Source organism: Clostridium sp. (assembly GCF_017888565.1).
Classification (GTDB): domain Bacteria; phylum Bacillota; class Clostridia; order Clostridiales; family Clostridiaceae; genus Clostridium.
On record NZ_JAGHFX010000083.1, the window covers coordinates 115,344 to 170,859 of the forward strand.

Below are 55,516 nucleotides of genomic sequence, written 5' to 3' on the forward strand. Positions count from 1 at the left end.
TGTCATTGCCCAAGCAGTACCTGTAACTACTAAGAAAGGTTGTAAACCTCCCATTAAGAAAGGAATTAGCCAACTTGCTCTTGAATTAATCATATCTGCACCTAAAGCTACTAAATCATTTAAATATGTTCCAAATGGTCCTATTACTACTAAAGCCAATGGAGCAGTTATAAGTAATATCAGTAATGGTTTTGTAAAAAATTTAATTATTGATGGTGATACTCTTTCTGCGAATTTTTCAATATAAGACATTATCCATACAGTTATAATAATTGGTAATACTGATCCTGAATAATCAGTTAATCTAACTGGTAATCCAATAAAGCTAATATCTTGCCCTAAATTTATAAGATTTTTTAAATTAGGATGTAATAAAACTCCTGCTATTGTTATAGCTAATATTGGGTTACATTCAAATTTAAGTGCTGCTCCATAAGCTAATAGAACTGGCATAAAGAAGAATGCTGCATCAGCTATTGTATCTAATAATATATAAGTATGGCTATCACTTGTTAATACACCTGTAAGAGCTAGTATAGATAATAAAGCTTTTATCATACCTGCTCCAGTAATTGCTGGAATCATAGGTGTGAAAGTAGTTGAAATAATGCTTATAAAATTAGAAACTATACCTTGTTTTTCTTTATTATTTTTATTATTACTACTAACACTATTACTTCCTAATTTGTTTAGTATAGCTCTGTATGCAGTTTGAACCTCATTTCCAATAACTACTTGGAATTGTCCACCTTTATTTACTACAGAAATTACTCCAGATAAATTATCAATTTTATTTACTTGTACTTTAGACATATCGTTTAACTCAAATCTTAATCTAGTTGCACAATGGGTTAACTTACTTACATTCTCTTTCCCACCGACTAACTCTAAAACATCTAAACCAACTTTTTTATAATCCATTTTTCTCCCTCCATAATAAAAATTAAATATAAAAAAGACCAAAATAAAATGACTTCTATATCAAAAGAAATCATTTTTATCTTGGTCTTGCCTGCATTATCAGTAACATGCCTTAATAAAAATAAAGCTACTTTATGTAATTGTTTTCTCAAATTAATATTAACATATTTCGATTATTTTTTCAATAGTAATTTAAAAAAATCATATCATCTGGATGAGGAGTCATTGGATAATTTACTACTCCAAGAACCATACATCCTACCTTTGCATCTGGCATAATCTCATGAGCGAGCTTTACTGCTAACGTACTTGCAACTAATTCATGATGAGTTGCTTGATAAACTTAATTGCTTTAATGATTTATTCTTAGTCTTTAATCCAACTACTAATCTTTCAGTTTTTTGAGCTATAATTGATGATAACATACCAGATCCTAAAATTGTACCGTATCCTAAAGTTGCATATTGAATTTGTTGGATAGGTGCAAAGTAATAATACATACCAGTCATGATAAATAATGGAGTAAATGTACCCATAATTACAGGTATAAGCCATCCAGCTTTATCATTTATAAAGTTCATTCCAATAGCAAGAAATTCCTTCTCCCTCTTACTTTTATCTACTTTTTCACCCTTTTTCTTTTGAAATCCAATTCCTGCTCCTAAAAGGATTTTCTCTTGATTTCTTTCATTTACATTTAATCTAAATTTATAACTACTCTTTTTGTTAGTTATCAACTAATGTAGCACATACAATGGTTCTTGCATCTTCAAACTCATAACTACATGTATATAATGTAATTATTTTAGAAAAATCACTTTTTATTTCTTTTTGATAAGATGAATTATCTTTAATATTTTTAATATACTCATTATACTCTTCTGAGCTATTAAAATTATTTTTTAAATTAAGATTATTTGCACCTTCTACAAACATAGAAAATACTTCATAGATTTCTTCGCCATTTTCATTAATTATTTTAATTTTTCCATTATCAAAAAACTCTTTTTCTTTAAATTTATTTATGGCTGCAAACATACTTCCGTCTCTCATATTGTGACCATATAAAATTAGATTTTTATCTTTTAATTCATCATTTTTATAATCTAAAAATATCGTTCCTGAAATGCTATTTTCCTTATAAAAATTATTATTTAAATAAAAATCATTGTCCTCCCCTTGAACAACAGGATAATCTATTACTGTATCATCAATAGTAATCCAAAATCTATAATCTGAATTTATGTTTTTCATATCTTGATACATTTTTTTAAATTTTTCATCTTTATATTCTTCATCACTATCTAATTGATTATTGTCTTCAGCTTCATTTTTAATATCTCTAATATTATCATAAACTTTATTATCCTTATAATAATTGTATTTTTTAAATCCAATACTTATTAGACAAATCAAAATGATACAATATAAAACTATTCTAATTAATTTTCTTACATTATTATTTTTCAATATCATCTCTTCTTCTTTCAAATCTATTAATTGCCTTTATATCTATTAGTAAAATCAACTTTTAATAAATAAGCTGAAATAAAAGATACTAATGGTACTGCTAATATAATTGCCAAGCTTCCTGAAATTCCTTGCATTATTTCTATCCCAACTTGATACATATTAATTAATTGATTGTATTTTAAATTATAGGCATAGTTCATAATAAGTGTATTTATTGATCCACCTGTAAATGCAAGAATTAAAGTGTTAGACATTGTACCCATCATATCTCTTCCAACATTTATTCCTGATTTAAAAAGTTCCCCCCTAGATATTTCTGGATTATGAAGATGTATTTCATTAATTGTAGATGCTATAGACATACTAACATCCATAACTGCCCCCAAAGATGCAATAAGAATTCCTGCAAATAATATGCCTCCAACCTGTAATTTTGTATTATTAGCTATAAAAACTAATTCTTCTATTTCAGAAACATTATACCCTGAAATTTTAGAAAAATATCCAAATCCTGCTGCAAATATTCCTGATATAATTACGCCTATTATTGTTCCTATCATAGCTGAAATTGACTTTTTACTTATCCCATCAATCAGATATAAAGAAACTATACTTACTAATATTATTACAACTACTGCTGAAAAAAATGGAGAGTATCCCTTGTATAACATAGGTAAAAATAAATATATAATACAGATAAATGTAAATATTAAGCCAAGTGCCGATTTAAAGCCCTTTCTTCCTCCAATTATCCAAAGCATAAGCAAGAACAATCCTACAAATATATAAATCACATTAGATCTTTGATAACTATATACCGATAAAGTTGCATTATTATCATATTCACTTATTCCAACTATTACCTTCATACCAACTGTACAATCAGCTCCATAAAGATTCCCAGCAAAACTAGTAGCTTCGTATATCTCCCCTTTTAAGCTTCCACTTATCAATTTAACCTTAACTTTTTGATATCCTATTCTAGAACCATCTTCTTGTATATTATCTTCTAAAATTTCTATAACTATAGCCTTTTCATAACTTGTACCATCTCGATTAATTAACTCTACCTTATCTATTTGATTAAAAAAGTATAAGAATAGGAAAAATAAAATCATAATAAACCCTACAATGATATGATTTCTCATTCTCTTATTGCCTTTGATATAATTACTAGATTTAATATTAGTGATACCTTTAAATTTACCTGTTAACATAATACCCTCCTGAGACAATAGACAATAGATAATTGACAACTTATAATTGATATTTGACAATTGATAATTGCAGTTGAACTTCTCCGAAACTCTAAAGTTAATTCACTTTCTAATGAACAATTTATAATTGACAATAAACAATTAATGAAGAGTTAAGAGTGAAACGTTATGGATATTTTACTATGCAAAACTTAATTTACTATGCAGAACTTAAAATATAAGTTCAAAGTCTTTCTATCTAAAAATCCATTAAGGATTTTTTCCCATAACTCTTTCCCTCTTCACTTTTAACTATTCACTACTCAGCTTTTCACTTTTAACTATTCTTCTTTTAACTAATTCGCTTCTGCTTTGTCATCTTTGTTTTTCTTGAACTTTAATGCCACCAATCCTAGCATTGATGCTGCTAATATTCCGTAAACATATAAGATAGATGAGTCTCCTGTATTTACAGAAGTATTTCCTTTGCCTGTTGAATTTGTGCTATTGCTGCTTGTACCACCACTTGTACCATTTCCAGAGTTACCTCCATTATCGCTTGCACTACCGTTTCCATTATTATTTCCAGTGCTTCCAGTCCCATTACCTGAAGTTCCATTATTGCTATCTAATACTATAACTTTAGATTCAAAAGTTTTAATTGCTTCTTTTAATTTAACAGCTTCTTCATCTACAACTGTTTGGCTTACATCATCTGAAGCAAATATTACCTTTGCTTCATTTATAGCAGCTAAAAGTGCTTCTTTATCTTCTGCTTTATAATTTCCATTCTCACTTCCTACAACTGCTTTATCAGCAAGTTTTGTAGCTTCTTCAATAATAGTATTTAATTGATTTTTATTTCCTTGTAATACAAGTGAATTCATAGATGTATTTAAATCTGTATAAGCCTTAGTAATTATTTCTGATGTTGCATCAGCTTGATTTGAAATAGCCTTTGCATTAGTAAGTGCTCCTTCAAAAACAGTCCATGTTGATGATGTGTAATCCACTTTAACTTTTTCTTCTGCTCTCTTTATTAAATCTACTAAGTTTGTCTTATCAAGAGATTTGACTATAGTATATGTTTCATCTATTTTTTCCATATTATCTGTTCTATAAGTGCTTATAGATAAACTAACTTCATCAACGCTTATATTAGAGAAAGTTGGTACATCTTCTTGCCATCTATTAGCTATATAAGCTTGTTGTCTTGGAACATTATCATAATACTTACTACCAGATGCAGAGTTTGCTGTTATATAAAGTATTCCCTCAGGATCAACTACTTTTCCAGATTCAATGTTAAGATCAGTAACTACAGCATTTTCATCTTCAATACTCTTTAAGTAATCTAAATAAGTCTTATCTGTAACTAAGTTAGTATATCCACTTTCAAATTCTTGTTCAAAAAAGCCTTCATATTCATCATCACTTATTAGCTTTTCTTCATCCAGTACTCCACCCTTTAATATTTTAGATCTTGAATAAGTGTGATCATGTCCAGTTAAAACAAGATCTATATTATTTTCTTCAAATATAGGAACTAAGGCATATCTAAGTTCAACTATTTCTGGCTCATTTGAGTGTTCTCCAGATCCATAAATATCATGGTGAATTGTAACAACTCTCCATGTTGAATCCTTAGAATTACTAACTGCCTCTTCTATAAATTGCTTATGCTCTGCTATATTTCTATTATTTGTATTCAAATTAATAAATAGTGTATTTCCATATGTGTAGTAGTAGTTACCCCCACCTACTGTTTTTCCTAATTCACTTGCATTTGGGTTATTAAAATGATAAGAATAATTTCCACTTACAGCATCATGATTTCCAAGAGTAGTTGCTGTTGGTAAAGACTTTAATGCATCAGGACTTAAATATCCTACATATTCAATTTCATTTTCAGTATAAGCTAAAGCTTCCTCTGTAGTAGCTTTTTTATTTCTAATAGAAACTTGATCTCCTGCTGAAATCATAAAACTTGCATTAGGAACTAAAGATAATGCCTTATTTAAAGTATTGTTCCAGTTAAAGCTATCATTTCTTGCAGATTTATCTTGTCCCATAGCATTACTTTCACCAGTAGCTGTATTATTTAATGATGAACCAATTTGAGGATCTCCAACTAATATAAAATTAAATTTATTCGTATTTTGAGTATTAATTTCTACTGCCTCACTCCAATTTCCATTTGTACCATAGCTATAAAAATATTTAGTACTATTTTCAAGTCCAGTTACAGTAACCTTATTAGATAAATACCCAGGAACTGCATTACTTTGTGTTCCTTCAAATTCAATAGCATTGCTCATCTCCTTACTCTTACTTATTTTAACTTTTGGAGATGTTTCCCCCGCCTTCGAATACCAAGCAAAATTAAGCTCACTTTCATTTTTTCCTGGTGATATGGATAATTGTGTCCAGTCATTTTTAATAGTTTCCCATTTTTCACACCAAGCTTCCCAAGCTCCATTTTTTGCTTCCTCTGTTTGAGATGCTTCAGTCCAACCATCATTTTCAGCTGCAAATACAATATCACTTGTAGATGCCATCATAACAGCTATCATTATAGATGCCATTACTCTCTTAGTTCTTTTTATCATTTATAAATCCCCCCTCAATGTTCTTACAAGTGGATTATATATTAATAAATTTAAATTTTGGTAGTTTTTAACACTTTTTAACTTAAGCTTTACCACGCCTTTACCCCTGTTAAATTAATCTAAAATACTTAACATATATTTTACTTACAAATTATAAAAAGCCCATAGTAGAAAATTTATAGTATTCTACTAGGAGCTTTTATATGAATATCCTCCCACATATTATCTAAAATAATATCTGCGTAATCCATAATCTTTTCAACTTCATCTGATAACTCTATTAATTTATCATCAGTTGCATCTATAAGTACCTTCTTAAAGCTTTGTTTATTGAATATGTTTTTTTAATTAGAATCAACACTAACTTGATAGTTAAACTCCAAATTATTTGCTAATAATACTGAATTTGTCATACTAATGACCTCCTCATTTACTATATATGCAATTATGAAAAGGCTTTTAATAATTTTATGGACATTTTTATTGAACTACTAAAAGTTTCTCTCTCATATCGAAACTATACTCTTCTATATCACTTGAATTTAGCTTTAACGAATAGACTCCCAAAGAAACTAAATCTTTAATTGATAAACTAGTTTCAATATTAGTCATTATTTCAGATATAGTATTTATAAAATCTTTCTTTGAAAGCTCAAATACATTATCTAGTAATATTTTTAAAACCCTTTTTAATCTTTTTGATTTATCTGCTCCCACATAGTCAAGTGTTAAATATTCAATAATTTTTTCACCATTAAATATATATGTATTGCTTTCATTCATTTCTAATTTTAACAATCTTGCTTCTCTTGCTGTTATCCTTAAATTTAATCCATTTATTTTATCTACATACTCTTTTATTATCCTATAATCAAATTTAATATAATTATTTATAGATAAACTATTCTCTAAATTAAGTAACTTTATAGTTTCTATCTCACCATTTTTATTATAAAATTCACTCAATTCCTTCTTATTCATATAAAAATTAGCTATTTTAACTTTATTTTTTTCTTTATTGAAATTTAACATCAATAAATTTTCATAAGTATTATTATTTAATATAAATATAGATAAATCTTCATTTTCATTATTATAACACTTTAAATCCTCATTAATTTTTGTTCTCTTCACATTTGATACATGTGTACAAATATATCCTGCACCTAATGTTAATAATAATTTTTTATTTGACAATTACATTCATCTCCTAGCCTAAGTTATATAATTCATTTATAATTTAATGTTTTTTGATAGTATTACTAAATCAAAAATAGACAAGCTTTTTTTGCTATTTCACTGAAAGGAAATAAAACAGGTGTAAGTTTAAGTAAAGCTACTATAATTCTAAAAGAATGGACTATTAAATTAAATACAACAAGTGCTAATACACCTGCTTTAAGTTTAAGTGGGAAATACTATAAGAGTTAAGTTATCTAATTCTAATGGTAGTAATATAGGTTATCGTTTTACTAATAAGGATATATCTTTAGAAAGTATTATATCTCTTAATTTAAATGCTAATAAATATACTTGTAATTTAGGTAGTAATGTTGAATATGCTTTATATGTTTGTTCTAACGGTAATTGGAGTTTAGTTAAAGATTTTTCTTCTTCAAATACTTTTTTATACAAATCTTCTACTTCTGTTTCCTACTAATTAGAAGCTTCGGTGAGAAGTAATTATGATTATTCTGATAAATATTATAAGGATATTGAATTCATTCCAAAGTAATCTAATATAAAAATAAGTATTTTTTAATTTAATAATTACCATTAAAATATCCCAGTAAATCAAAATAACCTCTTTACTGGGAATTAATTTTCTTATTTTCGAATATATTATTTAAACAAATTATAAAATTTTATACCTTTTCTAATTTAAAACCTATTTTAAATTTAAATGATATTATTCTTTCTTCTTTATCCTTAATAAACCACATTAATTCATAATCACCTATCTTATCTATATTAAACTCAAAATAAGGATTATTTTTATAAAATATTTTTTCTACAACTTCTCCATCACAAAATAAATATCATGCATATTTACATGTTAAATTAATTACATTACTATATGTAATTAATTTATTTTTTAATAATTTAATATCTACCAAATCTTTATTTAATATATCTATGTAATTCTTAACATTAAATTCATCATTAATTTTTATATTACAAGGTAAATTTATTTTTGAATGAACATGTTTCCCTAATATAATATCATTTATAATTAATGGTAATTCAGTTTTGAATATATCACCGATTGTCCCATGATCTCCATAAAAAATTTCCAAATTTATATTCGATTTGAAATTATTCTTTTCTACAAATGGAATTATATGCTCAGTTAAATGATAATCTTTTCTACCGCATAATAAATAAATATTACTAAAATCCTCTAAATTTAATTCTATAATTTTTTCGTCATATGACTTTAAATTACTTTTCTCTCCTTTTATACATTTTAATATTTCTTTATTATTTAATTTATTTAAGTATTTCTCTAAAAATATTTGAGGAGCACCTGCAATTATATTATTAAATTTATATTTTATTCCAAAATACAAAGCAGCAAAACCACCTTTAGATGTTCCTCCAAGTATAACATTACTTTTATTTATATTTAATATATTTGTTACATGATTTATTAATTTAATTACTGAATCTTCTATAGAAGAATCACCATTTTCTCCAAGATACCAGCATCCTCTTCCATCATATCCATATGAATCTGATATATATAGCTGATTTATATTAGTTTCTTGTAATGATAAAGTATAATTATACGGTGCTTTAATTGTTGGATGAACTGAATATCCTGAGAACATAACAACTAAAAAATCACTTTCTTTTTTCTTTAATAGATACTTAATTTCTTTATCTCTATTATAATATATTTGCTCTCCTATCATAAAACTCCTCTTTTCTCTAATAATTACCTATTTTACTTTTAATAATTAATAGTAAAAATATTATTTTTAAAATAATTTTCAATATCTTTTTTAGTAAACTCACTGTTTTCACTAATATCTTTATGTTCTAGTGCTACATAAAATTTATTATTAACATATAAATCTCCAAATCCAGACTTATCTATTTTTTCTACTGGTAAAACATTGATTCTATTTTTATTACAAAATATTTTGTAATTATTACCTATTAAATTCTTATGTATTTTTTTCTCATATCTAAATAAGCTATACCCATTTCTTCTTGAGAACTCTATCCAATTCTCATCTCTTATTTCAATAATATTTTGAAATTCATTATTAACTTTTATCTGATTTTTTATTATATTTATAGTCTTATTTTTTGATAATGGATTATGATCCTCAGCCTTATTATAATATAGTTTTATATCTATCTCTGTATAAAAAATCCTTTCCTCCAAATCCTTTAAAGAATTGATAAATGGATAAAATTGATTTTTCATGTCAAAATTGCAAGCTATATTTTGATAATAAACTATCCTAGGTATATACTCTTCTCTCTTAAACATATCAATTACACTAATTCGTTCTTTATTAAGTTCAAAAATAACTTCAATATTTTCATTAGGATAAATTTTCATAAATAATTTTTTAATTTGACTTACATAATATCTACTTATATCCACTTGAGGATTATTAACTAAAGCAATACTTCCTTTTAAAAAAGTTGCTAACATAATAGCCATAAACCCTCCACCAGAACTTCCATAAATTATAGTGTTTTTTTTTCTCTATAGACATTATATTAATTAACTGTTCTAATATTTTATGTATTATCTCTAAATAATGTTTTTCTTTAGTTCCATATCCCCATCCTAAAGTTATATCAGTCAAATACAATGTTGGATCATTATAATAAATAATATTCTCATCAAACTCATTCTTCCATGAATATCTATGAAATATAGGTGGATTCAATTTGTTTATATCATACGCTCCAGAGCCAAATATAAGTAAATTATTTGAATATATTCTTCTTTTTATTAAAAATTCAAATTTTACTCCATTTCTATTTACAACTAGAAAAAATTCTTCATTTTTATCTAAACTTAAATTATTTAATTCATTAAAATCTATTTCTATTTTTCTATTATACACAAAACTAATCCTCCATTAATATATATTTATATCCGGTTAATTTCATATTTTTTGCTCATACATAACTATAAATTATTCTTACAAATAAAAAATCAAAAATATGTCCTAATAATACTACTATATTATAGCTTATTAGGACATATTTCCACTATTCACTAATACAAAAACTAACTTTTCATATTTATCACTATTTATACATGTTAGTTATTATATATTAATTAAAATACTTCTTCACTATACTAATAATCCTATCACAAGCTTTTCCATCTCCATATGGATTTGTTGCATGTGCCATCTTATTATATTCCTCTTCACTGTTTATTAATACATTTCCTATTGTATATATATTTTCTTCTTCTATTCCTGCTAATTTAACTGTTCCTGCTTCTACTGCTTCTGGTCTTTCAGTCTCTGTTCTAAGTACCATTACTGGCTTTCCTAAAGCAGGTGCTTCTTCTTGTATCCCCCCTGAATCTGTCATTATTAAATAGCATTTTGACATAAGATTAGCAAAGTCAACATATTCAAGTGGTTCTATTAATAATACTTTATCTTCAATTCCATCAAAGCTTTTTTTAGCCAAATCTCTTATTAATGGATTTTTATGCATAGGGAATATAACTTTTACTGAATCATTTTCCTCTACTATCCTTCTTGTAGCTGAAAATATAGCTTTCATTGGCTCTCCCCAATTTTCTCTTCTATGACTTGTTAATAATATTATCTTATTATTTTCAAAATCTACATTATTTAATATATCTTCATCAAACTTATGCTCTTTATTAATTACACTTAATAAAGCATCTATTACGGTATTACCAGTAATATGAATATCCTTACTTATGCCTTCATTTAATAAATTCTTTTCATTACTTTTGGTTGGTGCAAAATGTAATGCTGTTATTGATCCAGTTAACTTTCTATTAACTTCTTCTGGAAAAGGCGAATATATATCCCCACTCCTTAATCCAGCTTCAACATGCCCTACTGGTACTTTATTATAAAAAGCAGCTAATGCAGCGTTTAATGTTGTTGATGTATCACCATGAACCAAAACTATATCTGGATTGCAATCTTTTATTACTTTATCAACTCCTAATAAAACCTTATTAGAGACATCTACAATAGTTTGTTCATGTGTCATTATATTTAAATCATATTGCGGCTTTACATCAAAAATTTCTGTAACTGAGTCTAACATTTCTCTATGTTGTGCTGTTACGCAAACTATAGATTCTATTTTATTATCTTTTTCTAATTTTTTTACTAAGGGACACATTTTTATAGCTTCAGGTCTCGTCCCAAAAACACTTAATACTTTTATTTTATTCATTAATATACCTCATTTATCAAAATTACATATTAGCTAATTTTATCTTTAATAAAAATATTCACTACATCATCATATTTCTTATTTTTACACATCTTATAAAAATTATTTATTTGCGGTTCATTAAACTCTACAAACGGCCTATATAAATCTAATATTTCTTCTAGTATTTTAATTGAATCTATGGCATCTTCTTCTTTTACTTTTTTTAACTTATCAAAATACCATCTAGTTACATAAAAATCAAATCTTGTTTTTATATATCCATCAATTAGATCATATTCTTTATATTTATCTATTCTTAATTTTTCTAAAGTTAAATATCTTTCATAAAACCTTTTTGTAATTGCATTAACACTTGATCCCTCTACTGCTGCATAATAAATATGTATATATAAATTTACAGCCTTTACTTTATCTGCACACAGTACTAATTCTTGAAAAAATATTGTATCTTCTCCGAAGACCCCTTCTATCATCTTCAAATTATTTTTTTCTATTAACTCTCTTTTAAATAATAATGCTTGTATACTCATTACGTAAAATTTTGATTTTATTAAAAATTCTTTTTTGTCTCCAGTTAATATATCTTTTCTATTATTATATGTTAACATTACATTATGAAAATTAAATCCCATTTGAGATGTATCTAATTTATCCATTCCACCTATAACTAAATCTAAGTCTGTTCCATTTATATTATCATATAATACTTTATATCCATCATTTATAGCTTCATTATCAGGATCTAAATATGTGATATATTTTGCTGTTGACATTTCAAATCCTTTATTTCTTGGTCTTGATGCACTTCCACTTCCACCGTCATCATATAAATATGTCTTTACATTTTTATATTTTGAATCTATATACTTTACAACATTTTGAGTATAATTATCTGTTGAACCATCATCTACAATAATTATTTCCATATCATTGAAAATACTACTTCTTCTTAAACTATTAAAACATTTGTAAAGTAAGTGATTACCATTATTATATGTAGCTATTATTATTGATAATTTATAATCTTTTTCCTCAAATTCATTTAAATTAGAAGATAATTTTTCATTAAAATCAAATCTATCTATACTATATCCATTTTCTATATTTGAATTTCTTTTTAATCCTTTTAATTGTTTTAATGTAAATGAACTGCTCCAAAAGACTGTCATATGTTTATCTACAATTAGGTTTGTATAATTATGTTCTTTTCCGCTTACTAAAGTTTTACCACTATAATATGAATTTTTAGTAATATAGTCACTATTTGTATATTTAAAAGCATTTATCATATTTTCTAAATAATACATATCATATTCACTATCATTATTAAAAAATGTTATCATATCAAATTGCTTTTTAACTTCATCATTAAATTTATCTTCTAATACTAACTTTTTATTTTTATACGTTTGTTTATCAAACATGTTTAATATATTATCATCAATTTCTTTTACTATAACAGCTATACTTTTTTCTAAAATATTATTATCTATCTTAGCTACTTCTAATACATCCTTTAATCTATCATATGTAGTTTCTTTAGACATAACCATTCTTATTCCATTTACTTGATGTCTATATATTTCTTCTTCTGTGAATCCATTTAATATATCTGAAACCTCATTTTTTCCTGTTACTAAGAATACATTTGGAAATTTATTATTTATTGCTAAATTATAGTTTGAAATTATTATATTTCCTAATGCCTGCAACTCATATACTCTATTGGCAAACATAGATGTACTATATTTTATAGTATTTAAGTTTAATGCCCAATCATAAAGCTTATGAACCTTTTGTAAATCAGAATGTTCTATTTCTGGAGATATAAATTTCAAATATTCTTCTGGGAAAAAATATCTTTCATTTTTTATACTAAAATTTCTATCTATAATTTTCAAATCTTTACCTGAATTTACAACACCATCAAATAGCGTTTTTGTCTCTTTATTTCTATCAGGATACTTTTCATACCATGAACCTGCAAATAGTACCCCCTTTTCTTTTTCTATGCTTCTAAATCCAATTGGATTATGGTAAATAGGGTTTATTCCAAAACTCAGAACTTTAACATTTTCATTATTACAATCATGCTTATAATTTTCCACAACATCATTTTCTGTTGTAAATATATAATCTGCTACTTTAGCATAATCTAAAAATAAATCATAATTTATAGGATCTTCTTTAGAATAAAAAACACATTTAATATTATTTTCCTTATAATAGCTTATTACATCTAAAAGTAACTTTCTAACCTTAGAATTTGGAGTTGCAACTCCACACCATTCTTTGTTTAATCCATTCCATGTAGAAGCTATGAATAATAATTGAACATCTTTCACATGCTCCTTATAATTTTTAGGTGTTATATATATAAAATTTGCAACATCCTTAAATGAATTATATAAAAACTCATCTGCTATAATGCCTATATTTATATTTAATTTTGAATAATATCTACTTCCATTACTAACCGGAATATTTTTCAATTTATCCCTAACTCTGTTTATAAAGTTTAAATCTGAAAGTTCATCTCTTTTTTTGAGATAATTGTTCTTTTTTTCGATATCCATATTATCTACTTTAACTTCTTTACACTTATAATCAACTTTACTCCTATTAAGTTCTTTAACTGTAGCTATATTTTTCTTTTCTTTAATTATATAATCTTTTCCTATTACTTCTTTATACTCTTTTATTTTTTGCTCTTCTTCTGCAATAATTTCTCTTAATTCTTTTCTCAATTTTATTAACGTATTTAATCTTTGTTTTATAGAATTACTATCCATATTTTCTTCTACCTCCTCTTCTTTCTTTCTTTCCAATACCATATAGTTAATTTTCCTAACTTTGAATTACTTAAAGAAAAATATTTTTTATTAATAATATTAAATTGTTTTAATAATTTATCATAAGAATTCAGTAAATACTCTTCTTTTTGATATGAATTTAACAAAACTTTGCTTAACTCTATTTTTTCTTTTCTTAACTCCATCAACTCTTTTAAATGATTTTTCTTAATTCTTTCTTCTTTATTTAAGTTATTGCTTATTGTTTTTAAAAAATATTCTTCTTTTTGATATGAATTTATTAATTTATTAGCTAGATTTATTTTATCTTCTCTTAAGCTGATTATTTCTTGAAAATTTTTATTAATGCTATTACTTATTATCATTATAATAGAGTTGCTAAAATACTTATTTTCTACTTTGAAATTTGAAACCTTATATAAACTTAAAATATCATTTAAATTATTATAAATATTTTTTAAATCTACATAATTTATTATAAGTAATATTTTTTTATCTGGTTTCTTCTCTAATAAAACATCCAATATATTTTTAATTTGATTCGCCATTACATCATCATAATTTATAGTTATAATTTCATAATCTATATCAATTTCTTTCAATTTATAACTTATACTATCTTCATCCAAATCAAGAATATCTACTACCGAAACTCTTTTTTCATTTATAAATTCATTATCTATCCATTTATATTCATCTACTAGATTATTTATAAATTTATTTCTAAATTTTTTTTTCACAGGAATCTCCTCCATACTATATAAAAGAAATCTCTACTATAACTTATATATATTTTCATTAAATATTATATTTCTTGTATCTAAAACTAACTTTCCTTCTAAGCTTTTAATATTTTCTTTAATATGAGTATGACCAACCATAATAACTACTAATTCTACATCATTTATAAAACTTTCGAAATTCATATATTGGCCCTCATATTTTTTCTCTTCTATCCATGGATCATATGTTTTAATTCCTTTTACAAAGTACTTTTCTAGCTTGTCCATTAATTGAACTGTTGGACTTTCTCTCATATCATCAATATCTTCTTTATATGTTAGTCCATATAAACCAACTTTTGATATATCCTCAATTCCATTTTCATTCATTATATCTCTAATTCTATCTATAACAAATTCTGGCATACTATCATTTACTTCTCTAGAACATAATATTACATTAACTAAATCTGGATAATCACCAACTAAAAACCATGGATCTACTGATATACAGTGGCCACCTACTCCTGGTCCAGGTTGAAGGATATTTACTCTTGGATGTTTATTTGCTATTTTTATAAGTTCATATACATCAATATCTTCTCTTCTACAAATCTTAGCTAACTCATTTGCAAAAGCAATATTTATATCTCTAAAAGTATTTTCTACAACTTTACTCATTTCAGCAGTTTTAATATCAGTAACAACTATGTCACCTTTACAGAAACTTTTATACCAATCTCTAACCATCATACCAACTTCTCTATTGTCCGCACCTATAGTTCTTGAGTTGTTTTCTAACTCATATACCATCTTACCAGGTATTATTCTTTCAGGAGCATGTACTAAATGTATGTCCTCACCTATTCTAAAGCCTCTTTCTTCTATAATAGGTCTTATAAATCTATCAATAGTTCCTGGAGATATTGTTGACTCTATTGCTAATATAGTTCCTTTTTCACAAACATCTAATACTGTATTAACAGCAGATATTACATATTTAGGATCTATTTTCTTTGTTTCTTCTATGTATGGTGTAGGAACAGTTATTATATATCTATTTGTTTTTATATATTCCTTTGAAAACTCTATTCCTTTTTCAACTGCATTTCTAAAAAGATCTTCCAGACCATCTTCTTTAAATGTAAGATTACCAGATTTTAATTCATCAACTATTCTTTCATTTAAGTCTGTTCCAACAACATCTATTCCATTAGCTGCAAACATTAATGCTGTTGGCAATCCTATGTATCCTAGTCCTATAATATTTAGTTTTTTCATAATTACTACTCCCTCCAATGATTTATTATTTATTTAAATTTCAATTTAAATACTTCTATAACTTTTTCTATAATTAACCTTTTATATCTATTATCTTTTAATATTTTAGAAAGTTTACTTTCTAAATAATTCGGAAATTCTTTTGCAATATCATTATGATGAGCTATTTCACATTTATCTATTGTTAAATCAAGATTTAATTCTTCTGAAACATATTCAAAACTTTTTAAAACTCTATCATATTGATTGTCTCCATCACTTGTTAATAGATAAATCTTTGATTTATTATTAGAAATTAGTCTTATCAAATTATCATATTTTATTCTATTTGCAATACTTCTATCTCCAAAAATCTCCTCTGCATAAGTTTTAATGCTTAAATCACATAAATACGTTCCTATTTTGTATTGAGGAGCTCCAATTATTATATTTCCAAAATTATATTTCATTCCATAATATAGAGCTGCTGATCCTCCTTTAGAAGACCCTACGCTTATTATATTTTTGAACTTTATATTATTTTCAGAAATTATCTTACATATTAAAGACATTACTGCGGTTTCAATTTCCAAACTGCCATTAAGCCCTAGATAATAAGTACCCTTACTACCATAGTTATCCAATATATAAAGTTTATTACAATCATATGTGCTTAATGTGTTTATATAATTGTACTTAGGTTTATCATTAGAAAAGGCCGAGAATACTATTATCAATTTGTCTTTATTATTAAAAAAAGCTTTTTTAAAATAGTATTTTATTCCTAAATTACTATTATGGATTTTTTCATTATTAAAGTTCTTTTTTGTAGCATTAAAATCTTTAATAATATTATTAATATCTTTTAATATTTTTTTCTCAATCTCTATTTTTCTTTCATCTATATCGCTTATATATAATCCAGAATCTAATCTTTCAATATTTATTCCTGGTAATACCCTAAAGAAAATATCAATTATTTTATCTAAGTGTTTATTAATATTATCCACTAATTTTCTTTCATCATCTGATAACTCTACTTTTTTATTATCTTTAATATAATATTTTTCATCTAATCTAAAATCTAATATTATTATATCCTCAACATTTATACTGCTAAGAAATTTATTTGATATTATCTTTATTGCTTCTTCATATATTCTATAATCTATATTTAATGAGTCTATTTTATTGAAATTAATATTCTTCTTCTTTATTAAATCTTTATATTTCTCTTCTAATATAAAAATATCCTTATAATTAAATAGGTATTTTATCTCATTCAAAAGATTTATAACTAATTTTCCTTCTATATTATTAATATCCTTCAATGTTATAAACTCATCATAATTATCAAATATATCTTTTATAACTTTAATATCACTAATTATACTAAGTAACGATTCATCTATAAAAAGTGATATATCATTATTTAAGTTCTCCCCTAATATCCTAGCTCCATAGCTAACCGTAGTCATAATTTCCACTATTCCTTTATACTAATGATTCTTAATTTATTTTATTATTATGTTCAACACTATTCTATTAATCTAAATTATTATTAGTGTATGCCCACTCAGCTCCAGTCCCCTAATTATTACTAAGTTGTATTAGTTATTCACTATTTCCATTATTGCTTGGTGGTGTTTCTGTTGTTCCTCCTCCACTATTGCTTGGTGGTATTTCTGTTGTTCCTTCTCCATTGTTGCTTGGTGGTGTTTGGGTCGTTCCCCCTCCGCTATTATTTGGTCGTGTTTCCCATTGATTATTCCAAATAGGATCTTCTATATCTTCATATAAGTCATTTTCAATATCTACTTTATCATCTTCTATAACTTCTTCTTCAGAATTTTTATTTAAATATTCCTCATATTTCTTATTTATATTTTTGATAATAGAATTATTTTGTAAAATTCTTGTATCTGTTGTTATAAACTCATAATTCCCCTTATCTGTTATATTTAGTGCTTTTAGAACCGCGTCCTCTACTAAATCACTAAGTAATACAGTTTTATATTTTACTTCTGCTATATCAATTTGTTTATTATTAAATTCATTATAAAAATCACTTAATAGCTCTTTATCAATTTTAGGATACTTTTCTATTATTTCGTTAACTCTCTTTTCAAAATCTTTTTCTTCTAAAGTTAATATGTTTGATAAAATCGCTTCATATATTTCTATATATTTCCCATCTGTGATTTTAATATCATCTTTATTTATAATAATATAATCAGATACCTTAACTTTAAAATTACTCTCTAATATTTCTTTTAATCCATCTATATTTTTCAAATTAGCTAATTTAGATAGTTTATCAATATTATCCTTATAAGAAACTTGTATTTTACCTGGATATACTACTCCATTTAAGCTACTACTTCCTTTAGAGTTTAAAATTAATAGACTATCAATAGTCTGTTCATTTTTCACATTAGATACTACTATTATCATATAATCTTTCACATTAATTTTTTCACTGTTCAAAATTGTAAAATCTTTAATTATATAACTGGATGAAAAAATAGAAGCAAAAGCAATAAATACAATTGAAATTATTGTTGCTAATTTATTAATTTTATTCTGTTGATGAATTTTATTTTTTACTTTTTCCTCTTCATGGAAATCAGCTTTTTTCCATATACTGTATGGTATGAATTTCTTATTTTCTATTAAATAATCTATATATCCTCTTGCTACAAGAATAGATGCAATTCCTGTTACAAAGAAATTAGTAATTATTGAATAAGGGAAATCTATTACAAAGAAATTAATAATTTGAAGTATTAAAATAAAAATAGCATTCTCATATCTCTTTCTTATAATAGAAGGTATAAATCCAAATGCAAAAGTACTTAAATCTATATTAAAAAATACTTCCTTAACAGTATTTTCATTATTTATAAGCGTAACACTTTTTATAACCCTTCCATTTGGTATAAATTTTTTCAAGTTATTATCTATAAGTTTGAAATCTTTTAATAATGAATGTTCTTGATTTTTTAAAACCTCTTTTTTATATTCTACTTTCTCAACTTCACTCATTTTATTTATTTTATTTATATATTCCTGATACTTAGGTAATACTAAATCTACATCCCCATATTCTCTAAGCCTACCATATTCAAGCCATATTGCTTTATTACAAAACTGTTTTACTTGTTGTAATGAATGACTAACAAAAAATATAGTTTTTCCACTTTCCTTAAATTCATTCATCTTATCTAAACACTTTTGTGTAAAAGTAGGATCACCAACAGATAAAGCTTCATCTATTACCAAAATATCCGGATTAGTATAAACTGATATTGCAAAACCAAGTCTTGCTCTCATACCACTTGAATAAGTTCTAAGAGGTTGATTTATAAATTCTCCTATATCTGCAAAATCTATAATTTCTTGCTTTATTTCCTCTATTTCATCTTTTTTATATCCCATCATAAGAGCTTTTAACTCTATATTTTCTATTCCTGATAGGAAATTATTCATCCCAATCCCTATTGCTATTAGTGAAGCCTCTCCGTTAATTTCAATTTCTCCACTTGTTGGCATAGATACTCCACCTAATATGTTAGATAATGTTGACTTTCCCGAACCATTAAGACCTAATAATCCTACTACTTCACCTTTTTCAACCTCAAATGATATGTCTTTAAGAGCATAAAAGGTTTTTCCTGCTCCTTTTGGTAAAATTAAATCTAATAATTTTTCCTTAGAACTAGAATACATTTTATATCCTTTACTTATATTTTTAGCTATAATTGAATATTTATTTTCATTCATACCTTATCCCCTTATATACTAGACTAAATCTGAAAATCTATTCCTAAACTTCATATGAATCATAGAACCTATTAAAATTGTTACTATTGTTACTAACCAATAGTATATTGTAAATTTAACATCTTCAAAAAACCATTTATTATATAAAAATGTATTTCTAAATCCTTCAATTATATATATAAATGGATTTAATCTTATAATTTTTAATGCTATTGGTGGTAAATTTATAGTAGTCCATAAAATAGGTGTTAAATAAAACATGAATCTCAAAACTGTTCCTACTATTCTATTTATATCTCTTATTGCCATAACTAAAGCTGATGTAATAAGTGATATTCCTATTAAAAGTAATGTTGCTGCTAATATATAATATGGTATTTGAATATAATAAATTTTAGCTTTATATCCATTAAATACATATATTATAATCATTATAAATATTAATGGTATATTATTTAATAACTGAGTTAATATAGTATTTGTTGGTATTATGCTACTTGGAAATTTCATTTTAGTTATTATTGATGATTTTGAGTAGATCGCCAATGTTCCACTGCTTATTGCAGCACTAATATAAAACCATGGTATAAGTCCAGCTAACATCCAAAGTAAAAATGGATGTCCATCTATAGGCTTACCATTTCTTATTCCCATTCCAAACACAAACCAGTACACACCTATTTGTGATAATGGATTTAATATTATCCAAATAATACCTAAATATGTATCTCTTAGTGGGGTTATAAAATCATACAACGATAACTTGTAAATTTTATACAAATTTTCTTTATGCTCTTTTAAAATAAATAATAAATCTTTCATATTTATACCCCTATATTTATATCATTTTCTATAACTATATTTTTCTTATATAACAGTTCATCATATATTCTCACAAAATTTTCTTTTTCATTATTCCAATTATACTTTTCTCTTGCATTTGTGCAGTTTTCACTAAACATTGAATGTAATGATTTATCCTCTAACATTGTATTAACAGCATTTGCTATTTCATTTGGATCATGAGAATCAACAACTAGTCCTATTTGTTCTTCTTGAACTACTCTTTTAATCTCTGGAAAATTACACGCTACTACTGGAACTTTACTCATCATATATTCAAAAAGTTTATTTGAACATGCAGAGTAATGATTAAAGCAAACATTATTTAAAACTTGAAAGCCTAAATAAGCATTAGCAGTATAATATTTTAATTCATCTACTGGAACCTTATTTAAAAATCTTACTTTGTCATTTAAATTTCTTTCATCTACCATTTTCATTATTTCTGGCTTCAACTTGCCATCACCTATAAAAACAGTTATTCCATCATGGAACTTGTCTATAGCTTCTACAATTTTATCAAGACCTCTTCCAACTTGAATTCCCCCTTGATAAAGTAATATTGGTTTATCTCTTGGAATATCCAGCATGCCATATATATCATATTTATTTTCTATAGAATCATCTTTTGTATAGAAAGGATAATTATGTACAATCTCTGGCAAGTCTATATTGTACAGATCTTTAACGTATTCTGCCCTTGTTCTATTGGTCATAATCATTTTATCAATAAACTTTATTAATATTTTTTCTATGTAATATGCTTGCTTTCCATATCCAGTTCTAGAACTTTGAACCTCATGCGAATCATAAACTAGATATCTTCTTTTAAAAATCTTACTGCATATTATCCCTTGAGGAAGAGTATTTAAATCATTGCTATGGTAAACATCAGCATTAAATTTTAACCCCTCAATTATCATATTTAAAAATATATGTGTTTTTATCAAAAAGCCTCTTACTTTTTTAAGAAACATTAATCCTATAATTAGCAGCATAGCAAGTCCAATTACTTGATTAAAATAAAAAATCAACCCAATAAGAGCTAGTAACGGTAATGCAAGAATCTTATTTCTCTTAATTAAACTGATAGCTTTATTAACCAACAATATGTATTTAGGATATCTATTTACTCTTACTATATTAAAGCCATTTCTATTTTCGTTTTTCTTTAAATCTTTTTGCTTTGAATCATGAATAGCTATAAGCTTAACATCATATCCTTTTTCAGCTAAAGCAGTACATTCTCTTAGCACTCTTGCATCATTGGTGAAGTGATTCCATACGAACATCCCTATCTTTTTTGACATAATCATTTCTCCTTGTAACTCTTTCAATTAAATCTATATATTTAATCAAATTATTTTCAACACAAAAATTATTCAAACAATAATCCATACCATTTTTTGAATAATACTCATATGATTTCTTATCATTATAGATTTTCATAATAGCCTTAGATAATCCAACATAATCATCTGGTTCAACAACTAAACCAGATTCACTATCATTTATAACTTTTGCAGCATATCCTTCAACCCCTGCCACTATAGGTATTCCTATTCCCATATAATCAATTATTTTTCCTGGTATAACCAAATCAAAGGCACTATCTTTTCTCAGGTGAGCTAACCCTATATGACATTTAGCTACTTCTTCAACAACTTTATTTTTAGGCATTGGATTATATACCCTTATATTCTTCAAATCATAGTGATCTATGAGCTCTAATACTTTTTCTCTTTGTATTCCTGTACCTATAATTTTAAATTCTATATCTTCAATATGTCTCAAATTTCTAGCAACCCTTACAAGTGATGTAACATTTTGAGGTAATCCTATCATTCCTGTGTATATAACAGTAAATTTCCCATGCTTATTTGTTTTTCTGCTTATTTTCTCATATTTCTCAATTTCACTAATCTGTAACCCATTTGGAATAAATACTACACTTTTTTTATACTTATTTTTATTTATATACTCTTTAAAACCATCGCTATTAATTACAATTGAATCTGCAAATTTAAAAATTATTTTTTCTAATCCATATGCGATTTTCAATAAAAATTTATTTTTTCTAAATAATCCTACATTTTTTATACATTCTGGCCATAAATCTCTTATATCTAATATAAACTTACATCTAAACCTAATTTTTGCTATTATACCTAATACTCCAGAAAAAGGAGATGGTACAGTAGCTATAATTAAGTTGTATTTTGACCTTCTAAAAATTATTGAAAATATACTTTTAAAAAAGAAATTAATATATATATATAATCTTATAAAAAAGTTAGTAGTCCTCTTCACTTTGCTTGTCCTAACCCTATGTATATTAGAACCTTTATATATATCTTTTTCTTTTTCTAAATCCCTATATCCCTCTTCTTTATAAATATCTTTATTAGGATAAGAAGGCTCTGAGGTTACCACATCAACCATATACCCATTTTTTTTTAATTCAATTACTAAATTAGTTATCCTATTAGCCCCACTTCCTATTTCAGGATAAAAGACTTCAGATATTATTAAAACTTTTTCTTTAACTTTATTCATTATCTCAACTTTACTCCTAAGTATATAATTCAATTTTGTACGAACTATTATATTTATTTATCATAATAAATCTCAAAGAACCTACTCTTTTTTACATAAATTAAATTATAGAAATAAATTAAACCTAAATAATAGATATTTATAATATATTTTTCTCTTATTATATAAGAATTCTTTATTGTTTTTCAATTAAAATACTCTTTTTTTTAACTATATTTAATACATCATTTTAATGACAAATATTATACCATATTTACAGCATTATTTTTATATAAATAATATAATTTTCTTACTATTTTACAAAAATTTAATGACAATATTCTAAATTTTTCTAAAAAAATGTGCAATATTACTTTTTTAGGTTATTTTATTTAAAAATTTATAATTATATATAATTTTATTTGAAACTTTTATTTACACCATAATAGCTTTAAATTTTTTAATTTCATCACAATTAACTTTTTATATTTTTCATTATTAACAGCAGAATGAATACTAAAATTAATGTCTAATTATACAAAAGTATTGATATAAATAAAGAAAATAATGTTTTATTTAATTAATATAAATTTAAATATCTTAAATAAATTCTTTATTTGTTGCAATATAAAGGAGGCCGCGTTTTTCGCGACCCCCTTGAATTTTACTATATTAAAGATCAACTTTCTTTGTTTCTTTTGTTATTACATGCGCTTCTAACATTTCAACAAGATCTCCTGCTTCTGTTTGTAATAACTTATTAGTTATAACAGAATTCATAAGTGCTGAGATATCTTCATCTAAAACATCTTGCTTAACATCCTTAATAGTCAAATTTGTCTTTTTGCCTGCAACATCTTTAAAAGCCATTCTAGCAGTTCTTTCTATCATATTAAATCCCCCTTTCCCAATTTTAAAGTTACTTTTTGTAACATCTCTTTGCTTCTACTTATAACCAATCATTCATAAGCTAGTGCTACTTTCATAAATTAAATTTCTTAACTTTAATAATTATTACTCATAACTTACCTTAATAATAATTAAGTTATAAAGCTAACTAACCTCTTGTTAGCATAAATGTTTGTTGCTTCTTAATTGTGCTTACTGTGTAATCCATAAGCTTTTCAACTGCATCTGATAACTCTACTAATTTATCATCAGTTGCATCTACAGATACATTCTTAAAGCTTTGCTTATTGAATACATCTTTTCCCTTAGAATCAACACCAACTTGATAATTAATTTCTAAAGCATTTCCTACTAATACTGAATTTGCCATACTAATCACCTCCTCATTTACTATATATGCAGTTATGAGAAGTTTTTAAAAATTTTAGAAACTTTTTTATTTTTGTAAGCTGACACTTATAATAATTAAAGAATGAAAAAACTACTGTATATTAACTTCTAACATTTTCTCTTTCATATTAGTATAATTAAGAAATATAAGCTGGCGAAGATAAATAGACTATGTGAAATAAGCATATAGCGAGCATTTAGAAGTACTTGGTGAAGGAAGAACTATGCCCATCCTAAAAGCTTTTTTTCTAAATCATCGTAATCATAGTCTCTTCCCTTAAAGTTATTAAATCTTAATTTCCTAGGTTCTCTGTAATATATGAAGATATTCTCCTTTTTTTCTTCCTTGATAATATTTTGATTTAAATATATTTCAAACTTCTCTCCAAATGAAGTTTGTGGATTTAAGTATTGCTCGAACTTAGTATTTTTCCATGTCTTCACCTTTTTCTCAATAACAGATTTAAAATCATCAACAGTGTAACCCTCATTGATTCTCCTATTAATTAAAATTAAAGTACTCTTGTTATTTTCCTTATATTTTGTTCCTAGATTTAAATTTAAATATGAAATTATTTCATTAACCTCTTTTATATATTTATATAAATTAGTATCTATAGTAGATGAATCTTTTAGTAGATTAGTCTTTGATGTACATTTTGATTTACACCCTCTATCACTTTCTTTAGACAACCTTGTATCATTTTTAGAGATAACCTCATCATCAGAATACTTTTCTTCACCTGATTTATTGATAGCATCATCATTTTTAGAGACACTCTGTCCATTATTTTGTATATCATAATTATTACTAATATCTAAATTGTTGATATTACAATAATTATTGTGATTATCAACATTAGTTTCTTGATTATACTTATTATCTTTACTATAATCATAGCTTTGTTTATTACAATTACTTTTTATTTCATTATTTAATTGAGCTTCATTTTCATTATTAGCAAAAAGCTCATAAAACTTATTTCCAAGCTTAAAGTAAGAAAAAGTTCCCCCTTCTTTTTTAGTATAATGATTTAATATTCCTAAATCCCTTAGCTTTAACATTCTAGCCATAACAGACCTCTTTTCTAATCCTAAATAAGGCATTTCATTAACAAAGCTTTGATAACTAACCCAATAATACTTTTCACCTTCAATAGTTTCATAATTCATTCTTCCACTTTCTTTAAAATCATCAAAATATCTAAGAATAGCTAAATCTTTAACATCTAAACCAAACTCCATAATCTTTTTCACTGAAAAACCTAAAAATGAATATTGCATATTAAAATCCTCCTAAATATAACTTTTAAATATCTTCTTATAAAGTAAATATCCATATTAAAATAAAATTGAGAAAACTTTTTAAAATTTTTTCTTATTGCATATGCAGTTATTTTGAAATTTTAAAGATTTATAAAAATATTTTTAAATTAATTTTTTACACTAAAAAAAGATTAAATATGCATATGTATAAAATATAGATCTCCATATTTCATATTTCTTATAATTAACAAAGGACCTCGCGAAACGCGAGGTCCTTTAAATTATCAATTTATTCATTTATTATCTTCAAAATAATATCTCCATATTTTTCGATTTTCACTTCTCCAAAGCCAGAAACATCCTTAAGCTCTAATTTTGTCTTTGGCATCCTTTCTAGCAAATTAAACATTTGTTTATCACTAAAAATAATATATGGTTTTGTATTTTCAGCTTTACTCATTTGAAGTCTAAATTCTTTTAATTTTTTTATTAAACTTTCATTATTAAATATAATATCGCTATTATTGTTAATTTTATTGCTTGTACTATTATTAATGAAACTATTGTTTCCTATATTAACATTTATATTGATATTACTTGTATTGTTACTTTTATAAATATTATTCGTAATATAGTTTTTATGTTTATTTACAGTATCACTCTTCTCATTTTTAATACTAATCTCATTATTCTTTTCTGTATTATTAATATTATCTTTAAGTATTGTTTTATCATTTTCTTTATCATTATAATCATTAACTAATTCTATTAACTGACGATACTTTTTTAGAAAACTTAATTTACTAGGCTTATGTAAAGCAAGTAATCTATCTGCAATCTCTTTCATTTCCTTATCACTTAAAGTCATTAAATCAGATTTAGAGTTAACTTCTTTTATGTAATTAATAAGCTGATCTGCTTTAATAACCTTATCTTTAATTTCTTTCTTAGCATATCTTGAATTTAAAACAGTTTTAGGATTAGCCAGTACTATTATTGATTTATAATTATCATTAAAATATTTATCAAAAAGAAGCTTAGAAATAAAATTACTTTTAGATTCTTTCTTTATTCTCTTTAACACTTCCAAATGCCTTTCATTTTGAGTTATTGGAGAATATATTCCTTCCTTTATAAACTTACCATTAAGATTATAAGTCCTAATAAAGTTCCCTTGTGAATTTATTTCTATATTACCTATAAGATTCTTACATTCAATTATAAATATAACTTTTCTTGTTACTACTATGTAATCAATTTGTGCAGATAAATCTTCACTTTCTAGACATATATCATGCAATATGTACATTGGTATTCCACTATTTTTTAGTTCAAAAGCTATATTATTTTCTCCAAGCTCTCCAAGAGTTGCAATTTTAAATTCTTTTTCTATTTTACTTTTAATCCCCTCTGGTGCTCTACTATGTAATTCCTGTAGCTTAGAAATATAATATTTTGCTTCACTTTCTTCTTTTAAAAATATAGGTTTATCTAGTTTGTTAAATAAAGCCATTTTGTACCTCTCATAAAAATCAATTTAAATATATATAAATTATACTTTATAAATGTGTATATTCATATCATCTTCATCAATATTTTACCAAATTTTATTTTTACTAGTATTTAAAAATTTTATATAACTTTATTTCACCCTATTTTTACACTTACAATAAAAAAGTTCAAGGACGTCGCGAAACGCGACTCCCTTGAACTTTTAAGCAACTTTCTTTTATAAGCCCTAATAATATTTTCCCTAGAATTTAGAAATTTCTATAAAGATAATGCTCTTAAATATTCCGTAAACCCATCTCTTAAATCCTCACTTCTTAATGCATATTCAATATTCGCTTCTAAAAATCCCTGCTTATCTCCAACATCATATCTTCTTCCCTCAAAACTGTAAGCATATATAGCTTCTTCTTCTAAAAGTTTTAATAAAGCATCAGTTAATTGAATTTCCCCACCTTTATCTGGCTTTGTTTTTTCTAATATTTCAAATATTTTAGGCGTTATAATATATCTACCCAATATAGCAATATTTGATGGTGATTTATCTATACTTGGTTTCTCTACTAATTCTTTAACCTTGTAAATTCTATCTTCAATATTAATTCCGCCAACTATTCCATACTTTGATACATTTTCACTGCTAACTTCTTGTACACCTAATACAGATGTTTTATACTCGTTATAACAATTAATAAGTTGACTTAAACACGGCTTTTCATCATTATAAACTATATCATCACCTAATAAGACTGCAAAAGGCTCATTACCTACAAAAGTTTTAGCACATTGAATAAAATGTCCTAACCACTTTGGCTCCTTTTGTCTTATAAAGTGTATATTTACCATATCTGAGATTCCTCTAACCATTTCAAGCATTTCTTGCTTTCCATTGCTTTCAAGCTCTACAGATTTATAAAAATGTTCCTCTATACATTTTTTATTTCTTCCAGTTATAATTAGAATTTCTTCTATGCCAGATTGAACACATTCTTCTATATGTACTGAATAGTTCGCTTATCAACTATTGATAGCATTCCTTTGGCTGTGTTTTAGTTGCAGGTAAAAATCTTGTTCCTAGACCTACTGCTGGGATTACTGCTTTTTTAATTTTAATTTTTAACCCTAAACTTCTACCCCTCTTATCCTATCTCTGTTATAAATTAAAACTGATTGTTTTTAGATATCGCTATAATCCTTCACCTATTTTCTCTAACTTCTTTAATCTCTATATATTAATTCAAATTTTATCTTTCACCCTTTAAATTTTATTTGAATACTTTGAATTTAAAATATGCTTACCTTCTTTTATATTAAATTTCTAGATTAAATTATTATTTCCCCATCTATTTATATATTTATATATTTGATTTTTCACTTTTACAGTTAAAATTCTAAATTCTTTATTTGTATAACACATCCATATAAAACAAGTAATTATAATATATATTGAAATTATACAAGTTTCACTAACAAAAGATATCCAATTATAATTATTTATACTAATAACTTTGTTAGATATTATCTGCGAAGATATTATACTAAAAATAATAAAAACTACACTATATACAAATTGCATTATTTCTATTTTTTTTTCAAAAACTTTTTTGTATACTAAGTAATAATTACATGGTAAAGTAATTACTCCTCTAGCAGTTACAGTCCCAAATAACACTCCTAATATCCCAAACTTTTTTACCAACATAAGGGAAAGAAGCAAATTTATAACTGTTTGCAATACTGTATACCACTTACTTTCCTTAAATAATCCTTTAGCATCCTTAGCAATATTTGATACCGGTAATATTATATTTTGGTGTATTATCACTCCAAACAATATTACACATCCTATATTAAGCAAAAAATCTTTTCCTAGCCATAAATAAATAAATTTATTTATCATTATTATAAATACACAACATATAATATTCGCAAAAAATAATGATAAAGATAGAATTTGTTTGAAAATATTAAATGAATTTTCATCCTTTTTATTAATCTTTATACTTAATGATGATCTAGTTCCCTCAATAATTTTGTTCATTATTGTTATAACATTTGATACAATCATATTATATGAACTATATATTCCAACATTATTTAAAGAAGTAAATGCAGATAAAATAATATTATCTGTACTATTAAATACTAGGCGTGAAACTTGATGAACTAAAATATCATTTGTCATAGAGTTAGGCTCTAAATTAATTTTTGCATTATAATTAATACTTTCTTTATACACATGTTTCATAATGAATCTAAAAATAAAAGTGAATATACTATTAACAATTATCCCAATTAATAATATGCTCAAAATATTGTACCCTTTTATTATTAATAATATTTCTAATAAATAAGTTAAACTTTCTCTTAAAAATAAAATTATTTCCGTTTTATACTTTAACTCTTTTAAGTTCAACATATATTGTGGTACTATAGAGTAGAAGTAAGGAATTACAAATCTACTACACATTAATAATGATATAAAAATTATTTTTTTATTGTCGATTGAACCGTTATTAATTATAACAGGTAATATTATTGATATAATTATTGATACTAGCATCATCTTTATAGCTATTTTTTTTATAGATAATGAAAAACCCTTAAACAATGAAGAAACTTCCAAATTATCTCCTATAGAAATTGGTTTATACATTCTATATAAATAAGCAGAACATATCCCACTTTCTAATAATAATAAATATGTTTGAATCTGAGTAATAGTCTGAATTAATCCATTAATATCCTTACCATAATTAGTTATTATTAATTTTGTTCTTATGAGCATAAAGCTCATTTGTACAATAGAAGAAATTATAACAATTATGGTATTATATATTGCTATTTTAGCTCTATTCATTTTTATCCTCTTCTAATTTTTCTTTTTTAATATTTTTAAATTACAAGCCTACATTTAGCTACTCATTATCAATACTACATGATTGTAAAAACTCATCTATATCTTTAAATTTGGGTTTATTTTTTTTCAATTTATCTATACAAATCTCATAATATCCTGTTCTCTTAATTCTATTAATTATTTCTGTTGATACATTTTTGCTACAATCAGTAAATAAATAAAAGTATTCTTCCATAATCTTTTCATCAGGAAGTTTTCCTGTTTTCTTATAATAATTTTGGGCTAGTTCTTTTGCTTCTTTATATTGTAATTCTAATCTTTTCTTATAAAACTCTTCTATACTCATAATATATTTTGCAGGATTACCCGCATAAACGCTATTATCTTTACAATCCTTACTTACAATACTACCTGCACCAATTATTACATTATTTCCTATATTAACACCTCTTAAAATAATTGAATTTATTCCAATAAATACATTATTCCCTATATTAACCTTACTAATAGAACCACAGAGTATCCCTTCTAATCCTGTTAATACCGACCAACTATAATCATGTGTCAATATCGCTACTCCCTTTGTTATTCTAACATTATTTCCTATTTGTATCATAAAAGGATTTTGTATATCTATTGTATTAGTCATAGGTGCAAAAAATCTAACACCCTCCCCTATTTCAACTCCAATACTTCTTAAATACTTTATATATGATTCTGACGATTCCTTATTACCATACTTTATTATGTTAATTAATTTTTTCAACATTTAAACACCTTTCTATACTTATGCCCCTAATCTTTATGTATGATTATTATTTTTTTAATTTCTAATTTTCTAGCTGGAATTCCTCCAATTGTAATTCCTTCTTCTTTAAAAGAATTAACAACTACAGCTCCAGCAGCTATAGATATATTATCTGCTATTTCAATATCTCCAATTACTATAGCTCCTATACCAATCAATACATTTTTCCCTATTTTAGGAACTCCACCATCTGATCTATTATTACCAATACAAACATTTCCTACAATCCTACAATTTTCTCCTATTCTAGCCTTTGAATTAACTATAATAGATCCTCCATGGAATATTTTCAAACCTTTTCCAAAACAGTTTTCCTTTATTTCTATCCCTAATTTCTGTCCTAACTTATTTAATTTTCTTTTATAAAAAATATATAAGATTTTATTGCTATTATTTTTATAAAATTCTACTTTTCTTAAAACCTTAACATATTTCCAATTCATATATAATGGCGATTTTATAAACATCGAAATTATATACTTTAATCTATCTCTATTAATGTATAGCCTCTTCTCATATTCTAAATAATCATATAAATCCTTTTTAGTAACTATCATCTTCTTTGTATCTCCATATTATTTTTTATAATTACTTACCATTAACCTAATCTTTTATTAAAATATATCTCTTTTTACAATAGTAATACATGGCCGCCAAGCAATAAATTAAAATATATTGCTCACTATTATAGCTAACAGTTCCATAATCTAAAAATATTTGAATAAGAATAAAGCTGAAAAATCCTATAGAAATTTCATCTCCCTCTTTTATTAATTTATATAAGTTTGATAATATATTAATTAACCATCCATAAAAAACAATATATCCTATAATCCCTAAACCACTTAATATCTCTAAGTGATTATTATGACTATATAAATATTTCCCTGATATTTGTATAAAATAATCTCTAAATGTACCTGCTCCATGTCCTAATACAGGATTTCTTAAAAATAATTCCCATGCATAATCTCTCATTAAAATACGCTCCATCATAGAATTATCTTTTATTGAAGAATTAACAGCTAATAATGATTCTATTCTATACCCAATAAAATTATAAAATATTTCTACATTCATAATTGTATAATATATAATAATTAATACTATTAAAGAAATAATTACATATTTTATTATTTTTATAGCATTTTGTCGTGCATTAATGAATGTAATCATAATAGCAAATAGTATTGGTATTATCATTGCTTTCCTCGTACCAGATAATAGTATAAAAATAAAAATTAAACTCCCTAATAGAAATGTCTTTATTTTTTCTTTCTTTATTTTACAATTAAATATGTAACTATAAATAATAAAACATATACTAATTATTAAATTATAAGAATAAGTAATATATGTTCCATATTCCTTCGAAAATACAATTTCTCCATATCTATTATTTATTCTTCTTACTCCAAACTCAGCAAAGAAAATGTATATAGAAATAATAACTGTTCCTATCACAAAATATTTTCCAACTTTATAAACTGATATATCTATATTTTTATTCAGAATAAATGATAATCTAACAGTAGCAATTGAAAATAATACTATTCTAATATTCTTAGTTAAAACATCTATTGAACTCCCTATGTTATAGCTGTATAAAATTGATCCTATTATACATATAGTAAATACTATCTCCATTTTTTCAAATGATGTTAAATAAATCTTATTTCTTATAAATATTAAAAAAGAAAAAAATACTATAATTAATCCTAAAGTATAATATCCATTACGAGTAAATAAAGGCATCATTGGTAAAGACAGTATAAATAATATATTTAAAATATTTAAAATTAAATTTTTCTTTTTAATTAACTTCATATTCCACCTTTTATTCATCGTTAATATTACTATTATTTTTATTATAAATATTTATTAAATTTAGCGACAATGAGTTTTTATATTTCTCTGATCCTCCATACATAAAAGATAAACTAGGATCTTCATTATATGATTGAATATATATATTATATTCACTACTACCATTTGCATAATTTTTCAATTCAACTCGTTGCTTATACTTATGTAAATCACTAGGTAAAAATTTATAATGTAATAAAGCTGAGTTGTTTTTTAGTCCAAAGTTATATTTAAAAGGAAATTGATAATGAGAATGTCCTTGTATATCGCCTCTCTCGAAGAAAAATAAAGGATGCTTGACCATTATTCCTGAAAAATCATTTTCAGTTTTTGAAAAAACTCTTGTTCTAGGCCCTCCAACTATTAACTCAAACTTTAAATTTGCCCTCTCTTTATATGAATTAGTATCAAAATAACAATATTTTTTTTTAATATCTATACTATTTAAATCAGAATTTTCCCATATACCATTTTCACTATACATATCAATCATTATTGATCTAATACGTTTTGATCTTTCATTTTCTATAAAATTATCAATCGGAACATTCTCCATATTAGAATATACAAATAATTCATCAGAATCTACACATAAATACCAATGATTAAAACCATAATGAGCAATTATTCTATTTATCCAGGACTCTCTATTTAATGTTGAATATGGTGTTTTACATGAATACAAATTAACATCTTTTTGCTCATTTAAAAACTCAAAAGTTCCATCATCAGATAAATTATCAATGATAATAAAGTTACTTATCCCTATTTTTCTATAATGTTCCATAAAAACTTTCATTCTATAAAGATCATTTTTTACAACACAAATTAAAAGTATATCCTTTTCACCTACAGAACTTTTTTTAAATGATTCCTTCTTTAATCTTATATCAGCTTCTATAAACAGTTTAGGTAATTCATAACGTTTAGGCTGTGCCAATATATATTTTTTAAATCCTTTTTTAAACTCATTAATGATACTTTCTTCTATTGATATAGACCCATTTAATAAATTCTCCTTTTTAAATTCTCTATTTATCTGATCATAAGCTATTCTTACTTTTTTAAAGTTAATAACTCCACTAATATATTCTATTCCTGGAATTCTCCTTAATACAATTACTATATAAGATTGTATTTTACTAAGTATTAAATTATTTAAAATAATTTTTTTTATTTTTTTTAACATTATTAAAATAAATTTGATATATAAATATCATTTCCTCCATAATATTTTTATTAATATTTTTAGTATTCATAAACTGAAGTATATAAATCAATTAACTTTTGTGATTCATTTTTCACATTGTATCCGAGTTTAGTTAGTTTATCTACATTATTCTTTCTTAGAATTTTATTTTTCCTGATTTTTAATATTTTTTCTTTCCATATTCCCTCTCCTTTATTAATCGGTAAGAATTCAATTTCATCAGTTAATTTAACTTCTTTAGTTACTTCTTCTGAAAATAATATTGGTAATCCTGCCGCTTGTGCTTCAACTCCTACAACTGGCAACCCTTCATGTAATGAAGGCAATATAAATAAATCAAATGCTTGATATAATTTGTGCGTATCATCTCTACTTCCTAAAAAAGTTACATTATTACATAATTCTAACTTTTTTACCATTGCCTCTATTGTTTCCTTTAACTCTCCAGTTCCTACTAAAATCAAATGTATATCATTTTTTTCCTTTTTTATTTGATTTAAAATATTAATTATAAATACATGATTCTTTTGAACATTAAATCTTCCAATATGCCCTATGACAAATTTCTCTTCTACATTTAACTCTTTTCTAACTTGATTCCTTATAGTATAGTTATATGAAAACCTCTCTACATCTATTGCATTATTAATTAAAGTAAATTCACTATTTCCATACTGAAATACTCCTGCTTTATAAGAGCATGCTAATAAATTAGTCGCATTATATTTAGCTATTTTTGATAATACCATTTTCAAATATCCCTTTATATTCTTTGAACAAAAAGCATTATGACTATGTAAAATTCTGTATTTAATATTATATTTCTTTGCTATTCCCAAATATATATAAGCTAAGCTTGGCATATAAGCATGTATTACTTTATACTCTTTATGCTCAGAAAAGAATTTATTCAAATTTGAAATATACTTTATTAAGTTATTATCTTCTCTTACTGACATCCTAAAAATTTTTCCTCCAAGACTTTCTATCTCATCATCAAAATCAAATCTCTTTTTATAATGAACTAAAAAATCAAATTGAACTTTCTCCCTATCAATATTTCTATATATATTCATTAACCAATTTTCAATTCCTGCTGAGTGCATATTAGGTACTACTTGTAATATCCTTATAGGTTTCATCCCTTATCTCCTTATGCTCTTAAAAACTTTTTATAAATTAATTCACGAATAAAGTTTGGTAATAAGCATACAATACTATTAATTGATGTACTTATAAAAAAGTTATTAAATGTATAAAAACCCATTTCCCAAAATTCTTTTTTCAATTTATATACTATTTTTAATTGTCTTAATCCCCCCCTTCTTTTGTAAAAATCTGATGTTACTCTCATAAGTGTAAGCGATTCTTGGATATTATAAAAAATGCAATTATTCATTAACATTTTTACTACTAAATTATAATCCTGAGCATGGAAATAGTCGCTATAATTTCCAGAATTAATAACATGACTTCTTTTATACATTAAAGCTGGATGTCTTATAGGACATCTTTTTTTTGCATATTTGTAAATATCTTCATGTTTTTCCGGTAGTAACACTTGACTAATAACATTATTACTATCGTCAAAAAATTCTTCTACGTTACTTCCTACTACAGAATAATTATTATTTAATCTAAATACCTCTAATTGTTTTTCACATCTATCAGTTTTTGAATAATCATCAGCATCCATTCTAGCAATAAATTCATTTCTACATACTTCTACACCATATTTTAAAACTTTTCCTAACCCAACGTTCTCTTTCATTTCATAAATCTTAAATAAATTAGGATACTTTTTATCATAGCTATCAAGGATATTGTCTAATTCTTCAGTAACCTTACCATCTTTTACTATTATAAATTCATCAGCGCTAACCGTTTGAGATAACATGCTATCAATACTGATTTTTAGCCATTCTGCATTATCTTTAAAATACACTGGCATTAAAACACTGTATTTATAATCTAATTTATCGTATCTTACACTCATTATCTTTTCCTCTCAACATAAAATAAATTTAAGCTACATTTCATAAATATTCAATTTTATAGATATATCTTATATTAATTGTATTGATATCTATATATCCACAAATTAAATTCACATATCTATTACTATTTTTTACCTTAATTTCTATCTAATAAATTTATTGATTCCATCTTTAAAAATAGTCTGTGGCATATATCCAAGTAATTCGCTGGAATGACTTATATCAGCACAAGTTCTATTCACATCTCCTGGTTGCATTGGTAATCTATTTAATTTAGCCTTTTTATCCAAAACTTCTTCTATAGTTTCAACCATTTCAATTAAAGAAACTGTCTTATCCCCACCAATATTTAATATTTCAAACACCTTTCTATCAGTATTAACATAATTAATACTTGCAACTATTCCACTAACAATATCATCTACGTAAGTATAATCTCTAGATGTTGTTCCATCTCCATAGAATGGTATTTCTTTACCTTCTAAAATCAAACTTGTAAATTTATTAATTGCTAAATCTGGTCTTTGTCTTGGGCCATATACAGTAAAGAATCTTAAACATGCTATATTCATATCAAATAAATAATGATATGTATGACATAAAAGTTCTCCTGATTTCTTTGTTGAAGCGTATGGACTTATAGGATTATCAACTCTGTCACTTTCTGAAAATGGTACTTTCTCATTATTTCCATAAACTGATGAACTAGATGCAAAAACAAATTGTTTAATTTCAGATTCTCTGCATCTTTCCAATAAATTTACTGTCCCTGTGATATTTACATCATAATATAATCCCGGGTCCTGAATTGAAGGCCTTACCCCTGCCATTGCTGCTAAATGCATTATAGAATCAATCTTATTAGAAAATATCTCTTTTAAGAATCCCTTATCTCTAATATCTCCTTCAAAAACTTTATAATTTTCTAAAGGGATACCATTATCTATACAAGTTTTTTTAACTTCTTCTATATTGTTCCTTTTAATTTTAGGATCGTAATAATTATTAAAGTTATCTATAACTAAAACCTTATTTCCTTCTTTTAATAATCTTTCACTTAAATGTGAGCCTATAAATCCAGCCCCTCCAGTTACTAATATTGTTCTCATTTAGCTTTCCCCCTCTATTCTAGTCCCTAGTAAATAAATCTCTTGTATATATTTTATCTGAAACATCTTCTAGTTCATCTGCTAACCTGTTAGATACAATCACATCTGCTACTTCCTTAAATTCATCTATGTCCTTTACAACCTTTGAGTTAAAGAAATTATCTTCCCTTAATACCGGTTCATAAACAACCACATCTATTCCTTTAGCCTTAATTCTTTTCATTATGCCTTGAATAGATGATGATCTAAAGTTATCTGAGTCTGTTTTCATTGTTAACCTATATATACCAACTGTTTTTGGTGCTCTTTTTACAATCATATCTGAAATATGATCTTTTCTAGTTCTATTTGCATCTACTATTGCACCTATTATATTGTTAGGAACATCAGTATAATTTGCTAATAATTGCTTTGTATCTTTTGGTAGGCAGTATCCACCATATCCAAAGGAGGGATTATTATAATGAGTTCCTATCCTTGGGTCTAACCCAACTCCTTCAATAATTTCTTTAGTATTCAATCCCCTTAATTCTGCATATGTATCAAGTTCATTAAAATATGCAACTCTTAAAGCTAAATAAGTATTAGCAAATAACTTAACAGCTTCTGCTTCTGTAGAATTTGTAAATAAAACTGGTATATCTTCTTTAATTGCACCTTCATTTAAAAGATTTGCAAACTTTTCTGCTCTTTCTGACTTTTCGCCTACTATTATTCTTGAAGGATAAAGATTATCATATAAAGCCCTTCCTTCCCTTAAAAATTCTGGTGAAAAGATTATATTGTTTGTTTCAAACATCTTTCTTACTTTTTCTGTATATCCTACTGGTACTGTTGACTTTACTACCATAACTGCATCTGGATTAATTGATAATACATTTGCTATTACAGCTTCAACACTTCTTGTATTAAAATAATTTAACTTTTCATCATAATTAGTAGGCGTTGATATTATTACGTAATCAGCCTCCTTATATGCCTTATATGAATCAGTTGTCGCAACTAAATTTAATTTCTTATTTTTTAAATAATCTTCAATTTCCTTATCTACTATAGGTGATATCTTATCATTTATCATATCTACCTTTTCTTGAATAATATCAAGGGCTATAACTTCATTATTTTGTGATAATAATATAGCGTTTGATAAACCTACATACCCTGTTCCCGCAACTGCAATTTTCATTTTAATTTACTCTCCTCATCACCTAAATTTTTAACAAGCATTTTTATCTCCAAATAGTACAGCTACTGTTTTAAAAATTAATTTTATATCCAGCCAAAAACTCATATCATTTACATATTTTAAATCAAGCTTCATCCATTCATAAAAATTTATATTATTTCTTCCTGAAACTTGCCAGTAGCATGTTAAACCTGGTTTTACTTCTAGTCTTTTTAACATCCAAGATTCAAATTTTTCTACTTCTCTTGGAAGGCTTGGTCTTGGACCAACTAAAGTCATATCACCTTTTAAAATATTAAATAATTGTGGAAGTTCATCTATACTTGTTTTTCTTATAAACTTACCTACTTTAGTAACTCTAGGATCATTTTTCATTTTAAACATTGGACCAGACATTTCATTTTGCTTAGCTAACTTTTCTTTTAACTCTTCAGCATTTTGTACCATTGATCTAAACTTGTACATTTTAAATTCTTTCCCATTTAGACCTATTCTACTTTGTGAAAATATTGCCGGTCCCTTTGATTCTAATTTTATTAAAATAGCCACAATTAATAATATAGGGCTTAGAATTACTAATCCTAAAAATGAAGCCATAAAATCTAAAGTCCTTTTAGATACTTCATATAAAATATTCTTTTGTCGCTCAACCTGAATAATTTCTTGCTCTTCAATTTGAAGTCTTTCCATTATTAAATCCCATCCCCTTAATTTATTTCCATCTAATTTAAACTTTATTAAATATACCAAACAGCCCTTTCTTCTCTTTTATTAAACTTCCTTCAAAATTAACTTCTTCATTATTTAAAAGATTTTCACCAGAATCTCGTAAGTAATTTGCATATTTTTTATTAAAACTTTCCAAGTAATTTATTACATTTTGTATATTTGCATTTCTTTTTGTATCTCTATGTGCATCTGAACCAATAAAACTATATATATTGTTTTTTAAGTATATTTCTGTAGTTTTCTTAACTTCTTTCCCAAAATCTCCAGTTATACTATCCTTATTTGCCTGAAAAAGAAATCCTTCTTTTATAAATTCATTTATCAAAGAAGGATTTTTTATAAACTTTTGATATCTTTCTGGATGAGCTATAACTGGTACTATTCCTTTTAGTTGTAACTCATAAATATTTTCAATAGCTTCTTTAATAGAAAAATCCCTCATGTTGAATTCAATTAGCATGTATCTTGAATTATTTATGGTCCCTATGTAATTATTAATGTAATTTTCATATATTTTATCTGTATAATAAACCTCTTGCCCTTGATAAATATCAAGATTTATCTCTTCTCTTATAGCTAGTTTTATTATATCTTCTGCTTTCTTTTTCACCTCATCTAAGGTAACCTCAAAATACCCTGGCATGTAATGAGGAGTAAGAACTAATTTAGTAGTTCCCCCCTCAGCAGCTTGCCTTAACATATTCAAAGTCATGTCCCTAGATTTAGATCCATCATCAATTCCACAAATCAAATGAGAATGTAAATCTACCATAAAAAAACCCCCGAAATTCAATTGATAATTGATAATTGACAATTGGCAATTAAGATTGTAATTTAGCTAAAGCTGAATTATGTAAAAATTTTATTTATAAACTCCTACAAAGCTTATTCCTAAATTGTCAACTTTCCACTATCCCATTATCCATTATTCTTACTTTTCTCCGTAGTAGTAATAATATTTATTTCTACTATTATCTACTCCATTTAATACTGTACCAATAATATTTGCATTTACCTTCTTTAAAAGGTTTATTGCATTTTCTACTGAATCCTTTTTTGTTCTTTCCGCTTTAACCACTATTATTGTTCCATCTGCCTTTGTAGAAAGTATTTGTGAATCTGTAACAGCTTGTACAGGCGGAGTATCTAAAATTATATAATCAAAATTTTCTTTAAGTTCTTCTAATAATACAGTCATTGTCTTAGATGAAAGCATTTCAGATGGATTAGGTGGTATTTTCCCTGAAGTTAATATTACTAAGTTTTTATTATATCTATGAATTGCTGTAACTAACTCCTCTTTTCCTATAATTACATCTGACAAACCAACTATGTTTGAAACTTTAAATTTTTTATGTAATGATGGTTTTCTTAAATCGCAATCTACTAATATTACTTTTTTATCCCCTTGAGCCAAACATAAAGCAAGATTACCTGCTGTTGTTGATTTTCCTTCTCCTGGCTCAGAGCTTGTTACCATTATTACTTTGTATTCTTTATCAAAAGATGAGTATTGTATATTTGTTCTTAATGTTCTATAACTTTCTGCTGCTATAGACTTTGGCTGTTTTTCTACTATAAACATAATATCCTCCTAAAGCTCCTTTACTGTAGGAATCAAACCAATTACTGGTACTTCCAATTCTCTTTCTAATTCTTCTTTAGTTTTAAATGTATTATCTAAGAACTCTAATAAAAATGCTAATCCTACACTCACCATTAGCCCTAATAAAAATGCTATTGCAATATTCATTTTCTTATTTGGACTTACTGGATTTTCTGGTAATTGAACTTCTTCTATTACTCTTATATTTCCATTTGGAACTAACTCCTTTGATGTTCTTATAAACTCATTAGATACTTCTTTGATTATATTCTTTGCTTCTTCTGGACTATTGCTTTTATATTTTATTTGCAGAATTTGTGTATCTGCAACTGAAACTACAGTTAAACTTTTTAAAACACTTTCTGCATCTAAATTATAACTTGTCTTATTTAACGCCTTAGAAACTAAATCTCTTGTTTTTATTGTTTCTGAGTAAGTTTTCATAAGCTTTTGATACATAACTACATCATTTTGATTATAACCCTGTGTATCAGTGTCATCTTTACCTATAAAAACTTTTGTACTAGCCTCATACTGTGGTTTAATTACAAAAAAGCTTAATACAGCTGATATAATTGTAGCTATTAATGTAATTGAAACTATCATTAACCATCTCTTTTTTAAGGCTTCAAACAATTCATCTAATCTTATTACTTGTTCTTCCAACTTAATTCCTCCTACTAAATAATCACATTTTCAGTTTATTATACCATTAAAAACTATATTATTTACATATTTTTAGATGAATTTAAGTAAAATTTATATTTTTATTAAACTTTTCATTAAACTTTTTATTATTTTTTATGCATCGCTATTTTTATTTATATATTATAACTTGAATATTTAATCATAATATAAAAACTTATATTACACTAAATTACTGCAACAATAAGAAATTATAGCATATTTGTATATTTATGTTTTATTTTTTTATCAACATATTTAGCTAAATTTCAACTATTCTACTTTATACTATATTTCTAAATGTTTTCTTAAGATTTTTTATATCATTTAATTTAATTATTTTAAATTTTATCTCCAAACATATATTTTATTTGTACATTTTTTTTAATGTTTTTAATGATATATTATTTTTTCTTCAAACTTCTTTTAAATCAAATAACTCAACCTATACTTGATTCTATCAACATAAACACATTCTAGTTATATATTTAATTTCAATTTTAATATTATTAAAATTATAAATAAATATATTATTTTTTGTCGTTTAGTACTCTTATATTAAATACATCATTCATTTGAATAAATATTCATTAAAACTTTATGTTTATACTTCCATTTAATGCTTAAAATAAGATACTCAATTACCTTTGAATATCTATCTAAAAATCGCTACCTTTTTCTTTTTAGTGCTTTTAAAAATTCTTTTTGCCCTAGCCCCTTCTGGATTTAGTATGAATAGACTTTTTTTACTTAAATCTTCTATTGATTTATCTATATAGGTTTCTTCTATCTTCTCCTCAAAACCAACAAAATTATATATATCTTTTTTTAATAAAGCTTTAGCTGTTTTTTGAATCTTTTTTCCATGAACCCCTTTTAAACTTCCTGGATCTAATTGAAATAAACATTCTTCATTTAATAGTTTGTCTATTTTTTTATTATCTTTTATGATTTCTTCTATTTTTTCAGGACTAACTATTATAGGTATTAAGTTGCGTATTTTATATTCAAAAACTATTTCCAATAAATCATTTATCTTATTTGATTCTTCAACATCTAGTAAAACAAAGTTAGTTTCATTTATACCACCTAACATTTTTTCCATATAGTATTTTACATTTTCATAATTGTCTCTTAATAAACTTCCTGAATATAAGGTCAAATCTATATTTTTTACTTTTAAATATGAGTTTAATTCTTCTACTATTTTTTTAACTTCTTCTATTGTAGTTTTACTTTCTTCATCATAATATGCAGGAGCTAAAACGAGTCTTTTTATATTGCACTTTATGGCTTCATCTATTTTTTTAAGTAAAACTGTTGATTTAAATTCTCCACGTATAACTAATTCCTTAAAAATTAAATTCGCAAATACCATTTTATCCCTCATTCCATTTTTTATAATTTTAATTATAAATTTAAAAATACATTTAAACCACACTTTTATTTCTACAGTTTTTGACAGTTAATAAGGTAATTTATTTATTTGTTGTAATTTTATTACTTTAATTGGAAATATAAGGTTAATGAATTTGTATAATATCAGCATTACTCTTCATATTTAATTAAGTTTATAATCAAATTAATTTGACAGAAACAATTTTTCTTATTTACTGTAATATTATGACTAAAAATTTCTTTATTTTTTTTCTCAAATTTTCTTTTTTAAGGATATTTACTTAGTGAAATAACTTTTAAATGGAGGAAGATCTATGAAAGAATTATTAGAAAAAGCTAAAAATAATGATTCTAACTCAAAGGAAGAAATTATAAAGATGTACTATCCATTAATAATAAAGGAAGCTAAGGCAATTTATCTAAAGAATAAATCCTTTGAAGATATTGTTCAAATCGGCATTATAAATTTACTTCATGTTATAGATGTTTTTGATTTATCTAAGAATGTTGATAAATTTCCATCTTATGCTCTTTGGGCAATAAAAAATGGTTATAAATATCTTTGCAGAAGTCAAATTAAATATAATTCTGAATTTAGTTTAAATAAGGTTAATGATGATGGGTGTGAGCTTGGTGATAGTATAATAGATCAAAATATAAATGTTGAGGATACTGTTATTAAAAATACTATAGATGAAAATCTTCATTTAGCTTTAGAAAAGCTTGATGATGAAGAAAGAGACCTTATTGACTTTTTGTATATATCAAATGATAAACCTAATCTATCTCGATATTCTTCATTACAAGAAAAGGACTATTACTATTGTTGTTCCTTGAAAAAAAGAGCCTTGAATAAGCTTAAAAATTTAATGATTAATTTTTATTAATATTTATATTTAAACATATTTATTATTATATAAAGTAAAAATGCCTATTGATTTCTTCTTTCAATAGGCATTTTCATATTTTATTGTATAAAAGATTATAGAAGTTTAAGTTAATCTTAAATGAATTAGAATAATAATCAAACCTTTGAATATTGAATTTTTTGTTATAAATGATATCATATCTTATACTGAGTTTTAAAAATTTGTCCATACCTTTATTGCTACTCCTGTTGCCTTTGTTGTTTTTATATTTTACTTCTTTACATCGATAGTAATAGTTATATTATTTTAAATCTTATTTCTTAATAAAATTAAATAAGGAATAAATATCATACTATCTTATCTTTGATTCAATCTTATCTTCGATACTATTTTGTATTAATACTATTTTATTTTTAATATATTTGAATCATTTCTTAACTTTTCTATTATTTTATCCTTCATATATCTAAGCTTATGATATTCAATATTTATTCTTTTAGAATACTCTTTTAATGTTATGCCTTGTACATAAATAGTATTAAGTAAAGCTTTCTCTTCTTTATTAAGCTTCTCTATAGATTTAAATAAAATACCACTCATTTCCTTCTTAATACACTCTTCTGAAACATCTATATCTTTATCTACGACTTCTTCTATATCTATTGAATTGGTTATTTCCTTATTCAATTTATTTTCGTAGTACTTGTTGCTTGCTTTTTCTATTTCTTTGTACATCTTATTTTTTATGCATTTTTTAACGTAAGCAGGAAAAGAATCACTTAGATCAGTATTAAATTTTTCTACGGATTCAATAATTGTAAGTCTTGATATTTGCTTAATATCCTCTTCACTATACCCGTAAATATAATAGCTAATTGAAGTTTTGTAAACTAGCGGTTCAAACTTTTTTAATATTTCTTCCATTGAATTTTTATCCCCTTGTTTAGCCTTAACTATTAATTGATTCATAAATTCATCTCCTCTAATAATTTATAATTAAATTGTAACAAACATGTGTTCGTTAGTCTATAATAATTTATCGCAATTTTTGACAGTGAAATCTTATTTCAATTAAATTTTCATTTTTTTGTATTATAGATTATACTAGATATAAAGAGTTATTTTTGACTTAATATATTTTCTTTGGAGGTAATCACATATGAAGCAAAATATTAAATTAATTTGCATAGACATGGATGGAACTTTACTAAACAGCAACCATGAAGTTAGCGAAAGAAATAAAGAAGCTTTAAGAAAAGCGAATAGCTTAGGAGTTAATATAGCTATTACTACTGGAAGACTTTTTGGTTCAGCAAGATACTTTGCTGATTTAATTGGAATTGATTCACCAGTCATAGGCTCTAATGGAGCATATATAAAACATAAGTATGATGATATAGCTATTTTAGAAAACCCTATTCCTAAGGATATAGCTATTGAAATTTATAAGATCGTTAAAAAGCATGGATTATCTATTAACTTTAATAGTTGGGACACACTTATTAGAGAAGATAAAGTTCCTGAAACTCATGCTTATACTATAATGAATAAGGATTTACCAGATGATAGAAAAGTTAAATTCATAGTTAATAGTGATGTTATTGAAACATTAAATAACTTTGATGGAAAAATCCTTAAAGGTATTGTTATTGAAGAATCTGAAAATAAAGATAACCTATGGGCAGCTAAAAATGAGCTTAAAGAAACATTTGGTGATAAGCTTCATGTTGTTAGCTCTGGAACAGATAACTTTGAAGTTATGTTTGGAACTACATCTAAAGGAAATGCAGTTGCACACTTAGCTGACATTCTTAATGTAAATCAAGAAGAAGTTATGTGTATAGGTGATTCTGAAAATGATATTTCAATGCTTAAATTTGCTGGAGTTAGTGTTGCTATGGGAAATGGTCTTCAAATGGTAAAAGATATTGCTGATTTCGTTACCGACACTAATAATAATGATGGTGTTGCTAAAGCAATTGAGATGTTTGTTTTAAAATAAATTCCAAAATTTATTTTCTTGCTATAAATAAAAAACTATAGAGCAGATTTTTGATTTAATCTGCTCTATAGGGTAGATTTCACATAATATATATCACTTTTATTAAAATCATTCATATATAAGCTTAATTTAAAATTAATCCTCACTTATCATCTTAGTTTTTATTCTTTTGAATTTTTTGGCCTCTTCTAAAGTTTCTGCAGGAGCCCCAACCATTATTTGATTATCCTCAACTGGCTTTGTTACTACTGCTCCCATTCCAATTGTAACATTTTCTCCAATTTTTATTCCATTAATAATTGAAGTATTTGGTGCTAACCATGCATTTTTGCCTATAATACAACTTCCACTTACTTCTGCACAAGCTGTAACTATTGAGTTTTCTCCTATCACAACATTATGAGCTATATGAACATGATCATCAATTTTAGCATAATCTTCTATGATTGTAGGATTTATTGTTCCTGAACAAACAGTTGTAATAGCACCTATTTCAACATTATTCCCTATTATTACTCCTCCTATATGAGGAATTCTAAAGTTTTTCCCTTCATAATCCTTTTCAAAACCAAATCCATATCCACCAATTACACAGTTTTCTCTAATAATGCAATTTTTACCTATCTTAACATTAGCTTTTATTTTTGCTCCTGATAAAATTCTTGTTCCTTTTTCTATAGTAACATTTGGACCAATAAATGATCCTGGTTCAATTTTTACAGAACTATCAATATGTGCAGAAGAAGCTATAAATGAACCATTAATAGTTTCAAATTTAAAGTTTTCCTCTTCTTTAGATAATATAAAATCCACAACCCTTGCGTACTCAAATCTTGGATTTTTAACAAAAACGTACACATTTTCATTATAAGATATACAATCCTTATATTCATCTCTTAATAATATAAACATATTTTTCATATTATTAATTCTCTCTACAAACTCATCCTTATACTTATTTACAAATAAGATAGTATTTTCTTTTATATCATTAAGTGTTGAAATTCCTTGTATTTCAAAATCAGCTTTTAACAATAAATCTTCATATTTAAATTCTTGGATTATTTTATTAATTGTAACCTTCACAATCATTCTCCTTTAATATAAGATTTTTCTTATCATAAATTGTTATATTAGTTGATAAATCATTACTCATCTTCTCTAACTTAAATTGCAAAAAGTCTTTTAACCTTTCTTGGTTAATCAGTGATTTTTCCTTCCACCAAATTGCATGAGTTAAAAATTGAAGTTTTTCAGGTGAATCATTATTTAACATATCACAAATGCATATGTTTTGCCACATTCCCCTGCTATCTGATATATATGCAAACTCCTTAAAGAACTTTTTTGAGTAGGTATTTATATACCTTCCACATTTTAAATCACTATTTAAAATATACTCAGAAGGCCTATGAAATGATACAGTCCTTATATCTAAACCAAAGTATGCTTTTATCAAATTACTTTCTTTATCTATATATGAAATTAATTCTTCTTTTGAATCACACATATAAGAAGTTTCATCATAATGCAGACCTATTTCGTGCCCTAATTCAACTATTTTCATTATAATATTCTTATATCTATTCTCAAATATATTATAAAATGGTGAGCTAATCCAAATAAAGTAAACAGATTTCATATCAAGTTCAGCTTCAATTTTTGCCATTTCTAAAGCAGCATCTAAATCTAAATCAATATCATGCCTTATTATAATTTGCCTTCCTTCCACTTCCTCATCAAAAAAAGTACTTTTATATCCCTTTTCTTTTGCTAAATATAATATTTCTCTATAGTGATTAAATGAAAAATCACACCTCATAAATCCATCTCCTAATTTATACTAACTTATCCTAATTATAATTATAATAGATTTATCTTATAATATAGGTATACTATATATTTTATATCTAAACTTTAAAATAGGGAATAGCAACTATCCCCTATTTTTATTATTCCTCACTCTTACCAACTCCAGATAATACTAATCCTTTATTATGGTCTAATGCCCAGTTAATACCCCAGTCATTTTGGAATATAAGTATGTTTCTATCTTTAAAGTCTTTAACTTTCTTAGCATCTGAAGTTAAATTTAGTTTTTCCATATCTATATCTTTGTTTTCTATCCATCTAACATATCTAAATGGAAGTCTCTCCATCTTGATATCAACGTTGTATTCATTTTTTAATCTGTATTCTAGAACTTCAAATTGAAGTACACCAACAACTCCAACTATTATTTCTTCCATTCCTATAAAAAGCTCTCTAAATACTTGTATTGCTCCTTCTTGAGCTATTTGAGTAACACCTTTTACGAACTGTTTTCTCTTCATTGTGTCTACTGGTCTTACTCTTGCAAAATGTTCTGGAGCAAATGTTGGAATACCTTCAAATTTAAATTTCTTTGATGGTGCACATAATGTATCTCCTATTGAGAATATACCTGGGTCAAATACCCCAATTATATCTCCTGCATATGCTTCTTCAACTATTTCTCTATCTTGAGCCATAAATTGTTGTGGTTGAGCAAGCTTAATCTTCTTTCCACCTTGAATATGATAAACATCTTCACCTTTTTCAAATTTACCTGAACAAATTCTCATAAATGCAATTCTATCTCTATGAGCTTTATTCATATTTGCTTGTATCTTAAATACAAAAGCAGAGAAGTTATTATCAAATGGATCTATTTCTCCTATGCTTGAGTTTCTTGGAAGTGGTGATGTTGTCATTTCTAAGAAATGTGCTAGGAATGGCTCAACCCCAAAGTTTGTTAAAGCTGATCCAAAGAATACAGGTGTTAATTCTCCAGATTTAACTTTTTCTAAATCAAGCTCATCCCCAGCTATATCTAAAAGCTCTATATCTTCCATTAACTTATCGTGTAGAGCTTCTCCTAATATTTCTCTAAATTTAGGATCCTCTACTGAACCTTCAATAGCATCTACTGCACTTTGACCGTGATTTCCTGCCGAGAATGCTATGATTCTATTATTATCTCTTTCATAAACTCCCTTAAAGTCTTTACCTGAACCTATTGGCCAGTTCATTGGGTATGTCTTTATTCCAAGTTCATTTTCTATTTCTTCTAATAATTCAAATGGATCTTTAGATTCTCTATCCATCTTATTAACAAATGTAAATATAGGCATTTCTCTAAGAGATGCAACATGGAATAGCTTTCTTGTTTGATCCTCTATCCCCTTTGCTCCATCTACTACCATAACAGCGCTATCTGCTGCCATAAGAGTTCTATATGTATCTTCTGAGAAGTCTTGGTGCCCTGGTGTATCTAATATGTTTATACAGTGATCATTATAGTTAAATTGCATTACTGAGGAAGTAACTGAAATCCCTCTTTGCTTTTCTATTTCCATCCAATCTGATACTGCATGAGTAGAAGCTTTTCTTGCTTTAACTGAACCCGCAAGCCTTATTGCTCCTCCATATAACAAGAACTTTTCTGTTAAAGTTGTTTTACCTGCATCTGGGTGAGATATAATAGCAAAGGTTCTTCTTTTCTCTATTTCATTTATATAATCTGCCAAAGTAGCTTCCTCCTTAAAATTAAGTTTTATCTCTATTTCTCTAGTTATTCATTATACCCTAAAGTTTAATAATTTAAAATGAAAATTTATTGCAAATTACAAATCAATTTATAATGAAGGAATTGCTGTTGTTGTTTTGCTTAGCAAAACTAGAAAATAAAAGTACCAAGCATTCTCTACTCAAAATTCCTTATGTATTTTCTCTTTAATTTTTTCATCCTTCACTTTCTCTAAGCACTCTCTCAGTATTCATTACTCACTACCTAAAAATTCATTACTGACTATCTTACTCTTCACTACTCCCCCATAACAGTGTGTTTTAAAAACGTGTTGGTATTATGATAAAATTCTATACCAACATTTTTTAAAACAGACATGGATGTATTTTATTAATTATAGTAAAACCACATAACAACATTCTTCTAAAACAGATCTATATACTTTCTAAATTATAACTAGTATTATCTAAATACTATAAACCCAGAATTGAATACATTGTTCTAAAAATAAACTTGACTTAACTTTTATAAATCCATCCTTTGGATTATTATAAATTATATTCCCATCATTTCTATAATTATTGTTATCCTTATTACTATCTAAAACTTTAAAATAGTTTGTTCCATTTATAGTTTCTATTCCATATAAAACTAAATAATGTCCTTCAGTTGTAAAATCTCCAGGTCTCATCAATGCAACTGCAATATGTTTCCCATCACTTAATAACCTTTTTACCTTTGTTATTTCATTTCCATTAAATTTTTCTAAATTTAATTTATATCTTTCATCCTTTGCTACTTCATCAAAAAACTCAATAGATGTGTCATTATTACAATAATCCCTTTCGATAGAATATTTAGCCATATCAATTGGAGTTACTTCTAATTCATTCATAGTAGCTTGAATCATTGCCATAGCTGTTACTCCACATCCTGTCTTGCTCAAAGGATTATCCACTGTTTTATAAGGAAAGCTTGCCCACTTTTCATCTTCTTGATTAAAATATTTTATCTCTTTTTCATATTTTCCATTTATTAAAATATTATAATCTAAATTTTTACTTCTAATATCATCATAATTTTCTTGAAGTTGATTATTCATATGTTTTGCTCTTTTATTAAGCTCATTGTAGTTTTTATAATAATACTCTTCTAATTCTTTTACTTTTGTTTCATATTTTTCATCACCAGTTTTTGAATATAGATTCATTAAGTAATCATGCTGCTTTATATAGGCTTCTGGATAAAACCTTTCTCTTTCTAAAACTTCTTGTCCATAATCTAATGCTTTTTCATCTTCATCTAAAAGTTCATGTATATATGAAAGATTCCAAGTTACCATTGGATCATAGATGTTTATTTCTTTGCTAATTTCTAATAAAGAGATTCCTTCTTTTAAATACTTATCGTCATTACTTTTATCATACAGATTCTTTTTTACTTGTGCTCCATTAAAGTAACCTCTATAATCCCATTTAAATGAAATGTTATTTGAAAAACTAAAAAGATTATCTGCTAAATTATCGTTAATATTAATTAAATATCTTCCTAATACTATTGTTGCTTCAAAAATAATAAGATAGATAGAAATCGTAGCTAAAATAATATATATAACTTTTTTAATTTTAAGGTTATTTCTTATTTCTACTTTTATTTCCTTATCGCTTGTATATTTATTATTTTTCTTTTTTGATTTTTTCTCCTCTTCACTTATTTCTCCCAAAGTAACCAACATCATAAGAATTATAGGAAAAGTACTAAAAGATAAATCGAAATCTAATAATGAATGTAATAATATGGATATATATGCTAATATTATGTAACTTTTATCCTTATTTTTACTTTTAGCTATAATTATTAATCCATAAGCTATTACTCCTATAAATGCTATGCAATTAATTACTCCAGCATCATAGGCTACTTGTAATATGGAATTATGTATATATTTGACATCATAAAAAGCTGTTGCATCCTCAAAAAGCTTATATTGGAACATATTTATTCCATTGCCAAAAGGATGTTCTATTATACTATTTATTGAATCTTCAAAATATAGAATTCTTTCCTGTAGTGTTCCATTACTAAATGAAATATCTTTTAGCCTATTAATTAAATTACTGTTAGTAAATAGTAAAGCTAATAGTATAAACACTCCAAAAAAGTAATAAATCTTATCTTTAAATTTTATATTTTTTATTAATATATAAAAAATTAATATTATAGGTAATACCACAATACCTACTATCTTTAATTTGTCTAAAATAACATAAAGTATCATTCCTAATATAATTGGCTCTAGTGATATTATTAATTTTATTTTATTATCTTTTATATCCACATATAACTTATAGAAAATATATAAAACTGATATTATGAGTGTTGTTCTAGAACCTGTAAATAACAATGATAAAAATAAAATTGTTTCTATTGCATATGTAAACTTATCTTTAGTTCTAATTCCATTTAAATAAAGTCCTATTAAATGTAACATTGCATAACTATTTGCATATCCAATATTTCCAAAAACTCTAATTCCTTGATATAATCCATGATAAGTAATGTAAAATATACATACAGCTACTATTGCTAAAAGTGTGCAATTTAATATTTTCTCCTTATTCTCACCTTTTAATATATAACCATATATTAAATAGTAAATAGCCATATTTAAATATAAAAAGCTTCCTGAAATACTTTCAATATATGGTGAAATAATTATTTGAGATATAACTATAGAAATCCACATTGCTATTAAAATGTAAAAATACTTATTCTCCTTAAGTTTATTCTTTTTTATGAGAATAAAAATACTTCCTATTAAAAATAAAATTAAAGATCCTAAGTTTTCTTTTAAAACTGATGAAGGTATTATAAATGGCAGTATTCCTATTATTATTTCAAACATAAATTATCTCCTTATAAAAAATCCATGCAATAGATTTTTCTAAATGCATGGATTTAAATTATTCTTAAATTTAATTAAGCATGTCTTCTTTTTCTAAAGAACATAGCTCCACCAATTGCCATAATTCCTAACGCTACTACAAAAATAGTAGTGCTTGATACCCTAGCCCCTGTTTCTGGAAGATTTCCTTTTCCAGTTTCAGAATTGTTACTTGAAGTATCATTTGATTCAGTAGATGTATCTACTGATGGAGATCCTGCTCCATTATTTCCTTCTACTTTTTCAGCAATAACATACTTAGAAAAGTGTGATGTTTTAAATGTTACTTTATTTCCTTCAACTGATGTTTCCATAGCTTCAAAAGTCTTATCTGCATCGTTATAATAATAAACTACAAGTTTATCTTTATTTAAACCCTCAAGATCCTTATCTGACAATAAAATTTCTACTTCTGCTAATCCATCTTTAAAGTTATGAACGTTAACTTGTCCATCTTCTCTATTTATAATTAAATTAAAGTCAAATACTTTATTAACAGCATTCTTATCTTTTAAAATGTCAGAGTTCTCTAATATATCTAATTTAATAGTTACATCACTAGCGCCTTGTAAAAGTTCTGAATCTATTAATGATAATGGTAAATTCATTTTCATGCTATTATTTACAGATATATTTAAAGATCCTTTTCCTGATTTTAAAGCTTCTATATCTTTTAGCACAACTTCAACATTTTTAGCTTCAGATTCAGTTTTTATAGCTATTTCATTTTTCTCATTTGAATTAATCTTTGATACTTCTGCAATAACTTTATCATCAGATGGCTTGATTACTACATTCTCATTGTTTTCGTTATCTCCTGGTTTTTCTGGAGTTGTTGGTTCTCCTGGTATGGTCGGAGTAACATTATTTTTATTTTGTACTATTGTGAATCTATTATATTGTTTCAATAGAATATTGTCATTATCATAAACAATTATCTTTAAATCATTATTTATAATTCTTTCACTATCTAACTTTATTATACTAATTTCATTATTACCTTTTATTTTACTTAGATAAGCTTCATTTCCTTTATTCTCTACGTACCAATATGATTTGTCAAATTTATTTATAGACTCGCTATAAGAATAAAGCTCTATTTCCCCTAAAAAGTCATATATTCCATTTGTTAATCTATATTTTGCTAACTTCATTCCTAAATTTATATATAAAATATCATTTTCTTTAAAGGATTCATTAGGGTAATATCCAATATTCCCCTCCATTATTCCTTCGCTAATTACTTTATTATCCTTTACTTCTGAAACTTTATATTTATATATATTACTTTCATAATCCCATTCTAATTCATCATAAATAAAAACAATATTATTAACACTATCATAACTAAACTCAACATGTGGCGATCTATCCATTGACTCTTGAGCTTTGTAGATAAAGTCATTTAATATTATACCTTCTTTTACCCTATGACCTTCACCTATTTTCCCATAACCAATCTCATATTCAATTATGTTACCACTATTAGGATATCTATATATATTAGCAAAAATTTGATTTTCACTATCTTTATACATAACATTATAATATCCATCATATGCTCTATACATGCTATCTATATCAAGATCTATATTATTTTCTTTAATAATTTTTTTAATTAAATCTTTCACTTCTGCATCTTCTGTAATTGCAACTGGTCTTAGATTACTGTCCTCTATATTTGATTCTTGCCACTCATCTGGTTTTGCATTTTCAAATGTATTACTATTTAAATTGTATTTTTCATAGAAAAGTATTTCTCCAACTTGTACAACATTTTTAGTATATTTTATTACCCAGTATTATCATTATACTTAGATATACTTGCAGTTTGATATCCATCAACTTCTTTTAATACAGTTTCCTTTCCTCCCTCAACTTTTGAAATTATAACTTTATTTTCTTTTTCACTATAATAAGCTATCAAACTTCTATTTCCATATTGTTGATTGGATCTTAAATAGTAATCACTTTTCACTAAAGTAGTGTATTCATTCTCCGCTGCATTAACAACTGTTTGTAAAAGACTTGTTGGCAGTATTGACATTGCCATAAAGTAAGTTAAAACACTAGCAATAAATAATTTAAACTTTTTCATACTTCCCCTCCATTAATGTATATTATTTTTGTATATTTTATTATAATATACATAATTTTCATATTCAAGTAAATTATTGATTTATTGTGCATTATTTTTATTTATTTTAATATTTTTTCATTTTAATTTATATATTTTATTAAAATTCACATTATATTTAGTTCACACTCACCAGACCTATACTTTGCCTCTGACTTCCTTCAAACTCCACCTCCTTGTGTACACTCTTATTATTGGATAGTTGTTCCCACTACCAAACCCACAGTGGACTTTCACCATCAAGTTCTTTCCCATTCTTGGCATATGTAAAAATCCATGCACTAGTTTTAACTTAATGCATGGATTTAAAATACTCTTAATTTAAATTAAGCTTGTTTCTTTTTTCTAACAAACATAGTCCCACCAATAGCAACTATTCCTATTGCTAAAACTACTATTATTGTACTAGATACTCTTGAACCTGTTTCAGGTAATTGTGGAACATCAGAAGGATTGCCAAGCTCCTTATTCATTAATTTTGTAATATTAATAAGGGAATCTAAAGCATTATCTACTTCTTTTTGTGTTGCATCTTTATCATTAATAACTTTATCTGCTATTTTTAATGCATCCTGATATTTTTTCCAGTTTTCCTTTGAGTGGTTTGCTTCTTTATAGTACTCTAGGATTTCTTTGTAGAATTTTTCTAACTTAGATTTATCCACTTTTGAAGCTTCTGGTGTTTCTGGTGTTTCTGGAACCTCTGGCTTTTCTGGCACTTCAGGCACCTCTGGCTTTTCTGTTTCTACTTCTACTAGATTACCTTTAGCCGCCTTTAATGCTGATAGAGCATTATCTATTTCTATTTGTGTTGATGCTTTATCATATGCATCTTTTGCTGCTTTCAATGCATTTATAAATGCATCTTTTTCTGCTCCATCTTTATATTTATCTAAGTCAATCTTTTC

Annotated in this window: 47 protein-coding genes and 2 pseudogenes (1 of these 49 running past the window's edge); 2 read left to right on the forward strand and 47 right to left on the reverse strand. The window is 25.4% G+C overall.

Going from position 1 to position 55,516, the window contains the following annotated elements; translation table 11 throughout:
* The 39 genes and pseudogenes from J7M87_RS16470 to J7M87_RS16660 all read right to left on the reverse strand — a co-directional run.
* On the reverse strand, positions 1 to 921 hold the 5' portion of the coding sequence (locus tag J7M87_RS16470; RefSeq protein WP_291652661.1) for a beta-glucoside-specific PTS transporter subunit IIABC. The gene continues 939 nt to the left of window position 1, outside the view; 921 of the gene's 1,860 nt are visible here — the first part of the coding sequence; its start codon is at positions 919 to 921; its stop codon lies off the left edge, out of view.
* A 202-nt stretch (positions 922 to 1,123) separates the two neighbouring features.
* Positions 1,124 to 1,264 (reverse strand): annotated as a pseudogene (locus J7M87_RS16475) (family 1 glycosylhydrolase); the annotation flags it as partial.
* Positions 1,242 to 1,658, reverse strand: coding sequence for a CAT RNA binding domain-containing protein (locus J7M87_RS16480; protein ID WP_291652663.1), 417 nt, complete (start codon positions 1,656 to 1,658; stop codon positions 1,242 to 1,244). The gene J7M87_RS16480 and the pseudogene J7M87_RS16475, both read right to left, overlap by 23 nt.
* The gene (gene srtB / locus J7M87_RS16485; RefSeq protein ID WP_291652666.1) at positions 1,648 to 2,391 is read right to left on the reverse strand and encodes a class B sortase; all 744 of its coding nucleotides are present in this window, start codon (positions 2,389 to 2,391) and stop codon (positions 1,648 to 1,650) included. Before srtB ends, J7M87_RS16480 begins: the two co-directional genes overlap by 11 nt.
* A gap of 26 nt (positions 2,392 to 2,417) precedes the next feature.
* Positions 2,418 to 3,611 (reverse strand): YibE/F family protein, encoded by a 1,194-nt coding sequence (locus J7M87_RS16490; protein WP_365846006.1) that lies wholly within the window; start codon positions 3,609 to 3,611, stop codon positions 2,418 to 2,420.
* Positions 3,612 to 3,946: 335 nt separating this feature from the next.
* On the reverse strand, positions 3,947 to 6,199 hold the full coding sequence (locus tag J7M87_RS16495) for a metallophosphoesterase (RefSeq protein WP_291652668.1): 2,253 nt from the start codon (positions 6,197 to 6,199) through the stop codon (positions 3,947 to 3,949).
* 480 nt (positions 6,200 to 6,679) lie between these two features.
* A complete protein-coding gene (locus J7M87_RS16500; protein WP_291652670.1) occupies positions 6,680 to 7,396 on the reverse strand; it encodes a hypothetical protein in 717 nt (238 codons plus the stop codon).
* Positions 7,397 to 7,660: 264 nt separating this feature from the next.
* Positions 7,661 to 7,834: a hypothetical protein gene (locus tag J7M87_RS16505; RefSeq protein WP_271833924.1), complete on the reverse strand. Its 174-nt coding sequence runs from the start codon at positions 7,832 to 7,834 to the stop codon at positions 7,661 to 7,663.
* A 404-nt stretch (positions 7,835 to 8,238) separates the two neighbouring features.
* Positions 8,239 to 9,114, reverse strand: a complete 876-nt coding sequence (locus tag J7M87_RS16510) for an accessory Sec system protein Asp2 (protein WP_291652674.1) — start codon at positions 9,112 to 9,114, stop codon at positions 8,239 to 8,241.
* 38 nt (positions 9,115 to 9,152) lie between these two features.
* A complete protein-coding gene (locus J7M87_RS16515; RefSeq protein ID WP_291652675.1) occupies positions 9,153 to 9,878 on the reverse strand; it encodes a hypothetical protein in 726 nt (241 codons plus the stop codon).
* Positions 9,829 to 10,290 carry a hypothetical protein gene (locus J7M87_RS16520; protein WP_291652677.1) on the reverse strand — a complete coding sequence of 154 codons (462 nt, stop codon included), beginning with the start codon at positions 10,288 to 10,290 and terminating at the stop codon, positions 9,829 to 9,831. Before J7M87_RS16520 ends, J7M87_RS16515 begins: the two co-directional genes overlap by 50 nt.
* 214 nt (positions 10,291 to 10,504) lie before the next feature.
* Entirely contained in the window at positions 10,505 to 11,623 is a 1,119-nt protein-coding gene (gene wecB, locus J7M87_RS16525) for a UDP-N-acetylglucosamine 2-epimerase (non-hydrolyzing) (RefSeq protein ID WP_291652679.1), read from the reverse strand.
* 29 nt (positions 11,624 to 11,652) lie between these two features.
* Positions 11,653 to 14,460 (reverse strand): glycosyltransferase, encoded by a 2,808-nt coding sequence (locus tag J7M87_RS16530; RefSeq protein ID WP_271833938.1) that lies wholly within the window; start codon positions 14,458 to 14,460, stop codon positions 11,653 to 11,655.
* The gene (locus J7M87_RS16535) at positions 14,427 to 15,179 is read right to left on the reverse strand and encodes a hypothetical protein (RefSeq protein WP_291652682.1); all 753 of its coding nucleotides are present in this window, start codon (positions 15,177 to 15,179) and stop codon (positions 14,427 to 14,429) included. Before J7M87_RS16535 ends, J7M87_RS16530 begins: the two co-directional genes overlap by 34 nt.
* 36 nt (positions 15,180 to 15,215) lie before the next feature.
* Positions 15,216 to 16,442: a nucleotide sugar dehydrogenase gene (locus J7M87_RS16540; RefSeq protein ID WP_291652684.1), complete on the reverse strand. Its 1,227-nt coding sequence runs from the start codon at positions 16,440 to 16,442 to the stop codon at positions 15,216 to 15,218.
* Between the two features lie 29 nt (positions 16,443 to 16,471).
* A complete protein-coding gene (locus J7M87_RS16545; RefSeq protein WP_291652686.1) occupies positions 16,472 to 17,899 on the reverse strand; it encodes a hypothetical protein in 1,428 nt (475 codons plus the stop codon).
* Between the two features lie 136 nt (positions 17,900 to 18,035).
* The gene (tagH, locus tag J7M87_RS16550; RefSeq protein ID WP_291652689.1) at positions 18,036 to 20,204 is read right to left on the reverse strand and encodes a teichoic acids export ABC transporter ATP-binding subunit TagH; all 2,169 of its coding nucleotides are present in this window, start codon (positions 20,202 to 20,204) and stop codon (positions 18,036 to 18,038) included.
* 18 nt (positions 20,205 to 20,222) lie between these two features.
* Positions 20,223 to 21,026, reverse strand: coding sequence for an ABC transporter permease (locus J7M87_RS16555; protein ID WP_271833948.1), 804 nt, complete (start codon positions 21,024 to 21,026; stop codon positions 20,223 to 20,225).
* Positions 21,027 to 21,028: 2 nt separating this feature from the next.
* Positions 21,029 to 22,357 carry a glycosyltransferase gene (locus tag J7M87_RS16560; protein WP_291652690.1) on the reverse strand — a complete coding sequence of 443 codons (1,329 nt, stop codon included), beginning with the start codon at positions 22,355 to 22,357 and terminating at the stop codon, positions 21,029 to 21,031.
* A complete protein-coding gene (locus J7M87_RS16565) occupies positions 22,311 to 23,603 on the reverse strand; it encodes a glycosyltransferase family 4 protein (protein ID WP_291652691.1) in 1,293 nt (430 codons plus the stop codon). Before J7M87_RS16565 ends, J7M87_RS16560 begins: the two co-directional genes overlap by 47 nt.
* A 651-nt stretch (positions 23,604 to 24,254) precedes the next feature.
* Positions 24,255 to 24,473, reverse strand: a complete 219-nt coding sequence (locus J7M87_RS16570; protein ID WP_291652692.1) for a DUF2922 domain-containing protein — start codon at positions 24,471 to 24,473, stop codon at positions 24,255 to 24,257.
* Positions 24,474 to 24,639: 166 nt separating this feature from the next.
* Complete coding sequence (locus J7M87_RS16575; protein WP_250455684.1) at positions 24,640 to 24,861, reverse strand: DUF1659 domain-containing protein; 222 nt, start codon at positions 24,859 to 24,861, stop codon at positions 24,640 to 24,642.
* 242 nt (positions 24,862 to 25,103) lie between these two features.
* Positions 25,104 to 26,165 (reverse strand): conserved phage C-terminal domain-containing protein, encoded by a 1,062-nt coding sequence (locus J7M87_RS16580; RefSeq protein ID WP_291652693.1) that lies wholly within the window; start codon positions 26,163 to 26,165, stop codon positions 25,104 to 25,106.
* 271 nt (positions 26,166 to 26,436) lie between these two features.
* Positions 26,437 to 27,660, reverse strand: coding sequence for an HRDC domain-containing protein (locus tag J7M87_RS16585; protein WP_291652694.1), 1,224 nt, complete (start codon positions 27,658 to 27,660; stop codon positions 26,437 to 26,439).
* A 257-nt stretch (positions 27,661 to 27,917) separates the two neighbouring features.
* Positions 27,918 to 28,770: pseudogene (gene galU / locus J7M87_RS16590) on the reverse strand (UTP--glucose-1-phosphate uridylyltransferase GalU).
* Positions 28,771 to 28,974: 204 nt separating this feature from the next.
* Positions 28,975 to 30,516, reverse strand: coding sequence for a polysaccharide biosynthesis C-terminal domain-containing protein (locus J7M87_RS16595; protein WP_291652695.1), 1,542 nt, complete (start codon positions 30,514 to 30,516; stop codon positions 28,975 to 28,977).
* 58 nt (positions 30,517 to 30,574) lie between these two features.
* Entirely contained in the window at positions 30,575 to 31,282 is a 708-nt protein-coding gene (locus J7M87_RS16600; RefSeq protein ID WP_291652696.1) for an acyltransferase, read from the reverse strand.
* A 29-nt stretch (positions 31,283 to 31,311) separates the two neighbouring features.
* Entirely contained in the window at positions 31,312 to 31,881 is a 570-nt protein-coding gene (locus J7M87_RS16605; protein ID WP_291652698.1) for a serine acetyltransferase, read from the reverse strand.
* A 46-nt stretch (positions 31,882 to 31,927) separates the two neighbouring features.
* Positions 31,928 to 33,151, reverse strand: coding sequence for an O-antigen ligase family protein (locus J7M87_RS16610; RefSeq protein ID WP_291652700.1), 1,224 nt, complete (start codon positions 33,149 to 33,151; stop codon positions 31,928 to 31,930).
* 10 nt (positions 33,152 to 33,161) lie between these two features.
* Positions 33,162 to 34,379, reverse strand: a complete 1,218-nt coding sequence (locus J7M87_RS16615) for a glycosyltransferase family 2 protein (protein ID WP_291652702.1) — start codon at positions 34,377 to 34,379, stop codon at positions 33,162 to 33,164.
* 59 nt (positions 34,380 to 34,438) lie between these two features.
* The gene (locus J7M87_RS16620; protein ID WP_291652704.1) at positions 34,439 to 35,542 is read right to left on the reverse strand and encodes a glycosyltransferase family 1 protein; all 1,104 of its coding nucleotides are present in this window, start codon (positions 35,540 to 35,542) and stop codon (positions 34,439 to 34,441) included.
* Positions 35,543 to 35,553: 11 nt separating this feature from the next.
* On the reverse strand, positions 35,554 to 36,396 hold the full coding sequence (locus J7M87_RS16625) for a glycosyltransferase (RefSeq protein ID WP_291652705.1): 843 nt from the start codon (positions 36,394 to 36,396) through the stop codon (positions 35,554 to 35,556).
* A 144-nt stretch (positions 36,397 to 36,540) separates the two neighbouring features.
* The gene (locus J7M87_RS16630) at positions 36,541 to 37,506 is read right to left on the reverse strand and encodes a GDP-mannose 4,6-dehydratase (protein WP_291652707.1); all 966 of its coding nucleotides are present in this window, start codon (positions 37,504 to 37,506) and stop codon (positions 36,541 to 36,543) included.
* Positions 37,507 to 37,525: 19 nt separating this feature from the next.
* The gene (locus J7M87_RS16635; RefSeq protein ID WP_291652709.1) at positions 37,526 to 38,692 is read right to left on the reverse strand and encodes a nucleotide sugar dehydrogenase; all 1,167 of its coding nucleotides are present in this window, start codon (positions 38,690 to 38,692) and stop codon (positions 37,526 to 37,528) included.
* 30 nt (positions 38,693 to 38,722) lie between these two features.
* Positions 38,723 to 39,382, reverse strand: coding sequence for a sugar transferase (locus J7M87_RS16640; RefSeq protein ID WP_291652744.1), 660 nt, complete (start codon positions 39,380 to 39,382; stop codon positions 38,723 to 38,725).
* A gap of 37 nt (positions 39,383 to 39,419) precedes the next feature.
* Positions 39,420 to 40,193 (reverse strand): CpsB/CapC family capsule biosynthesis tyrosine phosphatase, encoded by a 774-nt coding sequence (locus J7M87_RS16645; RefSeq protein ID WP_291652711.1) that lies wholly within the window; start codon positions 40,191 to 40,193, stop codon positions 39,420 to 39,422.
* Between the two features lie 159 nt (positions 40,194 to 40,352).
* Positions 40,353 to 41,006: a CpsD/CapB family tyrosine-protein kinase gene (locus J7M87_RS16650; RefSeq protein WP_291652712.1), complete on the reverse strand. Its 654-nt coding sequence runs from the start codon at positions 41,004 to 41,006 to the stop codon at positions 40,353 to 40,355.
* Between the two features lie 9 nt (positions 41,007 to 41,015).
* A complete protein-coding gene (locus J7M87_RS16655; RefSeq protein WP_291652714.1) occupies positions 41,016 to 41,693 on the reverse strand; it encodes a Wzz/FepE/Etk N-terminal domain-containing protein in 678 nt (225 codons plus the stop codon).
* A gap of 673 nt (positions 41,694 to 42,366) precedes the next feature.
* Positions 42,367 to 43,089 (reverse strand): CpsB/CapC family capsule biosynthesis tyrosine phosphatase, encoded by a 723-nt coding sequence (locus tag J7M87_RS16660; protein WP_291652716.1) that lies wholly within the window; start codon positions 43,087 to 43,089, stop codon positions 42,367 to 42,369.
* A 334-nt stretch (positions 43,090 to 43,423) separates the two neighbouring features.
* Here J7M87_RS16660 and J7M87_RS16665 point away from each other — a divergent pair, with 334 nt between their 5' ends.
* Positions 43,424 to 43,996, forward strand: coding sequence for a sigma-70 family RNA polymerase sigma factor (locus tag J7M87_RS16665; RefSeq protein ID WP_291652718.1), 573 nt, complete (start codon positions 43,424 to 43,426; stop codon positions 43,994 to 43,996).
* 384 nt (positions 43,997 to 44,380) lie between these two features.
* On the opposite strand, the gene J7M87_RS16670 is transcribed toward J7M87_RS16665, so the two are convergent.
* Positions 44,381 to 44,947 carry a sigma-70 family RNA polymerase sigma factor gene (locus tag J7M87_RS16670; RefSeq protein WP_291652720.1) on the reverse strand — a complete coding sequence of 189 codons (567 nt, stop codon included), beginning with the start codon at positions 44,945 to 44,947 and terminating at the stop codon, positions 44,381 to 44,383.
* Between the two features lie 190 nt (positions 44,948 to 45,137).
* On the opposite strand from J7M87_RS16670, the gene J7M87_RS16675 reads away from it, so the two are divergent.
* Complete coding sequence (locus J7M87_RS16675) at positions 45,138 to 45,980, forward strand: Cof-type HAD-IIB family hydrolase (protein WP_291652723.1); 843 nt, start codon at positions 45,138 to 45,140, stop codon at positions 45,978 to 45,980.
* Positions 45,981 to 46,115: 135 nt separating this feature from the next.
* On the opposite strand, the gene J7M87_RS16680 is transcribed toward J7M87_RS16675, so the two are convergent.
* From J7M87_RS16680 to J7M87_RS16710, 7 genes are all read right to left on the reverse strand, one after another.
* Positions 46,116 to 47,066: a UDP-3-O-(3-hydroxymyristoyl)glucosamine N-acyltransferase gene (locus J7M87_RS16680; RefSeq protein ID WP_291652725.1), complete on the reverse strand. Its 951-nt coding sequence runs from the start codon at positions 47,064 to 47,066 to the stop codon at positions 46,116 to 46,118.
* Entirely contained in the window at positions 47,050 to 47,802 is a 753-nt protein-coding gene (locus J7M87_RS16685; protein ID WP_291652727.1) for a hypothetical protein, read from the reverse strand. Before J7M87_RS16685 ends, J7M87_RS16680 begins: the two co-directional genes overlap by 17 nt.
* Positions 47,803 to 47,932: 130 nt before the next feature.
* Positions 47,933 to 49,528 (reverse strand): peptide chain release factor 3, encoded by a 1,596-nt coding sequence (locus J7M87_RS16690; protein WP_291652729.1) that lies wholly within the window; start codon positions 49,526 to 49,528, stop codon positions 47,933 to 47,935.
* Positions 49,529 to 49,993: 465 nt separating this feature from the next.
* On the reverse strand, positions 49,994 to 52,432 hold the full coding sequence (locus J7M87_RS16695; RefSeq protein WP_291652731.1) for an O-antigen ligase family protein: 2,439 nt from the start codon (positions 52,430 to 52,432) through the stop codon (positions 49,994 to 49,996).
* A gap of 74 nt (positions 52,433 to 52,506) precedes the next feature.
* Complete coding sequence (locus tag J7M87_RS16700) at positions 52,507 to 54,102, reverse strand: LPXTG cell wall anchor domain-containing protein (protein ID WP_291652733.1); 1,596 nt, start codon at positions 54,100 to 54,102, stop codon at positions 52,507 to 52,509.
* A 161-nt stretch (positions 54,103 to 54,263) separates the two neighbouring features.
* Positions 54,264 to 54,569 (reverse strand): hypothetical protein, encoded by a 306-nt coding sequence (locus J7M87_RS16705; RefSeq protein WP_291652735.1) that lies wholly within the window; start codon positions 54,567 to 54,569, stop codon positions 54,264 to 54,266.
* Between the two features lie 365 nt (positions 54,570 to 54,934).
* Positions 54,935 to 55,516: LPXTG cell wall anchor domain-containing protein (locus tag J7M87_RS16710; protein WP_291652738.1), on the reverse strand; the 582-nt coding region annotated here is incomplete at its 5' end.

Bases quoted from the DNA above. Each gene is read 5' to 3' on its own strand.
- wecB (WP_291652679.1), bottom strand. From the start codon at position 11,623: ATGAATAAAATAAAAGTATTAAGTGTTTTTGGGACGAGACCTGAAGCT.
- J7M87_RS16685 (WP_291652727.1), bottom strand. From the start codon at position 47,802: ATGAGGTGTGATTTTTCATTTAATCACTATAGAGAAATATTATATTTA.
- J7M87_RS16705 (WP_291652735.1), bottom strand. From the start codon at position 54,569: ATGAAAAAGTTTAAATTATTTATTGCTAGTGTTTTAACTTACTTTATG.
- J7M87_RS16555 (WP_271833948.1), bottom strand. From the start codon at position 21,026: ATGAAAGATTTATTATTTATTTTAAAAGAGCATAAAGAAAATTTGTAT.
- J7M87_RS16615 (WP_291652702.1), bottom strand. From the start codon at position 34,379: ATGTTAAAAAAAATAAAAAAAATTATTTTAAATAATTTAATACTTAGT.
- J7M87_RS16610 (WP_291652700.1), bottom strand. From the start codon at position 33,151: ATGAAGTTAATTAAAAAGAAAAATTTAATTTTAAATATTTTAAATATA.
- J7M87_RS16515 (WP_291652675.1), bottom strand. From the start codon at position 9,878: ATGGCTATTATGTTAGCAACTTTTTTAAAAGGAAGTATTGCTTTAGTT.
- J7M87_RS16595 (WP_291652695.1), bottom strand. From the start codon at position 30,516: ATGAATAGAGCTAAAATAGCAATATATAATACCATAATTGTTATAATT.
- tagH (WP_291652689.1), bottom strand. From the start codon at position 20,204: ATGAATGAAAATAAATATTCAATTATAGCTAAAAATATAAGTAAAGGA.
- J7M87_RS16670 (WP_291652720.1), bottom strand. From the start codon at position 44,947: ATGAATCAATTAATAGTTAAGGCTAAACAAGGGGATAAAAATTCAATG.
- J7M87_RS16605 (WP_291652698.1), bottom strand. From the start codon at position 31,881: ATGATAGTTACTAAAAAGGATTTATATGATTATTTAGAATATGAGAAG.
- J7M87_RS16570 (WP_291652692.1), bottom strand. From the start codon at position 24,473: ATGATAGAAAGAACTGCTAGAATGGCTTTTAAAGATGTTGCAGGCAAA.
- J7M87_RS16510 (WP_291652674.1), bottom strand. From the start codon at position 9,114: ATGATAGGAGAGCAAATATATTATAATAGAGATAAAGAAATTAAGTAT.
- J7M87_RS16565 (WP_291652691.1), bottom strand. From the start codon at position 23,603: ATGAATAAAGTTAAAGAAAAAGTTTTAATAATATCTGAAGTCTTTTAT.
- J7M87_RS16695 (WP_291652731.1), bottom strand. From the start codon at position 52,432: ATGTTTGAAATAATAATAGGAATACTGCCATTTATAATACCTTCATCA.
- J7M87_RS16530 (WP_271833938.1), bottom strand. From the start codon at position 14,460: ATGGTATTGGAAAGAAAGAAAGAAGAGGAGGTAGAAGAAAATATGGAT.
- J7M87_RS16495 (WP_291652668.1), bottom strand. From the start codon at position 6,199: ATGATAAAAAGAACTAAGAGAGTAATGGCATCTATAATGATAGCTGTT.
- J7M87_RS16490 (WP_365846006.1), bottom strand. From the start codon at position 3,611: ATGTTAACAGGTAAATTTAAAGGTATCACTAATATTAAATCTAGTAAT.
- J7M87_RS16560 (WP_291652690.1), bottom strand. From the start codon at position 22,357: ATGTCAAAAAAGATAGGGATGTTCGTATGGAATCACTTCACCAATGAT.
- J7M87_RS16660 (WP_291652716.1), bottom strand. From the start codon at position 43,089: ATGGTATTTGCGAATTTAATTTTTAAGGAATTAGTTATACGTGGAGAA.
- J7M87_RS16630 (WP_291652707.1), bottom strand. From the start codon at position 37,506: ATGAGAACAATATTAGTAACTGGAGGGGCTGGATTTATAGGCTCACAT.
- J7M87_RS16640 (WP_291652744.1), bottom strand. From the start codon at position 39,382: ATGGAAAGACTTCAAATTGAAGAGCAAGAAATTATTCAGGTTGAGCGA.
- J7M87_RS16620 (WP_291652704.1), bottom strand. From the start codon at position 35,542: ATGAAACCTATAAGGATATTACAAGTAGTACCTAATATGCACTCAGCA.
- J7M87_RS16580 (WP_291652693.1), bottom strand. From the start codon at position 26,165: ATGCAATATTCATTTTTAGGTTTTTCAGTGAAAAAGATTATGGAGTTT.
- J7M87_RS16585 (WP_291652694.1), bottom strand. From the start codon at position 27,660: ATGGCTTTATTTAACAAACTAGATAAACCTATATTTTTAAAAGAAGAA.
- J7M87_RS16625 (WP_291652705.1), bottom strand. From the start codon at position 36,396: ATGAGTGTAAGATACGATAAATTAGATTATAAATACAGTGTTTTAATG.
- J7M87_RS16635 (WP_291652709.1), bottom strand. From the start codon at position 38,692: ATGAAAATTGCAGTTGCGGGAACAGGGTATGTAGGTTTATCAAACGCT.
- J7M87_RS16645 (WP_291652711.1), bottom strand. From the start codon at position 40,193: ATGGTAGATTTACATTCTCATTTGATTTGTGGAATTGATGATGGATCT.
- J7M87_RS16540 (WP_291652684.1), bottom strand. From the start codon at position 16,442: ATGAAAAAACTAAATATTATAGGACTAGGATACATAGGATTGCCAACA.
- J7M87_RS16675 (WP_291652723.1), top strand. From the start codon at position 45,138: ATGAAGCAAAATATTAAATTAATTTGCATAGACATGGATGGAACTTTA.
- J7M87_RS16650 (WP_291652712.1), bottom strand. From the start codon at position 41,006: ATGTTTATAGTAGAAAAACAGCCAAAGTCTATAGCAGCAGAAAGTTAT.
- J7M87_RS16575 (WP_250455684.1), bottom strand. From the start codon at position 24,861: ATGGCAAATTCAGTATTAGTAGGAAATGCTTTAGAAATTAATTATCAA.
- J7M87_RS16545 (WP_291652686.1), bottom strand. From the start codon at position 17,899: ATGACTACGGTTAGCTATGGAGCTAGGATATTAGGGGAGAACTTAAAT.
- J7M87_RS16665 (WP_291652718.1), top strand. From the start codon at position 43,424: ATGAAAGAATTATTAGAAAAAGCTAAAAATAATGATTCTAACTCAAAG.